The sequence below is a fragment of the Dactylosporangium aurantiacum genome (assembly GCF_000716715.1).
Classification (GTDB): domain Bacteria; phylum Actinomycetota; class Actinomycetes; order Mycobacteriales; family Micromonosporaceae; genus Dactylosporangium; species Dactylosporangium aurantiacum.
The window spans coordinates 1-56,810 of record NZ_JNYJ01000053.1 but is presented as its reverse complement, the minus strand read 5'-3'; the positions used below and the strand labels follow the sequence as shown (position 1 = coordinate 56,810).

Below are 56,810 nucleotides of genomic sequence, written 5' to 3'. Positions count from 1 at the left end.
CCTGGAGCGCATCGTGCAGGCGGCCTGCCACCTGGCAGACGCCAGGTACGGCGCGCTCGGCGTGATCGGACCCGACCGCATGCTCGTCGAGTTCATCAACCACGGCATCACCGCGGCGGAACGCGCCGAGATCGGCGACCTGCCGCGCGGCCACGGCGTGCTGGGCCTGCTGATCGAGCAGCCGCGCCCGATCCGCCTCGAGGACATCACGCAGCATCCCCGCGCGTACGGGTTCCCGCCCAACCACCCGCCGATGCACAGCTTCCTCGGCGTGCCGGTGCGCATCCGCGACCAGGTGTTCGGCAACCTGTACCTGGCCGAGAAGCGCGGCGGTGAGCAGTTCACCCAGGACGACGAGGACCTCGTGGCCGCCCTGTCCGTCGCGGCCGGCGCGGCGATCGACAACGCGCGCCTCTACTCGCAGGCCGAGCGGCGGCAGCGCTGGCTCATGGCGGCCGCCGAGATCACCGGGGTGCTGCTCGGTGAGATCCGGCGCACGGAGGCGCTGGAGCTCGTCGCGACCCGCGCCCGCGACGTCGCCGACGCCGACCTGGCCATGGTGCTGCTCACCGACGACCAGGGCGAGCGCCTCACCGTCGAGGTGTCCGTCGGCGGGGCGCACGACGCGGCCGGCTGGTCGATCGGCGTGGCCGGCAGCGAGTTCACCGAGGTGCTGCAGCGCCAGCAGCTGTCGGTGGTCACCGACCTCGGGACCGCCGCCAACTGGCCGGTGCTGCTGTCGACGGGCACGGCGCTGCTGGTACCCCTCGCCGTCGGCGGGGTCGCCCTGGGCGTGCTCGTCGTCGCGTACCGGGAGGACAGCGTGCCCATCGCCGAGGGCCTGGAGCTGGCGATGGTGGAGACCTTCGCCGGCCAGGCGGCCCTGGCCCTGGAGCGGGCCCGCGCCCAGGACGAGCGGGAGATGCTGGCCGTCGTCGGCGACCGCGAACGCATCGCCCGCGACCTGCACGACGTCGTCATCCAGCGGCTGTTCGCCGCCGGCATGCAGCTGCAGAGCGCGAACCGGCTGTCCGGACAGCCCGACGTGCGGCAGCGCATCGACCGGGTGGTCAACGACCTCGACACCACCATCCGTGACATCCGCGGCGCCATCTTCGAGCTGCGCGGGCCCGCCCCGCACAGCTTCCGCACCGAGATCCGCGACCTCGTCGACGAGGCCCGCGACGGGCTCGGGTTCCGGCCGGGGCTGCGTATCGACGGGCCCGTGGACACCGCAGTGCCCGACACGCCCCGCACCGCGCTGCTCGCGGTCCTGCGCGAGGCGCTCAGCAACGTCGCCAAGCACGCCGGTGCCAGCACCGTGAACGTCACCGTCGCGGCCACCGGCGGCAAGCTGTCGCTGACGGTCCAGGACAACGGGCGGGGCATCGCGCAGCCCGCCGACCCGGCCGCGCCCGGCGGGCACGGGCTGCCGAACATGCGGGCCCGGGCCGCCGACCTGGCCGGCGAGTGCACGGTCGAGTCGGCGGGGGACGGCACCACGGTGCGGTGGCACGTGCCGCTGTGACGGCCGCGCCGCGGTGCGGGCCGCTCAGCCGGCCGGCGCCGGTACGGCCGGGACGTGCGCTGCCCGGGGTGCGGCGCCGACCCGGCCGGCGACCCCGACCCGGACCGCCGCGGCCGGCGTCCCCGCGCCGGGCACCGGGCGGGCGGCGAGCGGCGCCAGGTCGCTGACCGGTGCGGTGGCGAGCCCGGCGCTGGTGGCGGTCAGCAGCACCGCCGACACCGCCTCCCCCACCGCCAGCCAGTCGCCGGGCCGGTCGCCGCCGGGCGCGGTGATGACGACGTACGCGCCGTCGTGCCCGCGCAGTGTGTACGCACCGGCGCCGGCCTCCTCGGCCGCCCGCTCCAGTTGCGTGAGGTCCTCACCGGGCGGCGTCGTGCCGGCGAACGGCCGCCGGTCGCTGCGCCGCACGGCGATCGCCCGGTGCAGGGCCACGACCCGCGGCGCGGGCCGGACCGGGCCGGTGTACCGCAGCTCGGTGAGCAGGTGCGGGTCGCCGGGGTCGGGGAAGCGCCGCACGTCGACGCCGACGCCCTCGGCGGCCAGCGCGATCCGGGCGTGGTGCAGCGCCGCGCCGCAGCCGGTCAGCAGCAGCCGGCCGTCCGGGTCGAGGTCCGCGAGCCGCCGCTGCCAGTCGGCGTGCAGCTCGACGCGGTCGGCGCCGATCCGCCACCGCCACGGCCGGGTGTCCAGCACGGACGGCGCGTTCAAAGCGGCGAACGTCGCCTGGGTCAGTGACCGGCTGACCGCGCCGACGCGGGCCGCGGCACCGGTGTAGTGGATCGCCACCATGGCGCGCTCCTCGAACGTCCGGCGGACAGGTGATCTCCTCACAGTCCCGGGAAACCACGGTGCGCGGCAGGGACGAAGGTCCTGTCCGGCGGCGTCGACCGGCACGGCCCGGGCCGGTGTACCCCCGCCGGCCCTGCCACCGGTGACCTTCGGCCCGTGTGCCCCGGCACGCCGCGGGGTGATGGTGGGGTGGACGGGGCCGGTGCGGTCCCACGCCCGCGGCATCGAGGAGGACGCCATGGCATACCGGATCGCCATCAACGGATTCGGCCGGATCGGCCGGGACTTCATCCGGTGTCTGGTCGAGCGTCAGCTGCTCGGTGACGCGTTCACCGTCGTGGCCGTCAACGACCTGTACGACACCGCGACCCTCGCCCACCTGCTGCAGCACGACTCGACGTTCGGCCGGCTGCGCGCCGCCGTGGACGTCGACCCGTCCGGCGGCGGCATGAGCGTCGGCGGCCAGTACATCGAGGTGCTGCGCCAGCGCGACCCGCTCTTCCTGCCCTGGGCGGACCTCGACGTCGACCTCGTCATCGAGGCCACCGGCAGGTTCCGCGGCCGCGACGACGCCGAGAACCACCTGAAGGCCGGCGCCCGCAAGGTGCTCATCTCCGCGCCCGGCAAGGACGTCGACGTCACCATCGTGCCAGGCGTCAACACCGCCGCCTACGACCCCGCGCGGCACGACATCGTCTCCGCGGCCTCCTGCACCACGAACTGCGCCGCGCCGATGGCGAAGGTCCTGCACGAGACGTTCGGCGTGGAGCAGGGGTACCTGACGACCGTGCACGCCTACACCAACGACCAGACGGTCCTCGACGCGCCGCACAAGGACCTGCGGCGGGCCCGCACCGCCGCGGTCAACATCATCCCCACCAGCACCGGCGCGGCGAAGGCGATCGGCCTGGTCCTGCCCGACCTGGCCGGCCGGCTCGGCGGCGTCGCGCTGCGGGTGCCGGTCGAGAACGGCTCCATGACCGACCTGACCGTCCGCCTGGCCCAGCCCGCCACCACGGAGCAGGTGAACGCGGCGTTCGCCGCGGCGGCGGAAGGTCCCCTCGCCGGCATCCTGCGCTACAGCGAGGCGCCGCTGGTGTCCCGCGACATCATCGGCGACGGCTCCTCGTGCGTCTTCGACGCCGGCCTCACCGCCGCCGACGGTCACCTGGTGAAGGTGTTCGGCTGGTACGACAACGAGTGGGGCTACACGAACCGCCTGGTCGACCTCGCCCAGCTGTTCGCCGCGCCGGCCACCGCGCACTGACGGGGGCACGGTCCGGGGCGGTGGCGCGCGCTGCCGCCCCGGCCGCCGTCGCGCACCGAGCGGCCACGGTCGGGGCCGCGGGTATGCTCGCTGCGTCACGTCCAGCAGCGCCGGGGGATGCACCAGCAGTGTGGTTCGCGATCTTGGGGCCGCTGCGGGTGTCGCGGGACGGCGAGGCGGTGCCGGTCGGCGGGCCGAAGCAGCAGGCGCTGCTGACCCTCCTGCTGTTGCGGGCCAACGAGGTGGTCAGCACCGGCTGGCTCACCGACGCGCTGTGGGACGGCGATCCGCCGCCGAGCGCCGAGGTCACGCTGCGCACGTATGTCGCCGCGCTGCGCCGGGCCCTGGAGCCGGGCCGGGGCGCGCGGGCGCAGGGGCGGGTCGTGGTCGGCCACACCGGCGGCTACGAGCTGCGGGTGGCACCCGGCGCGATCGACGCCGTCCGGTTCGCCGAGCTGGCGGAGTCCGGCGCGCGGGCCCTCACCGCCGGCGACCCGGTCACCGCCGAGCGGCACTACTCGCGGGCGCTCCAGCTGTGGCGCGGCGAGCCGCCGGCCGCCGGCCTGTCCGCGGTCCACGCCGAGGTGGCCCGGCTCGCCGAGCTGCGGCTGGCCGCGCAGGAGGGCCGCTGCACCGCCGCGGTCGCCGCCGGCCGGCACCTGGCCGTGCTGCCCGACCTGCGGCGCTTCGTCGCCGAGCAGCCGGCCCGGGAGGCGGCGCGTGAGCAGCTGATGCTGGCGCTGTACCGGGCCGGGCAGCAGACCGAGGCGCTCGCCGTGTACGACGAGGGCCGCCGCTTCCTCGCCGCCGAGTACGGTGTCGAACCCGGCGCCCGGCTGCGGGACCTGCACCAGCGGATCCTGCGGCACGCGGTGCCCGACGCCCCCGGCGGCTCGCCCGGCCCCCTCGGCGGCGCACCCGGCTCGCCCGGCACGTCCGACGGCACGCCCGGCTCGCCCGACGGTCCCGGCGGCACGCCCGACGTCCCCGGTGACGCTCCGGGCGGCGCGCCCGGCCCTGCGCCGGACCGGCGGCCGGGGCTGGTCGGCCGGGCCGCGGAGCTCGCCGCGCTGGACGGGCACCTCGACGCGGCGCGGCGCGGCGGCGGGCGGATGGTCGCCGTCGTCGGCGAGGCCGGCATCGGCAAGACGACCCTCGCCGCCGCGGTCGCCGACCGGGCCGCCGCCGCGGGCGTCCCGGTGGTCTGGGGCCGCTGCCCCGCCGTCGGGCAGGCGCCGCCGTTCTGGCTGTGGAGCCAGGTGGTGCGCGGGCTGCTCGCGCTGCCGCACGCCGGGGCCGCCGGCGCGGACCTCACCGGGTTCGTCGACGGACCGCCCACCCCGGACGCCCGTCTCGACCCGGCCGCCCGGTTCCGCGCCTACGAGGCGGTGTCCGACCTGGTGCGCGCCGCCGCCGAGCCGGCCGGCCTGCTGCTGGTCCTGGACGACCTGCACGCGGCCGACCCGGACTCGCTGCTGCTGACCCGTTACCTGACCACGACCGTCCATACGGGACGCACGCTGGTGGTGGCGACGCTGCGGCCGTACGAGCACGACCCGGCCCTCGTCGCGACCCTCAACGACCTGGCCCGCGGCACCGGATCCGGCCAGCTGCCCCTGGGCGGCCTGGACCGTGCCGAGGTCGCCGACCTGGTCACGGACCGCACCGGCGCGCCCGCACCGGACGACGTCGTGCGACGGCTCGCGGCGCGGACCGGCGGCAACCCGTTCTTCCTCACCGAGCTGCTCGCCGCGCCCGAGCGGCCGCTGCCGCCGAGCGTCCGCGACGCGGTGCGGCTGCGCCTCGGCGGCCCCGACGGGCCCGACCCGGCCACCCGCGAGTGCCTCGACGTACTCAGTGTCGCCGGCCGGGAGCTCGGCCTGCGCCTGCTGGGGGCGGTGACCGGCACCGACGCCGCGCGGCTGCTCGCCGGGCCGGCGGCGGCGCGGCTCGTCGCCGGCGCGGGGCCGGGCACGGTCCGCTTCCGGCACCCGCTGTTCGCCGAGGTCACGTACGCCGAGCTGGCCGCGCCGCGGCGGGCGGCGCTGCACGCGCGGCTCGCCGGGGCGGCCGCGCGGGAGGGCGGGCTGGCCGCGGGCGAGATCGCCGGCCACTACGGGCAGGCGATCGGGCTCGGGCACGCGGAGGACTTCCTGCGCTGGACGGTGCGCGCCGCCGACGAGGCGGCCCGGCGGCTGGCGTACGAGGACGCCCTCGCCCACCTGGGGCGGGCCGCGGACCGGCTCGCGCCCGACGCGGCGACGGCACCGGAGGCGGCCGCCGCCGAGCTGGACGTGCAGCTGCGGCGGGCGGCGCTGCTGCAGATCACCGTCGGCATCGGCAGCGACGCGGTCGCGGCGGCCGCGGCCCGGGCGCGGTGGCTGCTGCTGCGCACCGCGCCGGACACCGACGTGCGCACCGCGCTGTGGACGCTCGGCGAGGTCGCCTGCAACCGGGCCGAGTTCGCCGTCGCCGAGGACCTGGCCCGGCGGCTGGCCGCCGCTGCCCCGGGCGACGGCCCGGTCGGCGCGGCCGGGCCGTACCTGCTGGGTGTCGTGTGCTACTTCACCGGCCGGCTCGCCGACGCCGACGGTCACCTCGGCACCGCCGTCGAGCGGCTGGCCGCCGTCGACCCGCGGCGGTTGCGCGAGCAGGCGGGCCGCACCCCGGTGCTCGCCGCGCACAACTTCCGCGCCCTCGTGCGGTCGCTGCGCGGCGAGCACGCCGCGGCGCTCGCCGACCTCGAGGCCGCCCGCGCCCTGGCGGAGCGCACCGACGACGCGTACGGCCGGGCCAACGCCGCGCTGTACGCCGCCTGGACCGCGCTGCAGGAGCACGACACCGACGCGGGCCGCGACGCCGCCCGCCGCTGCCGGGAGATCGGCGCGCGGCAGCGCATGCCGCACTTCGTCACCACCGGTGACTTCCTCGCCGAGTGGGCGGCGGTGCGCGGCGGCGCGCACGACCGGCTCCCCGCGATGCGGGCCGCCGGGGAGGCGATCCACCGGCTCGGGCTGCGCGCGACCCGGACGATCTCGATCGCGGCGATGGCCGACGCGCACCTGGTCGCCGGCGACACCGCGACGGCGGCCCGGCTGGCCGGTGCGGGGCTCGCCGCCGCGGAGGCCGCCGGCGAGCGGGTGCTGACCGCCGAGCTGCGCCGGGTGCGCGGCCTGGCCACCGGTGACCAGCAGGACGTGCGCGCCGGCGCCGCCATCGCCGCCGCGCAGGGCGCGCGCCTGCTGCTGGACCGCATCGGCCGCGGCTGACCGCCGACCCGCGCGGATCTCCACACCGGTTCCACACGGTCTCCACAGCGCCCTGGTGCACTGGCCGGTATGGACACAGACGTCGTGGTGGTGGGCTGCGGACCGGTCGGTGCGCTCACCGCCAACCTGCTCGGCGTGCGCGGCGTGCGGACCGTCGTCGTGGAGCGCGGCACCGCGCCGCACGGGCAGCCGCGGGCGTTCTCCTGCGACGACGAGGCGCTGCGGGTGTACCAGCAGGCCGGGCTGCGCGACACGGTGGCCGCCGACATGTACCCGCCGCCGGTGGTGGAGTACGTCAGCGGCGATGGCCGCCCGTTCGCGACGATCGCCCTCGACGAGGTCGACTTCGGTCTCGGCAGCGAGCCGCTGCACTTCTTCGACCAGCCGTGGCTGGAGGCGTCGCTGCGCGGCGGGCTGGACCGCTTCGAGCACGTCGAGCTGCGCACCGGCGTGGAGCTGACCGGGCTGGACCAGGACGCCGCCGGCGTCACCGTGCGGCTGCGGGACACCGCGACCGGCACGGACAGCACCGTCCGGGCCCGGTACGTGCTGGGCTGCGACGGCGCCCGCAGCACCACCCGGGCGGCGGCCGGCATCGAGCTCAGCGGCACGTCGTACGCGGAGCCGTGGCTGGCGGTCTCCGGTGACGTGCAGCCCGGCGGGGTCCGGCAGCCGACGACCCGGTTCGTCTGCGACTGGCGCCGTCCGGCGTTCGTGTCGCCCGGCGCGTTCGGCACGCACCGGCTGGAGTTCATGCTGCGCGCCGGCGAGTCGCCGGAGGAGATGACGAAGCCGGAGACGCTGGACCGGCTGGTGGCACCGTACGTCGACCCGGCCCGCTTCACGGTCACCCGGGCCGTCGTGTATACCTTCCACCACCTCGTCGCGACCCGGTGGCGGGCGGGGCGGGTGTTCCTGCTCGGCGACGCCGCGCACCAGATGCCGCCGTTCCTCGGCCAGGGGCTGTGCAGCGGGCTGCGCGACGCGGCGAACCTGACGTGGAAGCTGGCGATGGTGCTCGAGGGTGCCGCCGGCGACGAGCTGCTCGACTCGTACGAGACCGAACGGCGCCCGCACACCGAGGAGATGGCGGTGACGAGCGTCCGGCTCGGCCGGGTCTTCCTGGTGCGCAACCGGGTCGCGGCGTTCCTGCGCGACACGACGCTGCGCGCGGTGCAGGCGGTGCCCCGGGTGCGCCGTTTCGTGCGGCACTTCGAGTTCAAACCGGCGCCGGTCGTGCGCAAGGGCGTCCTGGCCGGCGGCCTGCGGCACGGCGCGGTCGGCACGATGTTCCCGCAGCCGAGGGTCACGACCGCCGGTGACGCGCCGCCCGTCCGGCTCGACGACGTCCTCGGCGCCGGGTTCGCGGTGCTCGGCCCGGCGGTGACGACCGCGACCGCGACGGCGTGGACGGGACCGCCGGCGACGTTCCTGCGGGTGCTGCCGCCCGGCTCGCGCGCCGGCACCGGCAGCGGGCCCGGCGTGGTGGAGGTGGTGGACGCCGAGGGGATCCTCACCGCCTGGTTCGCCCGGCACCGCGCCGAGGTGGCGGTGCTGCGCCCCGACCGGTTCGTCTACGCCACGGCGCTCGACGAGCCGGGCCCGCTGTCCCCGCCGCCCGCCTGACCCGCTGCCTTCACGGCCGCGACCAGGTCGTCGAGCCGCCCGCGGATCCGGGCGGCGGTGACGTGGTCGAAGTAGTCGCGGGACTCGACGATCCGCCCGTCGCGGACCCGCAGGACGAAGACGCCGGGCAGCGCGAACGGCTCCCCGTCCGCGGTGCCGCGGTACTCGAACTCCGCGACGATCACCTCGGGGTCGGCCGTGTCGTGGATCGTGATCCCGTCGGGCCGGCGGCGCAGGTCGGGGCCGCCGCCGCCGGGCCGGAAGTGCGCGCGCAGCTCGTCGCGGGTGCGCAGGGCCGGGGCGCGCAGCGGGTCGAACGGGTGCACCACGTGGGTGCGCTCCGCGTAGAGGTCGGGCAGCTCCTCCCAGCGGCCCTCCGCGACGCCGTGCACGAGGGCGAGGAAGACCTCGCGCGGGCTCATCGGTCGCTGCACGGCGCCCCCCTGTACGATCCGAAGTGATGACTCCGATTATATGGAGTCGTGACTTCGGATTCAAGGAGCGGTGCATGACGCAGACCGGCGGGCGGCCGCGGCGGGCCGACGCGCGAGCCAACCGCGACCGCATCCTGGACGTCGCCGAGGACGTCTTCGGCCGCGGCGGCGAGACCGCGTCGACCGACGAGGTGGCCCGGCTCGCCGGCGTCGGCATCGCCACCGTCTTCCGGCACTTCCCGACCAAGGCCGCGCTGCTGCAGGCCGTCCTCGTCCGGCGCTACGACCGGCTGCGCGGGCAGGCCGAGGCGCTGCTGGACACCCCCGACCCCGGTGCCGCCTTCTACGGCTTCTTCCGCCACCTCGTCGCCGACGCCGCCACGAAGATCGCCATCGGCGACGCACTGCTGGACGCCGGCGGCGACGACGACGGCGCCGCGACGCGGGCGTCGGCCGGGCTGCGCCGCGCCGTCGGCGCCCTGCTCGACCGCGCCCAGCAGACCGGCGCCGTCCGCGACGACGTCGAGCTGCCCGAGGTCTACGCGCTGCTGGTCGCCACCTCCCGCGCCGCCGCGCACGGCGACCTGGAGGCCGAGGTGAAGGCCAGGATGCTCGCCGTCGTCTTCGACGGCCTGCGGCCGCGGTAGGGCTGTCCCCACCCGGCGCCGCCCGGTCCGCCCCACCCCTGGTCAGCGGGCTCACCGGATCGATCCGCACCGGCGCGCTCCATAGCGTTCCTGGCATGGAATCCAGGGAGAACGTGAAGGGCATCGCGGCGCGCGTCGCGGTGTGGAGCGCGCGCCACCGCACGCTCGCCATCCTCGGCTGGCTGCTCTTCGTCGTCGGCGTCACCGTGCTCAGCGGCCGGGCCGGCATGGTGCAGGCGAGCAGCGGCGACTTCGGCAACGGCGAGTCCGGCCGCGCCGACCGCATCGTCGAGCAGGCCGGCTTCCCGCAGCGGGGCGCCGGCGAGATGGTCGTCATCACCTCGAAGACCGCCCCGGTGGACAGCCCGCAGACCCAGGCGGCGATCGCCGAGGTCACCGCCGCCGTGCGGGCCACCGGCGGGACCGACCGGATCGCGCCGCCGGTCACCTCCGAGGACGGCCGGTCGGCGCTCATCACGTTCGCCGTGCGCGGCGACCCGCAGACCGCGAAGGACCGCATCCAGCCGGTCCTCGACGCCGTCGCCGGCGTCCAGCGCGCGCACCCCGACCTGTACATCGCCGAGGCCGGCGACGCCAGCGGCGACAAGCTCATCGGCGACGAGCTCGACGAGGGCCTCAACCGGCTGTCGCTGCTGTCGATCCCGGTGACCCTGGGCATCCTGCTCGTCGCGTTCGGTGCGATCGTGGCGGCGCTGCTGCCGGTCGGCCTGGCCGTCACCGCCGTCGTCGGCGCCGTCGGCCTGCTCGCCTTCGCCAGCCACCTGGCCCCGGCCGTCGACACCACCATGCACGTCATGCTGCTCGTCGGGCTCGCCGTCGGCGTCGACTACTGCCTGTTCTACATCCGCCGGGAACGCGACGAGCGCCGCAACGGCGTCGAGGCGCACCGGGCCCTCGTCATCGCCGCGCAGACCTCCGGCCGCTCGATCTGGGTGTCCGGGCTGACGGTCATCGTCGCCATGGCCGGCATGTTCCTCACCCACGACACCACGTTCGTCAGCTTCGCCGTCGGCACCATCCTCGTCGTGGCGACCGCCGTGCTCGGCTCGCTGACCGTCCTGCCGGCGCTGCTGTCCGCGCTCGGCGACCGGGTCGACCTCGGACGCATCCCCGGCCTGTACCGCAGGCGCTCCGGCGGCGGCCGGATCTGGGGCACGTTCCTGCGGCTCGTGCTGCGCCGCCCGCTGATCTCCGCGGTCCTCGCCGCCACCGCCCTCGGCGCACTCGCCGCCCCCGCCCTGGACCTGCGCACCAAGGGCGAGGGTGTGGAGGACCTGTCGCCGAGCGCGCCGATCACGCAGGCGTTCCTGGCGATCCAGGCGGCGTTCCCGGGCGGCACCGGCCCCGCCGAGGTCGTGGTCGAGGCGCCCGCCGTCACCGGCCCCGCCTGGGACGGCGCCGTGGCCGAGTTCAAGCGGCAGGCCCTGGCCACCGGGCGGCTGCACGAGCCGGTGACCGTCGAGGTGAACCCCGCCGGTACGGTCGCCGTGATCAGCGTCGGGCTCTCCGGTACCGGCGGCGACCGCGCCTCCGAGGAGGCCCTCGCCGCGCTGCGCGGCACCGTCATCCCCGCCACCCTGGCCGGATACCCCGGCGCGTGGGTCGGCGTCACCGGCGACACCGCCGGCTCGAAGGACTTCAACGACCAGCTCGCCGACTCCATGCCGCTGGTCTTCGGATTCGTCCTGGGGCTGGCGTTCCTGCTGCTGCTCGTGTCGTTCCGGTCGGTCGTCGTCGCGGTCACCGGGGTCGTGCTCAACCTGCTGTCGGTCGCCGCCGCCTACGGGATGCTCGTCTTCGTCTTCCAGTACGGCCACTTCGAGTCGCTGCTGGACTTCCGCGCCGCCGACGGCATCACGAACTGGATGCCGCTGTTCCTGTTCGTCATCCTGTTCGGCCTGTCGATGGACTACCACGTCTTCGTGGTCAGCCGCATCCGTGAGGGCCACGACCGCGGCCTGCCGACCAGGCAGGCGGTCACCGAGGGCATCACCGCCACGGCCGGGGTCATCACCAGCGCGGCGGCGGTCATGGTGGCGGTGTTCGCGCTGTTCGCCACCCTGCCGCTGGTCTCCACCAAGGAGCTCGGCGTCGGGCTCGCCGCGGCGGTCCTGCTCGACGCGACGATCGTGCGGGCGGTCCTGCTGCCGGCGACCATGGCACTGCTCGGCGAGCGCAACTGGTGGCTGCCCCGCTGGCTCAACTGGCTGCCGCAGGTCTCCCACGACGTGCCCGCCGCCGCGCCCGCCGCCCGGGAGCTGCTCACCACCCGGGGCTGACCCTCCGCGGCGCGGCCATAGGATCTTCCGCATGCCCCGCGCCCTGCGGCACCCCACCCGCCTGCTGCCCACGGCGTTCCTCGCCGCCCTGCTCGTCGGCACCGGCCTGCTCATGCTCCCGGTGGCCCGCGCCACCGGCGAGGCGGCCCCGCCGCTGGTCGCGCTGTTCACCGCCGCGTCCGCGGTGTTCATCACCGGGTTGAGCACGGTCGACCCGGCGACGTACTGGTCACCGGTCGGCCAGGGCATCATCCTCGCGCTCATCCAGGTCGGCGGGTTCGGCATCATGACCTTCGCGACCGTGCTCGGCCTGATGGTGTCGCGCCGGCTCGCGCTGCGCACCAGGCTGGTCGCGCAGGCCGAGACCCGGTCGCTGAACCTCGGCGAGGTGCGCGCGCTGCTGGTGCGGGTCCTCGCCATGATGGTCGGCTTCGAGCTGGCCGTCGCCGCCGTGCTGACCGCCAGGTTCCGCGCCGCCTACGACGACTCGCTGCCCACCGCGCTGTGGCACGGCGTGTTCCACGCGGTCAGCGCCTTCAACAACGCCGGGTTCTCGCTGTACTCCGACAGCTTCATGGGCTTCGTCGGCGACCCGTGGATCTGCGGCACCGTCGCGGTCGCCGTCGTCCTCGGCGGCCTCGGCTTCCCGGTGATGCTGGAGCTGTACCGGGAGTGGCGCAAACCCCGGTACTGGTCGATCCACACCCGCCTCACCGTGTGGGGCTCCGCGACGCTGCTGGTGATCGGCATCGGCGCCGTCACCGCCTTCGAATGGTCCAACCCGGCCACGCTCGGCCCGCTCAACTGGTGGCAGAGCCTCGTGGGCGGGATGTTCAGCGGCATCAGCCCGCGCACCGCCGGGTTCAACAGCATCGACTACGCCGCGGTGCGACCGGAGACGCTCGCCTTCACCAACGTGCTGATGTTCATCGGCGGCGGCAGCGCCGGCACCTCCGGCGGCATCAAGGTCACCACCTTCTTCCTGCTCGCGTTCGTCATCTGGGCCGAGGTCCGCGGCGAGGACGACGTCAACGTCGGCGCCCGCCGGGTGCCCACGCCGACCGTGCGCCAGGCGGTCACCGTCGCCCTGCTCGGCGTCGGCACCGTAGCCGCCGGCACCCTCGCCCTGCTGCTGCTCACCGACCTGCCGTTCGACCGGGTCCTGTTCGAGGCGACCGCCGCGTTCTCCACCGCCGGCCTGTCCACCGGCATCACCGGCTCGCTGCCGGCCGCGGGCCAGCTGACGCTCGTCGCGCTGATGTTCATCGGCAGGGTCGGTACGATCACGGTGGCCTCCGCGATCGCGCTGCGGCACCGCAAGCTGCGCTACCGCCGGCCCGAGGAGCAACCGATCATCGGCTGACCTTTCCTGGAGGCTCGTGTGAGCAGCGGCGGCACCGACGGCGTGGTGGTGATCGGCCTGGGCCGCTTCGGCGGGCAGGTCGCCGAGTCACTGACCGAGCTGGGCCACGAGGTCCTCGGCATCGACGAGGACGCCGAGATCGTGCAGAAGCTGTCCGACATCCTCACCCACGTGGTGCAGGCCGACTCGACCGACGAGGAGGCGCTGCGCCAGATCGGCGTCGCCGATTTCAACCGCGCCGTCGTGGGCATCGGCACCGACATCGAGGCCAGCGTCCTGACCGTCCTCGCCCTCACCGAGCTCGGCGTCGAGGAGATCTGGGCCAAGGCCATCTCCGCCAAGCACGGGCGCATCCTGGAGCGGGTCGGCGCCCGGCACGTCGTCTTCCCCGAGTCCGACATGGGCGTGCGCGTCGCGCACCTCGTCACCGGGCAGCTGCTGGACTTCATCGAGCTCGACGACGGCTACGCGATCGCGAAGGTCTGCCCGCCCGACGACCTGATCGGCCGTACCCTCGCCCAGCTCGGCCTGCGCACGAAGCACGGCATCACCGTCGTCGCGGTCAAGCGCGCCGGCAAGGAGGCCGAGACGGCCCTGCCGGACACCGTCATCGAGCACGGCGACACCCTCATCGTCTCCGGCCCGACCGAGAAGGTCGAGCAGATCGGGCAGCGGCAGGGCTTCCCCCGCTGAGCCGGGCTCACCGCTACGCCGGCACGGGCGCTCGGCCCCTCCTGCGGCCGGCTCCAGCGCGAAACCCTACGCCGGGCACCGCAGCGTCGCCTCCCCGTTGCGCACCCACGCCGGGCGCGGCGGCCCCCGGCCGAACACGTCCGTCCGGTTCCCGCGTCACCGACGGGCCCGCGTAGGTGATCAGCGACGTCATGCCGGGACGATACGCGACCGCCGCTACCGGCCCTGACCATCCCACCAGTGGGGCAGGCCGATGTCGGGCGCCGCGGGGCTGGCGAAGAAGAACGGCACACCGAGGTGCGCGGCGACCGCCTGCCCCTCCGTGGTCGCCTCGGCGGCCTCCGGCCACGGCGGCTGGCGGGCACACAGCAGCTCGTCGATCCGGTCGCGCAGGTCAGGGGGCAGCGCCGCCCACAGGCCGGCATGCGGTTGCATGCCCGCGATCATTGACGGCGAGGACCCGGGACGCTGGGTCCCGGGTCCTCGTGGCTGCTTCGGTGATGTGGTCAGATGAGCCAGCGGTTGCGCTGCACGAAGGGGAGCTTCGCCCACCGGCGGCCGAGGCCCCAGGTGTGCCCGGCGTAGGCCGCGGCGAGGACGATCAGCACGACCGCGTAGATCAGGTGGTAGTCGGTCAGCGGGTTGGTGGAGCCGCTGGGGGCACCGGTCGAGGTGTGCTGCGCGATCGGGAACTCGGCGAGCCACATCATCGCCATGATCAGCGAGCCGGAGACGGCCGCGACGCGCAGGCCGATGCCGGCGACGAGGGCCAGGCCGACGCCGGCCATGCCGAGCATGAACAGCCAGTTCGCCCACCAGGTGCCGGCCATCGCGTGGAACTGCGACTGGAACGGGCCGACGTCGATCGACTTGAGGAAGCCCTTGGTCGGGGAGCCGCCGTTGATCCAGGCCTTCGCCGACGGCGTCGAGTAGCCGAGGCCGAAGGTCTTGTCGAGGAACGCCCACAGGAACACGAAGCCGGTCGCGTAGCGCAGCACGGCGAGGCCCTTCGCCGCGGTGCGGGTGAGCATGGCCCCGGGGGCTTCGACGCGTTCGAGGTGGCTGACGGGTGTGTGGTGGACGGATGCGGCGCTCATTTTCGGCCTCCTGCCGGATTTCCTTGACGACCTCAGTGTTGTCGGCGGCGCGGCGGTACGCCGGTGCCGAAGCTCCCTCATCCGGCGGGCCGAACGTCCTGGACCGGCCGGGACCCCCGCCCCGCGGCGACGGCGGGCCCGGAATGCTCAAGCCGGGCCCGCGCCGGCCGATCAGGCGCACGGGCTGGAACGGCGCTCGCCGGTGACCAGCCCGGGAGGGGGTTCGGTGGACGCGGAGACGTCCCTGTCCGAGGACGACCTGCGCGGCATCGTGTGGCAGGTGTGGACCGCCTACCTGCACTGCGAGCCCGAGATCGAGCCGAGCCCCGAGCCGATGCCCGACACGGCCGAGGTCACCGCCAGCATCGGCCTGGCCGGCGCGTGGAACGGGCTGGCCGTGATGCGGTGCGGGTTGCCGGCGGCCGGGCAGATCGCCGGGGCGATGCTCGACGTCGACCCCGCCGGCGCGAGCGCCGACGACTGCATCGACGCGCTGGGCGAGCTGGTCAACATCCTCGCCGGCAACGTCAAGAGCCTGTTGCCGAAGCCGAGCCACCTGTCGCTGCCGCAGGTGGTGATGGGCCGGGCGAAGGTCGTGTGGCCGGGCACGACACCGGTGCTGACGCTGCGGGTCACCCTGAACGCGGAGCCGACCGTCCTGGGCATCCTGTGCCAGGAGGAGAAGCGGCTCTGAGCCCACCCCGGACCGGTCCGCCCGCGGGCGGGCTGCCCGACGTCACGGGCCTGGACGGCGCACACGAGGACGCCCACCGCGCCGCCCGCCCGGTCTGGGCCGATCCGGCAGCGGCCGGCGCCGACGGGGTGCCCGGGCCGTTCGGCGGCCGGCGTCCCGGACTGGGCCGGGTCAGCGTGGCGCCGCACCTCGCGCAGGCCGTGTTCCACCTGCACGACGAGTACGGCTACCAGCAGCTGTTCGCGTTCGACGACGTGTGGGCGGCCAACCACCGCTACCTGTCGGCGTCGCTGCGACGCTGGTTCGACGGCAAGTGGGACCCGCTGCGCGGCCTGTCGAAGCCCTCGGACTGACGGCCGGCTTAGGATCGCCGGGTGGCGGTGGCGTTCGACTGGGCTGGTTTCGAGCGGGTCCTGACCGGCGCCGTCGTGCGGACCGTGCGGCAGGTCACCGCCGGCCGGCCCGACCAGCACTTCTACGCCGCCGCGTTCGGCGAGGTCTACCGCGAGACCGACGGTCTGATCGGCCTGCCGGTGTTCGGGATGGGCTCGCTGGAGGCGCTGGACGAGTTCCCCGCCGAGGACCGGGACGACGTGCGGTGGAGCCCCGCGGACTGGCCGGGAGTGCGACCTGGACTGGCTGCCGGAGCAGCCGTACCGGCGCTGGGCGCAGGCCCTGACCGCATTCGCCTGCCGGGCCGGCACCCGGCAGTGGCACGACGCCTTCCGCCGCTACCTCGCCGCCCTGGTCACGGTGTGCCGGCAGGCCCGCCGGCAGCCGCGCGACGCGGGCGTGGTGGACCGGTCGTTCGTCGTGGTGGTGCTCGACGACGAGCACCGGGAGGACCTGCTGCGCCGGGTGCTGCCGGAGCGGGAGGTACACCGGTTGTTCCCCGAGTTCGACCGGCGGCGGGCCGAGCTGGCCCGGTACTACGTGTCCCGCCTGGGCCTCTTCGAGGGTCCCGTCGACAGTGAGGAGACTGCCCGGGCGCTGCTCACCCTGGGCCGCGCGGCCGCGGCGGAGCTGGTGCCGCTGCCGCACCGGGCGGACGGGGCGTGGACGACCTGGCTGGAGCTCGCCGGTGGGGGCCATCACACTGCATGGATGAACCTTGTCGTCGCGTTCGCCGGGCCCGTCATCGCGCTGCTGGGTGTGTGGCTGGGCACGAGGATGAGCAACCGGGCGCAGCTGCAGGCGTGGGAGCAGGAGCGGCAGCGGCAGGCGGCGGACACCCGCAGGGTCGCGTTCGCCCGGCACCTGACGGCGATCCGTGCCTACATCGCCTACGTCACGGCCCATCCCCAGGACGTCGCCGTGCTCCGCAACGCCGACGGCACACCCTCCAGACCGGCCTTCAACGAGCGGGGCGAGGCGCTGCGTGAGGCGCTCGAGACGACGTACATCGAGCTGCAGCTGGTCGCGGCCCACCAGGAGAGTGTCAACCAGGCGCACGCGGTCTCGCGCGCCGCGCGGCGGATCGCGGTCGCCGCCGCCGACCGCGACGCCGAGCTGCGGGCCAAGCTGCTGGTCTTCTGGGAGCTGGAACGCAGGCTGGTCAACGAGCTGCGCCTGGAGCTGGGCCAAGACCTGCAGTTGGCCCCGGCCTACGACCCCGACGCCGTCCTGCCGTAGCCATCCCGGCACCTGAGCATCAGAAGGATCCGCCGAAGGTCGACGGGCTCCAGTAGTTGCTCGACGGGCCGTAGCCGCGGTTGGCGCGCGACGCGCGCAGCTGCTCCAGCTCGCCCGGGCGCCACACGACCGGGTCGACGACGGCGCCGGTCAGGGCCGCCCACGCCGTGACGCGTTCGTCGCCGGGTGCGCGTTCGCCGGCGCGGTCCGTGTGCCAGTCGCGCATCGCCTCGGCGGTCCTCTCCGTCCAGCCGATCCACACGTACGGGTCGCGCGACCGCTCCTGCTCGATCACCCGCTGCACCTCGTGGACGGTCAGGCCGCGCCGGACCTCGCCGCCCTGCGGCTCCTCGTGCGGCTCGACGGCGGGCAGCCAGATCAGCACCTGGCCGTGCCCGGCGTAGTCCCTGACCAGGTACGCCCACACCGGGCCGTCGACGCCGGCGCGCACCGCCGCGATCCGCTCGGCCAGCCGGCGTGCCTCGCGCTCACGCTGCTCATGGGCCTGCCGCTCGCGCCACGCGGCGACGGACGGGGTCAGGTCGGCGGCCGTGTCACGGAAGGCGCGGTACGCGGCGCGCACCTCGTCCTCCATCGCCGCCCGCTGCGCCTCGTACTCCCGTCGCAGCCGTCCACGGCGCAGCCGCCACCGCAGCGCGTCCCTGACCCCGTACTGCGGCGCCAACCGCCCGCGCGCCTCCAGGTCGCGCTCCTGCACCGACCGGAGGGCGGCGACCACGGCCCGCGTCGCCTCCCGCCACCGGTCCGCGTCGCCGGCCGGCGCCCTGAGCCGGCCCCCGCGGAAGCCGGTGCCGCGGTTGTCGAGGTCCACGCAGTAGAGGTCCCGGATCTGCTCGATCTCGTCGTCGCGCAGGTTCAGCACGGAAACCCGGATCGCCTCCCACAGTTTCTGGTACCAGACGTCGACATCCATCGACACAGTCTCGCACCGCGGTCAGGGATCCGGCGACGTGCGGCGGCGTACGGTACGCTGGCGGAGACCACGTCGTCGTCGATGGCCCGCGTGCGCCGAGAAGCACGCACCGGATGACTTTCGAATGCAGGAGCGCCTTCGCTCCGGTGCGGTGAGCCCCGCGATCCGGGTCCGGACCCGCGAGGAGATCCGCTCGGCCCGTCGTCCCCGCCGGCACCGGTGCTGGGGGCATCTCGTCGCGGCGCCGCTGTGGCCCATGCACGGCGCCAACCTCGGCACGCTGCTGCGCACGTGCGACGCCGTCGGCGCGTGCCTGGCGGTGCCGCCGTTCGGCTGGGTGGACGCGGCGCTCGCCCGCGGCAACACGCTGCGGCAGCCGACGTGCGTGCACCGCGTCGGTGATCCGCTGCGCTGGCTCGCCGAGGAGCGCCGCGCCGGGTCCGGCATCCTCGGGGTGGAGCTGGCCGACGAGGCGGTCCGCCTCGCCGACCTGCCGGCCGCCCGGCGGCGGACCGTCATGGTGCTCGGGCACGAGGCGACCGGCATCCCGCCGGAGGCGCTCGACCTGCTCGACGGCGCCGTCGAGATCCCGATGATCGGCACCGGGATGAGCCTCAACGTCGCGGTCGCCGGCTCGCTGGTGCTGTACAAGCTCGCCGGGCTGCTGTGAGCGCGTCAGCCGCGCGGTGAACGGGTGGCGTGCAGCGACGCCAGCAGCCGCAGCCGGTCGGCGTCGGGGCTGTCGGGCTCGGCGGTGTAGACGAGCATCACCGGGCCGGGGTTGCCGGGCAGCGGGTAGGTGTCCCAGTCCAGCACGATGTCGCCGACCTCGGGGACCCGGAAGGTCTTCGTGCCGCTGACCGACTCGCGGACGTCGTGGCGGGCCCACAGCCGCCGGAACTCGGCGCTGCGGATGCTCAGCTCGCCGACGACCGCGGTGGCGCGCGGATGGGTCGGGTCGGTGGCGACGGCGGCCCGCATCATGCCGATGTAGTCCAGCGCCTGCCGCTGCCAGTCCGGGCAGGTGCGCGCGCCGGTCAGCGTGTCGTCGAACAGCAGCAGGAGCATGTTGAGCCGCTCGGGCGGGTACCCGTGCGGGTCGCCGAGCAGCGCCTCCGCCATCGGGTTCCAGTCGAGCAGGTCCAGGTGCCGGCCGAGGACGACGGCGGGGGTGTCCATCACCCGCAGCAGCCGCCGGGTGCTGTCCGGCACCCGCTCCGGCTCGCGGTGCGCCGGGGGCGGCGCCGGCCGGCGGGCGGCGCGGGCCAGGGCGAACAGGTGCCGGCGCTCCTCGCCGTCGAGGCCGAGCGCGCCGGCGAGCGCGTCCAGCACGTCGTCGGACGGGCGCACCTCGCGGCCCTGCTCCATGCGCTGGTAGTAGTCGGTGCTCAGCCCGGCCAGCAGCGCCAGCTCCTCCCGGCGCAGGCCGGTGACCTTGCGCCGGCCACCGGGCTCCAGGCCGACGTCGTGCGGGCGCAGCCGGCTGCGCCGGGCACGCAGGAAGTCGCCGAGCTCACGGGCGAACGGACCGCTCATGCCGTCACCTCCGCTGCGCTGCGGCGCCGGCCTGAGCTCCACCCTGAGCCGCTGATTCGCAGCCCTCCGCTGCGCTGCGGACTGCTCATGCCGCAAGTGTGCCGCGGACCGGCCGGCCGAAGGTAGGTCTGGCGGACCTAGGCTGCCGGGAACGACGGGGCCGGCACCGGCCGGCCCTAGCGTCGGGGTTCCACCGACACTCCAGGAGCGGCAGATGACCGGATGGACCGCCGATGACATCCCCGACCAGCGGGGCCGGGTCGCCGTGGTGACGGGCGCGAACTCGGGCCTCGGCCTGGTCACCGCCACCGAGCTGGCCCGCCGCGGCGCGCGGGTCGTGCTCGCCGTGCGCAACACCGCCGCCGGCGCCGACGCCGCCCGCCGGATCGGGGGCGCGGTGCAGGTGCGCGAGCTGGACCTGGCCTCCCTCGGGTCCGTGCGGGCGTTCGCGGCCCGGCTGGCCGCCGAGCACCCGGCGATCGACCTGCTGGTCAACAACGCCGGGGTGGTGCTGCTCGGGCCGCGCCGGACCTCGGCCGACGGCTACGAGCTGCAGCTGGCCACCAACCTGCTGGGCCACTTCGCGCTGACCGGCCTGCTGCTGGCCAATCTGGCCGCGGCGGGGCAGGCCCGGGTGGTCGGTCTCAGCTCGATCACCCACCGGTCCGCACACCTGGACTTCGACGACCTGCTGTTCGAGCGCGACTACCGGGCGTCCGCCGCCTACGGCCGGTCCAAGCTCGCCACCACCGTCTTCGGCGTCGAGCTGGACCGCCGGCTGCGCGCCGCCGGGTCCCCGGTCGCCAGCGTGCTCGCGCATCCGGGCCTCACCCGCACCAACCTGACGCCGCGCGCCTGGGAGCACCGGGGCCGGCTCGGGCGGCTGATCGCGCGGGCCGGCCTGATCGTGACCCAGCCGGTGGAGCGGGGCACGCTGCCGCAGCTGCACGCCGCGACGGCGCCGGGCGTGCGCGGCGGGCAGTTCTTCGGGCCGTCCGGGCTGTGGGAGACGCGGGGGCGGGTCGCCGAGGCCCGGCTGAGCCGGGAGGCCGCCGACCCGGCCGTCGGCCGGCGGCTCTGGGCGGCGGCGCAGGACCTGACCGGCGTCCGGTACCTCTGAGGTGTCTGGGTACGTCGGGTCAGAGACAGCAGCGGGGTCGGGCCGCACCCGGCCACGCAGTCGGCGTCGGCGTGCGAAGCGGCCATGACAAGGTGCCGGCTGCCGTCCCGCTGCGGCCGGCGACCGGCACCCACGTGCCGGCATACCTCAGGTCCGCTTGCGGACCAGCGTGACGCCGTCGCGGACGGGCAGCATCACGGACTCGACCCGCTCGTCGTGCAGCACGGTCTCGTTGAGCTGCCGCATCGCGACGGCGGCGGGGTGGGTGTCCTGCGGGTCCAGGACCCCGCCGCCGAGCAGGACGTTGTCGATGACGAGCAGGCCGCCGGGGCGCAGCCGGGGGACGATGGCCTCGTAGTACTGCGGGTAGCCGGTCTTGTCCGCGTCGAGGAACGCCAGGTCGACGACCGGGTCGGCGGGCAGCGCCCGCAGGGTGTCGGCGGCGGGCGCGATGCGCAGGTCGATGCGGTCCTCGACGCCGGCCCGCCGCCAGTACGTGCGGGCCAGGGCGGTCCACTCCGGCGACACGTCGCAGGCGAGGAGCCGCCCGCCAGGGGCGAGCCCGCGGGCGATGCAGATGGCCGAGTAGCCGGTGAAGACGCCCACCTCGACGGCGTACGCGGCGCCGGTGAGCTGTGTCAGCAGGGTCAGCAGCCGCCCTTCGTCGGGCGACACCTGCATCGCGGCGGCGTCCGGGAACGTGGCGGCGGTCTCGGCGGCGAGGTCCCGCAGGACGTCGTCGGCCGGCGTGCAGTGGGCGTTCAGGTACTCCGCGACGGCGGGAGCGATCATGTCGGTCACCACCTAAGCGTCGAATATTCTCGACACTTCCGCAAGAGCGCGGCTTGAAAAAGTGGCGGGAATCCTCGACAGTTGATTGGTGCCCGAAGACCTGGTGCTGAGCGAGCCCGAGCAGTTCCGCGCGCTCGGCCACCCGCTGCGCCACCGGCTCATGCTCGCCCTGCGCCAGCGACCGGCGACGCTCGCGCAGCTCGCCACGGCGCTCGGGGTGGCCAAGGGCACCGTCGGCTACCACGTCAAGATCCTCGAGCAGGCCGGCCTGGTGCGGGTGGCGTCCACCAGGCGCGTCCGCGGCGGCGTCGAGCAGCACTACCAGCCGACCAGCGAACGGCTGCGCATCGCCCCCGACGCCCCGGTCGGCGCGGACTTCCTGGTCAGGGCCGCGCTGGGCGAGATGCTCCCGGCCGACGGGACCAACCCGGACCTCACCTTCCTGCGCCACGCGCGCCTCACCGTCGCCCAGGCCCAGGCGCTCGCGGCGAGCCTCGAACGCTTCGCCGGCGAGGAGCACATGCCCTCCGACGGGGACGCCGGCGAGCCGTACGGGCTCCTGGTCAGCCTGTACCGCGCCGACGTCCCGGTCCTGCCCGACGACGCCGGGTAGGCCCTCCGCCGCACCCGCGGCGCAGCGTCTCGAGGTCGACGTGGTACCAGGCGGAGCGCAGGAAGCCGTGCAGGTCCCCACCTCGGGCGACCGCCGGGTCAGGCGACCGGGGCTCCCGCGGCCTTCATGAAGGGCACCGGGTCCACGGCGTTGAGGCGGGTCGCGGGCCGGCCGTAGTGGACCTCGAAGTGCAGGTGGGGGCCGGACGAGTTGCCGGAGGTGCCGACGGCGCCGATGGTCTGGCCGGCGCTCACCTGCTGGCCGACGGTGACGTCCGGGCGGCGGACCATGTGGCAGTACCGGGTGACGATGTCGCCGGCGTGGTGGATCTCGACGTACCAGCCGCAGCCCTTGACGGCCGGTGAGCCGTCGACGTCGCAGGACGGCCCGGAGGTGTTGCACACGACCGTGACGACCGTGCCGGCGGCGGTGGCGCGGATCGGCGTCTCGCGGGCGGCCATGATGTCGATGCCGTCGTGGGCGGGGCGGGACACGGTGCGGAAGCCGCTGCTGCCCTTGCCCGGCACCGGCGCGACCCACACGCTGACGGGCACGGCACCGGTCGGCGGCACGATGACCGGCGGGACCGTGGACGACGGGGTGGGCGTGGCGGGAGCGGGCGCGGGCGCCGGACACGCCGGCGGCGTCGTGCGGCGGCTCACGTACGCGTCGGAGACGTACGCGCCGCTGGTGAGCCGGTCCCACCGGTCGGTGGTGCGGACCCGGCCCTTGGTCCTCGGGCCCCGCACCCAGCAGGCGATCGTGAGCTTCGCCCCGGTGCGCAGCGCCGTGACGGGCGCGGAGGCCGCGGTCGGCGCCGCGCGCACGGTCAGCTTCACCTTGCCCGAGGAGACGGTGCCGGGCACCGACGCCGGCGCGGCGACCGCCGCCGGACCGAGCGCGGCCAGCGCGACCGTGGCCGCGGCCACCATCGCGAGCACCGTGAGACGCCGACGCATGCACACCACCGCAGAGCCGGGCGGGGCCCTGTCCCCCGCCGTGCCCCTCCGAGGGTGGGCGGCGCCGGTTGCGACCGGGGCGCGGCGGCGGTGTCAGCGGGCGGCGAAGAAGGAGACCGCCGCTGTCAGGGCGAGGTCGGTGAGCTCGGGGTCGTGGCGGGCGCCGACGTCGCGCATGAAGGCGTGCTCGCCGCCGCTGTACACGTGCAGCTCGAGGTCGTCGAGGCCGGCGGTGTACAGGGCGGACAGGATCTCGACGCGGGCCGGGGCGGGGACGTGCGGATCCTGGGCGCCGAAGACGAGCATGAGCCGGCCGCGGATGTCGGCGGCGCGGGCCAGGGAGCCGGCGTCGGGGTCTGCGCCGAGGGCGCCGTTGTGCAGGCCGGTCGGGTAGAAGCACACGGTGGCCGCGACGCGGGGGTCGAGGGCGGCGCGGAAGGCGAGGTGGCCGCCGATGCAGAAGCCGGTCGCGAGCAGCGCCGTGGTGTCGGCGCGGGCCTGCAGGAAGTCCAGGACCGCGACCCGGTCGGCGTCGAACGCGGCGGTCGGGGTGGCCGCGGCGCCGGCGAGGCCGGCCTGCTTGCCGGCGTCGTCGAACTCGAGCGCGACGCCGGCGAGGTCGCCGTGCGGGTAGATCTCGGGAACGCAGACGACGAATCCGGCGGAGGCGAAGCGCCGGGCGGTGCGCAGCGTCGACTCGGTCAGCTGGAAGATGTCCGTGTACAGCAGCAGCCCCGGCAGCGCGGCGTCGCCCGTGGGGCGCAGCACCACGGCACGGATCGGCCCGGCGGGCGACGGGATCCGCACCTCGTCCTCACGCAGTTTCATGCCGACGGACATTACGCGCCGAGCAAGGGTCAACCCCCGGCGGCCAGTCGCCGGGCCAGCAGCCGGCGCTGCTGCGGGCTGAGCCCGCGGAGCCGGTCCGCGAGCCCCGGGGACGCCGGCGGCGTGGCGGAGAGCAGGCCCTCCAAAACCCGCGCCGCCCGGGCCGGGGCGGCGTCCTCCGGCTCGTCGAGCAGGCCGGCCGCGCGGGCGCCGTAGCCGGTGTCGGCCGCGGCGGCCGACAGCTCGGCGGCGACCGCCTCCGGCGTCCAGGCGGTCTCCGGCAGCCACCGGGCGGCCCCGCGCGCGGCGAGGCGGGCCGCGTTGTCGGGGCGGTCGGCGCCGTACGCCATGAGCACCTGCGGCGTGCCGGTGCGCATCGCCCGCACGGCGGTGCCGATGCCGCCGTGGTGCAGGATCGCCGCGACGTGCGGCAGCACCGAGGGGAACGGCAGCCGCGGCCGCCAGTCCACAGTGGATGGAAGCCGGGCCGGCAGCAGGTCCCGCGACGGCGCGACGACCAGGGCGGGCCGCCCGGTGGCGGCGACGGCGTCGAGGGCGACCGGGTAGAAGCGCGGGTGCAGCAGCTGCCCGGTGCCGCCGGTGACCAGCAGCGGCCGGTCGCGCGGGACCGCGTCGGCGGGTCCGGCGTCGTCGCCGCTCACGAAGCCGGTCAGCGTGACCCCCGCGGGGGCGCGCTGCCCGGCCGCGTCGAACCAGTCCGGCCACAGCCCGAGCACGGCCCTGGTGGAGCGCAGCCAGCCGGCCCAGTCCGCGACCGCCGGCAGGCCGAGCCCGGCGCGGACGGCGTCGATGCCGCCGGCGAGCCCGGCGCGGACGTGCGCGGCGGCGACCGGCGCGACCATGAGCTGCACGGGCGCGACGGCGACCCAGGCGGACGCCGCGCCGAGCAGGTCCGCGGCGACGAGCACCGACAGCGCGGAGGTGTGCCGGCCGACGAGGACGGTGTGCCCCGGCCGGTGCCGCGCGGCGAGCAGGTCGACCTCGCGGCGCAGCTGGTCGAAGAGGCCCTCCCGCTCGTAGTACCCGCGCAGCTCGTGCGGGCGCCGGGCGGCCAGCAGGTCGGGGGTACGGCGCTGCCCGGCCTCGTACGCCGCGACCGTGTCGACGGCGGCGAAGCCGAGCCCGGCGGCCTCGGCGCGACCGGCGTACGGGGCGTGGCTGACCAGCGTCGCGGTGTGCCCGCGGGCGGTGAGCGCGGCGCCGATGCCGACGAACGGCAGGACGTCGCCGGCGGTGCCGTGCGTGACGAGCAGGAAGTCCCCCATCGGCGCAGTATGGCCGCACCGACCGAGCGCGATCAATGCGGGACCGGCCGGGAATGACGCAGCGTAGCCATCGACACGCAAGAATGCGTAAATTTCGGATGTAGGTCCGTTTTGTGACGCCGGTGTTTCCGAAGACCTTGACGCTTGGCTATCGACATCAGTAGCGTGCATCCGGTTGGAAGCGCTCCCATGGCCATCTTCGCACCTCAGCGACGTGCCGAAGCGGCGCTGCACGCTGCACGGAGATCAATGTTTCGGGGGAAAGATGGTCTCGCCTGTCCTGGATCCACGCCGCCGCGCCGCGCTCGCGCACCTGCTCGCCGCCCGGCACCGCGACGCCGCGGCGATCCCGGTCCAGCCGCGCGACGGGCGCACGTTCCCCTGCACGCCGGCCCAGCGCCGGATCTGGCTCGCCGACCAGCTCGACCCCGCCCGCGCCGCCGTGCCCAACGCGACGTTCGGCCTGCGGCTGGACGGCCACCTGCGCGTCGACGCCCTGCGCGACGCGTTCGCCGCCGTGGTCCGCCGGCACGAGGCGATGCGCACCGTGTACGTGGTGCAGGACGGCCGTCCCCGGCAGCGCGTGCTGGACGCCGGACCGGCCCCTGTCGACCTGGTCGACCTCACCGGCACCGCCGACCCCGAACGGCAGGCCCACCGGCACGCCGCGCACGCCGCCGCGGAGCGCTTCGACCTCGGCCGGGGGCCGCTGTTCCGGGCGACCCTGCTGCGCCTGGCCCCGCAGCGGCACGTGCTGCTGTTCGCCGGGCACCACATCGCCTTCGACGAGCAGTCCGTGGCGATCGTTGAGCGCGACCTCGCCGCCGCGTACGCCGGCCGCCTCGACGACACGCCCGCCCCGGGCCCGCAGTACGCCGACTACGCCGCCTGGCACGCCGCGCAGCCGGCCGACGCCGGCCGGCTGGAGCACTGGCGGCAGCGGCTCACCCCGCCGCCGGCCGACCTCGCCCTGCCGTTCTCCGTCGACCCGGCCCGCCGGGCCGCGCCGGACACCACCGCCGGCAGCAGCAGCAGCAGCACCAGCAGCGTGCGCACGGCCCTGCCGGCCGGCACCCTGGACCGGCTGCGCCCCGACCCGTCCGCGACCCCGTTCGTGGTGCTGCTCGCGCTGCTCGACGTGGTGCTGCTGCGGTACACGGGCCGCCATGACCTCTGCGTCGGCACCGTGTCGTCCGGCCGGGGGCGGGTGGAGCTGGAGCCGGTCGTCGGGTGCTTCCTCAACCCGGTCGCGGTGCGCACCGACCTGCGCGGCGCGGACACCTTCGGCGAGGTCGTACGGCGGGCCCGGCACGCCGCCGTCGAGGCGTTCACCCGGGAGGTGCCGTTCGAGGAGGTCGTCGCCGCGGTCAACCCGGCCCGGCGGCCCGGCGGGCATCCGCTGTTCCAGGTCGCGCTGCACCTGCACCGGCACCGCACCGACGACGGCCGGTGGCCGGGGCTCACCACGCGGACGTGGCACCACGAGGTCGGCGCGCCCGGCCTGGACCTGACCGTCGAGGCGACGCCGCTGCCCGACGGCGGCGTGGAGCTGACGCTGCGCCACCCCACCGGCGCCCTGGAGCCCGGCGCCGCCGGCCGCATCGCCGCCGACCTGCGCGCCGTCGCCGCCGCCCTCGCCGCGGATCCGGACCGTCCACTGCCGGGCATCGGTCCGTCCGAAGAGGACACCGCCCTGGTCCGCGGCTGGAACGCCACCGCGATGCCGGCCTGCGGGACCGTCCCGGAGCTGATCGACCGGCAGCTCGCCGCCGCGCCCGGCCGCACCGCGGTCGTCGCCGGCGCGGTGACGCTCACCGCCGGGGAGCTGTCCGCCCGCGCCGACGCGATCGCCGCGGCGCTGCGCGCGGCCGGCTGCGCCCGCGGCACCCTCGTCGCCGTCCGCGTCGACCGGTCCGCGGACCTGCCGGCGGCGGTCCTCGGCGTGTGGCGGGCCGGCGGCGCGTACGTGCCGATCGACCCCGACTACCCGCCGACCCGCCAGGCGCTCGTGCTGCGCGACTGCGCCGCGCCGCTGCTGCTGACCCAGCGCTCGCTGCTGGCCGGCCTGCCGGCGCACGACGCGACCGCCGTCCTGCTCGACGACATCACCGCCTCCGCACCGGGCCTGCGCCCGGTGGACGTCACCGCCGGCGACGTCGCCTACGTGCTCTACACGTCCGGGTCCACCGGACGGCCGAAGGGCGTCGCCGTCGAGCACGGCGCGCTGGCCAACTTCGTCCTCGACATGCGCGACCGCCTCGAGGCCGGCCCCGAGGACCGGTGGCTGGCCGTCACGTCCCTGGCGTTCGACATCGCCGGGCTGGAGCTGTACCTGCCGCTCGTCACCGGCGCCACCATGGTCGTCGCCGGCGACGCGGCGCAGCGCGACGGCGCCGCGCTCGCCGCCCTCGTCCGCGACACCGGCGTCACGTACGTCCAGACGACGCCGTCGCGGTGGCGGCTGCTGCTCGCCGCCGGGTTCGACGGGCCCGCCGTGACCGCGCTCGTCGGCGGTGAGGCGCTGCCGCTGCCCCTCGCCCGGCGGCTGCGCTCGGCCGTCGGGCGGCTCGTCAACGTGTACGGGCCGACCGAGACCACCATCTGGTCGACGGCGTGGGAGGTGCCCGCCGACCCCGACGAGGTCCTCATCGGCGGGCCGATCGCGAACACCCAGGTGCACCTGTGCGACGAGGCGGGCCGCCCGGTCCCCGTCGGCGCCGTCGGTGAGCTGTGCATCGGCGGCGACGGCGTCGCCCGCGGCTACCTCGACCGGCCCGGGCTCACCGCCGACCGGTTCCGCCCCGACCCGTGGGGGCCGCCCGGCGCCCGCCTGTACCGCACCGGCGACCTGGCCCGGTGGCGCGCCGGCGGGCAGCTGGAGTTCCTCGGCCGCGCCGACGACCAGATCAAGCTCAACGGGCACCGCGTCGAGCTCGGCGAGATCGAGGCCCGGCTGGCGGAGCTGCCCGGCGTCCTGCACTCGGCCGCCGCCGTGCACGGCGACCAGGACACCGGACGCACGCTCGTCGGGTACCTGGTGACCGCGGACGGCAGCGCCCCGCCGGACTGGCGGGCCCGGCTCGCCGCCGCGCTGCCGGCCGCCGTCACGCCCCGGCACGTCGTCGTGCTCGACCGGCTGCCGCTGACGCCGAACGGCAAACTGGACCGCTCGGCGCTGCCCGCCCCGGACCCGGTCGCCGCCGGGGAGGGCGCCGCGCCGCGCTCCGGCACCGAACGGCTCGTCGCCGGCGTGTGGGCCGAGGTCCTCGGCCGCGACGGCATCGGCGTCGACGACGACTTCTTCGCCCTCGGCGGGCACTCGCTGCCGGCGATGACCGTGGCGGCGCGCATGTCGGAGGTCTCCGGCCGGGAGGTGTCGGTCCGCACGGTGCTCGCCCACCCGACGGTCGCCGAGCTCGCCGCCGCCATCGACGCCGGCACCGCCACCCGGTCCGGCACCTCCGGCGGGCCGGTGCCCCGGCGCCCCGACCCGGCCGCGCCGGCGCCGCTGTCCCCCGGCCAGCAGCGGCTGTGGTTCCTGCAGCAGCTGGACCCCACCGACGCCGCCTACAACATGAACCTCGCGTACCGGCTGCGCGGCCCCGTCGACCCGGACCGCCTGCAGGAGGCGCTCGGCGCCGTCGCCGGCCGGCACGAGGTGCTGCGGACCCGGTTCCTGGAACGCGGCGAGGACCTCGTCCAGGTCGTCGCCGACCCGGCGGGCGTGCGCCTGGAGCGCGCCACCGCCGGGTCCGACGCCGAGGCCCACCGGATCGTCGCGGCGTGGACGAACGCGCCGTTCGACCTGACCTCCGGGGCGCTGCTGCGCGCCGGCCTGGTGCGGCTCGACAGCGATGTCGTGCATGACGAGCACGTGCTGTGCCTCGTCACGCACCACATCGCCGGCGACGGCCGGTCCCTGGGCCTCCTTGTCGAGGAGCTGCACGCCGCGTACCGGGGCGCGCCCCTGCCCGAGCCGCCGGTGCAGTACGCCGACGTCGCGGTCTGGCAGCGGGCCCGCCCCGACGACGAGGCCGCGCTCGCCCACTGGACCGCGCGGCTCGCCGGCGCCGCCACCCTGGAGCTGGCCACCGACCGGCCGCGGCCACCGGTGCCGACCTCGCGCGGCGCGTTCCTGCGGCACCGCCTCGACGCGGACCTCGCCGACGCCCTCGACCGGGTCGCCCGCGCCGAGCGCTGCACCCTGTTCATGCTGTTGCTCGCCGCGTACCAGGCCGTCCTCGCCCGGCACACCGGCCAGGACGAGGTCAGCGTCGGCTCGTCGATCTCCGACCGGGCCCGGCCCGAGCTGCGCGACCTCATCGGGCTGTTCGTCAGCACGCTGGTGCTGCGCACCGACGTGTCCGGCGACCCGACCCTGCGCGAGCTGCTCGGCCGCGCCCGCGACACCGCCCTGGCCGCCTACGCCCACCCCGACATCCCGTTCGAACGGCTCACCGCGGCCCTGGAGCTGCCCCGCGACACGAGCCGCACCGCACTGTTCCAGGCCATGCTGATCCTGCACACCGAGGCCGGCGCCGGCCTCGACGTGCTGCCCGGCGTCACCGCGGAGCTGTTCGACGACGGGTTCGCGCAGGCGAAGTTCGACCTGATGCTCGACGCCTGGCGGGAGCCCGGCGGGCTGCAGCTGTCGCTGAACTACCGCACCGACCTGTTCGACGCCGTCACCGCCGAACGCTTCGTCACCCGCCTGGAGCTGCTGCTGCGGGCGTTGGCCGACGACCCCGACCGGCGGCTGTCCGAGGTCGACCTGTGCCCGCCGCCGGAGCGTGCCGCGCTGCTGGCCGCCGGGCTCGGCCCGGCCCGCGCCGAACCCGACGACGACGTGGCCGGGCTCGTCGCCACCTGGGCGAAACGGACCCCGGAGGCCCTCGCGGTCGTCTGCGGCGACGAGCGGCTCACCTACGCCGAGCTGGACCGGCGCGCCACCCGCCGGGCCGCCGCCCTGCGCGGCCTCGGCGTCGGGCCCGACCGGACCGTCGCCGTCGCCCTCGACCGGGGCGTCGAGCTGATCGTGACGCTGCTGGCGGTGCTGCGCGCCGGCGGCGCGTACGTGCCGGTCGACCCCCGCTACCCGGCGGCCCGGCGGGAGCTGCTGCTGCGCGACTGCGGCGCCACCGTCGTCGTCACCGCCGACACCCTGCCCGAGGGGCCCGGCGCCCCGGCGGCGCAGCCCCCGCGCCCCGACCACCTCGCCTACGTCATCTACACGTCCGGCTCGACGGGCACCCCCAAGGGCGTCGGGGTGTCCCGGGCCGCGTTCGCCGCGCGGGTCGCGTGGATGCGGCAGCGGTACGAGCTCAGCGTCGACGACCAGGTCGTGCAGTTCGCGTCGATCAGCTTCGACACCCACGTCGAGGAGGTGTGGCCGGCGCTGACCGCGGGGGCCCGGCTGGTGCTGCTGCCGCCCGGCGAGGACCTGCCGGAGCTGCTCACCCGCGAGCCGGGCGTCACCGTGCTGGACCTGCCGACCCCGTACTGGCACGAGCTGACCGGCATGCTGGACCAGGTGCGCTGGCCGGCGGCACTGCGGCTGCTGATCCTCGGCGCCGACCAGGTGCGCGGCGACGCCCTCGCCGCCTGGGCCGGGCACGTCGGCGACCGGGTCACCGTGCTCAACACGTACGGGCCGACCGAGGCGACGGTCATCGCGACCACCGCCGAGCTGCGCCCCGACGGGGACGGGCGGCGGCCGCCGATCGGCACCCCGATCGCCGACACCCGCCTCTACGTCGTCGACGGCGACCTGCGGCTGGTGCCCGCCGGCGTCCCGGGTGAGCTGTGCATCGCCGGGGCCGGGCTGGCCCGCGGCTACCTGGGCCGGCCGGCGCTGACCGCGGACCGGTTCCGCCCCGACCCGTACGGCCCGCCCGGCAGCCGGCTGTACCGCACCGGCGACCGGGTGCGCTGGCGCACCGACGGGCAGCTGGAGTTCCTCGGCCGGCTCGACGACCAGGTGAAGATCCGCGGCTTCCGGATCGAGCCCGGCGAGGTCGAGGCGGCGCTCGCCGCGCTGCCCGGGGTGCGGCAGGCCGCCGTCGTGGCCCGCCCCGACGCCGCCGGGCACCTGGTCCTCGCCGGGTACGCCGCCGGGGACGGGCTGCACCCCGACGAGCTGCGCCGGGCCCTCGCCGAGCGGCTGCCGGCGTTCCTCGTGCCGACCCACCTGGCTGTCCTTCCACGGGTCCCGCTCACCGTCAACGGCAAGGTCGACCGGGCCGCGCTGCCGGCGCCGGGCACCGCCGGCGGCGGGTACGTCGCGCCGCGCACCCCGACCGAGGACCTCGTCGCGCAGGTCTGGGCCGGCGTCCTCGGCCTGGACCGGGTCGGCGCCGACGACGACTTCTTCGCCCTCGGCGGGCACTCGCTGCTCGCCGTCGCCGCCGTCGCCCGGCTGTGCGCCGCCACCGGCCGGGACGTGCCGGTGCGGGCGCTGTTCCTGCAGCCGACGGTCGCCGGGCTCGCCGCCGCCGTCGACCGGCTGCGCGGCGCCGCCGGCGAGCCGGTGACCCGCCACGACGCCGTGCGGGCGCCGCTGTCGTTCGGCCAGCGGCGGCTGTGGTTCCTGCAGCAGCTCGACCCGGCCGACGCCGCGTACAACATCAGCGTCGCCTACCGGCTGCGCGGCCCGGTCGACGTGCCCGCGCTGGAGCGGGCGCTGCGGGCCGTCACCGGGCGGCACGCGTCGCTGCGCACCCGGTACGTCGCCGGCGACGACGAGCCGCTGCAGGAGATCCTGCCGCCCGGCGGCCCCGACCTGACCGTCGTGGACGCGGCCGGTGAGACCGAGGCGCGGCGGATCGTCATGGGCTGGACCAACACGCCGTTCGACCTCGCCGGCGGGCAGCTGCTGCGGGCCGGGCTGATCCGGCTCGGCGGCGATGTGGTGCGTGACGAGCACGTGTTGTCCCTCGTCGTGCACCACATCGCCGGCGACGGCCGGTCCATGGGCATCCTCGTCGCCGACCTGCGCGCCGCGTACGAGGGCCGCGACCTGCCCCGGCCACCGGTCGCCTACGCCGACTTCGCCGCCTGGCAGCGCACCCGCCCGCTGGACGAGGACGCCCTCGGCTACTGGCGCGGTCAGCTGGCGGGCGTGCCGGTGCTGGACCTGCCGACCGACCGGCCCCGGCCCGAGCTGCCCGGCTCCGCCGGCGACTTCCTCGCCCACGACCTGCCCGCCCCGGTCGCCGGCGCGGTGCGGCGGCTCGCTGGGGACGCCCGCTGCACCCCGTTCATGGTGCTGCTCAGCGCGTACCAGGTGCTGCTGGGCAGGCTCACCGGGCAGGCCGACGTGTGCGTCGGCACGCCCGTGGAGCAGCGGCCGCGGGTCGAGGTCGCCGGGGTCGTCGGCTACTTCGTCAACACCCTCGCCCTGCGCGGCGACCTATCCGGCGACCCGACGTTCCGGCAGCTGCTGGCCCGGACCCGGGACACGGCCCTGGCGGGGTACGCGCACCAGGACGTGCCGTTCGACCGGCTCCTCGCCGCCATCGACGTGCCGCGGCAGCTGGACCGCACGCCGCTGTTCCAGACGATGTTCACCATGCACACGGAGGACGCCGCCGGCACCGACGTGCTGCCCGGCGTCACCGCCGACTTCTTCGACCCGGGCGTGCGGCAGGCGAAGTTCGAGCTGAGCCTCGACGTGTGGCACGCCGGCGGCGGCCTGCGGCTCGTCCTGGGCTACCGCACCGACCTGTTCGACCGGGCCACCGTCGACGCGCTCGCCGGGCGGTACGCGGCGCTGCTCGCCGCGGTCCTCGCCGCGCCGGACGCGGCACTGTCCACAGTGGACGCGGATGGTGACGCCGCCGACCGGGCCCGCCTGCTGGCCGCGCCGGCCCGCGCCGACCGGTCCGCCCCCGCCGCAGCGCCGGTGGCGGCCCGGGGCTACGTGCCGCCGCGCACCGCCGCGGAGGAGCTCGTCGCCGGCGTCTGGTGCGAGGTCCTGGGCCTGGACCGGGTCGGCGCGCACGACGATTTCTTCGCCGTCGGCGGGCACTCGCTGCTGGCGATGAAGGTCGCCGGCCGGCTGCGCGCCGCGACCGGCACCGACGTCCCGCTGCGCACCATGTTCAGCCACCCCGAGCTGGACCGGCTCGCCGAGGCCGTGGAGGAGCTGATGATCGCCGACCTGGCGGCACTGTCCGACGAGGACGCCGAGGCGCTGCTGGCGCTGGACGAGGAGCCGACGCCGTGACCGCGACCCCGCTGCGCGCCGAGCTGTCCGACGCGAAACGGGCGCTGCTGGAGCGCAGACTGCGCCGGCAGGCACCGGCCGGGCCGGTCGTGCCGCGGCTCGGCGACGACCGGCCGGTGCCGCTGTCGTTCGCGCAGGAGCGGCTGTGGTTCCTGGAGCAGTTCGCGCCCGGCACCGGCGCCGCGAGCATCCCCGTCGTGCTGCGCCTGCACGGCACGCTGGACCCGGCCGCGATGGCGGGCGCGTTCAGCGGGGTGGTCGCCCGGCACGAGCCGCTGCGCAGCCGCTTCACCGACCCCGGCGACGGCCGGCCCGTCGTGCACGTCGACCCGCCCGCCCCGGTCGCCGTCGAGGTCGTCGCCGCCACCGGTGAGGAGCACGCCCGGCGCCTCGTCGCGGACCACGTCGCCGAGCCGTTCGACCTCGCCGCCGGCCCCCTGGTGCGGCCGGTGCTGATCCGCCTCGCCGACGACGACCACCTGCTCGTCGTCGCCGTGCACCACATCGTCACCGACGGCTGGTCGATGGACGTGTTCGCCGACGAGCTCGCCGCCCTGTACTCGGGCACGCCGCTGCCGGATCCGCCGGTGCGCTACCGCGACTACGCCGCCTGGCAGCGCGACCGGACGACCGGCCCGGCGAAGGAGGCCGACCTCGCGTACTGGCGCGAAGCGCTCGCCGGCGTCGAGCCCCTGGAGCTGCCGACGGACCACCCGCGGCCGGCCCGGCAGACGTTCCACGGCGCCGAGCACACCGTCGCCCTCGGCGGCGACCTGCGCGACCGGCTGCAGGCGCTGAGCCTCGCGCACGGGGCGACCCTGTCGATGACGCTGCTCGCCGCGTACCAGGCCGTGCTCGGCCGGGCCGGCGGCCAGACCGGCTTCGCCGTCGGCGTGCCCGTCGCCGGGCGGGCCCACCCCGAGCTGGAACGCCTCGTCGGCATGTTCGTCAACACGCTGACCATGCGGGCCCGGCTGGACGGCGACCCCACGTTCGCCGAGCTGCTCGAACGCACCCGCGAGACGTGCCTGGACGCGTACGCCCACCAGGAGCTGCCGTTCGAGCAGCTCGTGCAGGACCTGGACGTGCCGCGCGACGTGCGCCGCCCGCCGCTGTTCCAGGCGCTGTTCGCGATGCAGAACTACGCCGAGACCACCGGCCGCGCGTTCGCCGGGCTGCGCGTCGGGCACTGGCCGGCGCCGGTGACCGCGACCCGGTTCGAGGTCGAGCTGTACGTCAAGGAGGCCCCGGACGAGCTGTGGGCCACGTTCGTCTACAACACCGACCTGTTCGCCGCCGGCACCGCCGAACGGCTCGGCCGGCACCTGGCGGCGTTGCTGCACGCCGTCGCCGCCGACCCGCGGATCCGGCTCTCCGACGTGGACCTGCTCGCACCCGGCGAACGCGACGAGCTGCTGCGCCCGCCCCGGCCGGTGCCGCTGCCGGCGGGGGCGACGCTGCCGGCGCTGATCGCCGCGACCGTCGCGGCCCGCCCCGCCGCCGTCGCGGTCACCTTCGACGGGCGCGACCTCACCTACGCCGAGCTCGACGCCCGGTCCGCGGCCCTCGCCGGGCACCTGCGGCGGCTCGGCGTCGGCCGCGGCGACCTCGTCGCCGTGTGCGCCGAACGCTCCCACGAGCTGGTCGTGGCGCTCCTCGCCGTCATGCGGGCCGGCGCCGCGTACGTGCCGCTGGACCCGCAGTACCCGGCGGAGCGGCTCGCGTTCATGCTCGCCGACGCCGCCGCGCCGGTCGTGCTCACCCAGGCCCGCCTCGCCGGGTCGCTGCCGCCGGGCGGCGCGACCGTCGTCGTGCTCGACGAGCCCCTGCCCGGCGGCGACGCCCCGGAGCCGGACCTGGACCCGCCGGCGCCGCACGACACCGCCTACGTCATCTACACGTCCGGGTCGACCGGGCGGCCGAAGGGCGTGCCGAACACCCACCGCGGCATCGTCAACCGGCTCGACTGGATGCAGCGGCAGTACCGGCTGGGCGACGACGACGTGGTGCTGCAGAAGACCCCGGCGAGCTTCGACGTGTCGGTGTGGGAGTTCTTCTGGCCGCTGCTGACCGGCGCCCGGCTCGTCCTCGCCGCACCCGGCGGGCACCGCGACGCGGAGTACCTGCGCGACCTCATCCGCGCCGAACGGGTCACCACGCTGCACTTCGTGCCGTCGATGCTGGCGGTGTTCCTCGCCGCCGACGGCGTCTCCGGGTGCACGTCGCTGCGGCGCGTCATCTGCAGCGGCGAGGAGCTGCCCGTCGACCTGGCCCGCCGCTGCCTCGCCACGCTCCCCGCCGGGCTGCACAACCTGTACGGCCCGACCGAGGCGGCGATCGACGTGTCCGCCTGGCAGTGCGACGGCGACGCCCTCACCGGCCTGGCCCGGGTGCCGATCGGCGCGCCGATCCAGAACATCGCCCTGTACGTGCTGGACGACCGGCTGCGCCCGGTCCCCGCCGGCGTGCCCGGCCAGCTGTTCATCGCCGGGGTCGGCCTGGCCACGGGGTACCTGCGGCGGCCGGCGCTGACCGCGCAGCGGTTCCTGCCCGACCCGTACGGCCCGCCCGGCACCCGCATGTACGCCACCGGCGACCTGGCGCTGCGCCGCCCCGACGGCACCATCGACTTCCTCGGCCGCATGGACACCCAGGTGAAGCTGCGCGGGCTGCGCATCGAGCTGGGCGAGATCGAGGCCGCCCTGCGCGACCGGCCCGGGGTCCGCGACGCGGCGGTGGTCGTGCGCGAGGACAGCCCCGGCGACAAGCGGCTCGTCGCGTACCTCGCCGCCGGCGACGACCTCGACGAGGGGGCGCTGCGGACCGCGCTGCGCACCCGGCTGCCCGACTACATGGTGCCGGCCGCGGTCGTGGTCCTGCCGGAGCTGCCGCTGACCCCGAACGGCAAGCTCGACCGGCGGGCGCTGCCCGCGCCGGTGGTGCGCCGCGACGCCGGCACCGCGCTCGTCGAGCCGCGCACCCCCACCGAGCACCTCGTCGCCGGCGTGTGGCGGGACCTGCTCACCGTCGACGCGCTCGGCATCGACGACGACTTCTTCGACCTCGGCGGGCACTCGCTCATCGCCACCCAGGTCGTCGCCCGGCTCCGGCAGGCCACCGACGGCGGCGTGTCGGTCCTCGACGTGTTCCAGCACCGCACCGTGCGGGCCCTCGCCGCGCTGCTGGACACCCCGGCCGGCGCGCGCGGGCCGCGGCGGCTGCTCAACGAGCTGACCCGGCCCGTGCCGGCCGCGCAGCGGGTCGCGTCGCTGGTGTGCGTGCCGTACGGCGGCGGCAGCGCCGTGGTGTACCAGCCCCTGGCGGACGCGCTGCCGGCCGGCTGGTCGCTGCACGCGGTCGCGATCCCCGGCCAGGACATCGGGCTCAAGGAGGACGCGCTGCCGTTCGACGAGCTCGCCGCCCGCTGCACCGCCGAGGTCCTCGAACGCGTCGAGGGTCCGCTCGTCGTGTACGGCCACTGCGGCGTCGGCTCGTCCCTCGCCGTCGAGCTGGCCCGCCGGCTCGAGGCGGCCGGGCGTACCGTCGACGCGGTCTACATCGGCGCGGTGTTCCCGTTCGCCCGCCCCACCGGCCGCGTCACCGGGCTGCTGTCGCGCATCGCGGGGCGGGAGGCGCTGCTCGGCAACCGCGTCTACGAGAACTGGCTGCGCTCGATGGGTGTCGACATGGCCGAGTTCGACCGGGCCGAGGCCGACACCATCATCCGCAACATGCGCGAGCACACCAGGCTCGCCGAGGAGTACTTCACCGGCCTGTTCGCCGAGGTCGCCGCCGGGCGGGTCACCCCGCTGCGCGCGCCGATCGTGTCCGTCGTCGGCAGCCAGGACACCCAGACCGAGTTCTACACCGAACGGTTCCGGGAGTGGCACTTCCTCACCGGCACGACCGCGCTGGTCGTGCTGGACGAGGCCGGGCACTTCTTCCTCAAGTACCGCGCCACGGAGCTGGCCGGCATCGTCACGGCGGTCCACGGCACCGGCGAGCCGCTGCGCGACCCGGACGGCGGCTGGGCCGTCGCCGGCCGTTCCACGGCCGCGGAGCCCGCCACCGACCCGGTCGGCACCGGGCCCGAGCCGAGCCTCGGCCGGTTCCTCGCGGTCGCCGCCGGGCAGCTGGTGTCGATCGTCGGCTCCGCCCTCACCGAGTTCGCCATCCCGCTGTGGATCTACCTGCAGACCGGCTCGCTGGTGCGCTTCGCGGTGTTCGCGGTCCTCGGCCTGGTGCCGGGGATGCTGGTCGCGCCGGTCGCCGGGGCCGTCGTCGACCGGTTCGACCGGCGCACCGTGATGCTCGCCGGCGACATCGCCGCCGGTGCCAGCCAGGCGGTGCTGCTCGGGCTCGCCCTCACCGGCAGCCTGCGCGTCGGGCACATCTACGTGCTGCTGGTGGTGCTGTCGGTGGCGCTGACGTTCCAGCGGCTGGCGTTCGCGTCCGCGGTGCCGCAGCTGGTGCCGAAGCGGTACCTGGGCCACGCCAACGGCATCGTCCAGCTCAGCTTCGGCGCCGGGCAGTTCCTCGTGCCGCTCGCCGCCGCCGGGCTGATGGCCACCGTCGGGCTGCGCGGGGTGCTGCTGCTGGACGTCGCCAGCTACGCCGTCGCCATCACCGTCATCGTCTGCGTGCGGTTCCCGAAGACCCTCGCGTGGGCCCGCCGGGAGACGTTCTGGCAGGAGGTCGTCGGCGGCTGGCGGTACTCGCTCGGCGAGGGCGGCCTGCGCCCGGTGCTGGTCTTCTTCGCCGTGCTCAACCTGTTCATGACGCCGCTGTTCCTGCTGCTGTCGCCGCTGGTGCTGTCCTTCGCCGACCTCGACGCGGTGGCCCGGGTCAGCATGGCCGGCGGGCTCGGCGCGATCCTCGGCGGGCTGCTGATGAGCTTCTGGGGCGGGCCGCGGCAGCGGCGGGTCCGCGGCATGCTGCTCGTGGTGCTCCTGCTGGCCGGGTGCAGCGCGCTGCCGGGGCTGCGGGCCAGCGAGCTGCTCGTCGCCGCCGGCGCGCTCGGCATGTCCTTCGGGCTCACCCTGACCAACGGCGTCTACACCACGATCGTGCAGGTGAAGGTGCCGCAGCGCTACCACGGCCGGGTGTTCGCGGTGAACACCGTCATCGCGTTCTCCACCATCCCGATCGGCTACGCCGTCGTCGGCCCGCTCGGCAGCCGCCTGCTGGAGCCGCTGATGGCGCCCGGCGGGGCACTGTCCGGCAGCGTCGGCGCCGTGATCGGCACCGGCCCCGGCCGCGGCACCGCGCTGCTGTTCCTGCTGCTCGCGGCGGTCATGGCGGCGCAGGTGCTGATCAGCCTGCGGCTGCCGAGCCTGGCCGGGTTCGACGAGCGGGTCCCCGACGCCACCCCCGACGACCTCATCGGCGCCCGCGCCCGCGCCGCGAAGGGCCGCGCGACCGCGGCGGCAGTTGAACTGAAGGAGCATCAAGCATGAGCGGACCGCAGCGCAGCGGAGGGCTGCGAATCAGCAACTCAGGATGGAGCTCAGGCCGACGCCGGAGCGCAGCGGAGGTGGCGGCATGAGCGAGGAGCGGTTCCAGGTGGTCCGCAACGACGAGGACCAGTACTCGATCTGGCCGGCCGGCGAGGCACCGCCCGCCGGGTGGCACCCCGACGGCACCACCGGCCCGCGGCAGGAGTGCCTCGACCACATCGACGCCGTGTGGACCGACATGCGTCCGCGCGGCGCGCGCTGAGACGGCAGGAGACCGAGCATGACCGCGCCGACCCCCGACCCCACCGAGGCCGCCGTCCTGCGGATCTGGGCCGACCTCGGCCTGCCCGCCGAGTCCGTCGACGACGACTTCTTCGTCCTCGGCGGCCAGTCCCTCACCCTGGTCGCGTTCCTGGCCCGCGTGCAGGACACGATGGGCGTCGAGGTGCCCGTCGACGCGCTGTTCGAGACGGACCTGACCGTCGCGGCGGCCGCGCGGGCGATCACCCGGGCGCAGCTGGACGGCCTCGCCCCCGACGAGCTGGCCGCGGTCATGGCCGAGCTGGACGGCATGACCGACGCCGAGATCGCGGCCCTGCTCGCCGAGGCCGGGTAGATGGCGGCCCTGACCGTCCTGCTGGCGCAGAACATGCGGTACCTGCCCAGCCACGGCGGCGCCAACCGGTCCAACCGGATCCTGCTGGAGGAGCTGGCCGCGCGCGGGCACCGCTGCGTCGCCGTGACGCCGCTGCACGCCACCGAGCACCGGCTGAGCGTCGAGGAGCTCCTCGCCGACCTCGCCGCCCGCGGCGTCACCGGCGCCCGGCGGACCGCCGACGCCGTCGTGTACACGTACCGCGGGGTGACCGTGCACGCCGTCACGACCCCGGCCCGGCTGGCCGCCGAGGTGCTCGCCGTCGCCGCCGCCGCACGCCCCGACCGGACCCTGGTCCCGTCCGACGACCCGGGGCTGCTCATGCTCGGCACCGCCCTGCGCGCCACCCCGGGCCGCGTCGTGTACCTGGTGCACACGCTGCAGCAGCTGCCGTTCGGCCCGCGGGCGTTCTACCCGAACGCGTCGGGGCTGCGGCTGCTGCGCCGCGCCGCCGGGGTCGTCGCCGTCAGCCGCGCCGCCCGCGACTACGTCGGCGCGCACGGCGGCCTCGACGCGACCCTGATCCACCCGCCGGTGTACGGCGACGGCCCGTTCCCGTCCAGCGCCGGTACCGCCGTCACGATGGTGAACCCGTGCGGGTACAAGGGACTGCCGATCCTGCTCGGGCTCGCCGACGCGTACCCGGACGCGCCGTTCCTCGCGGTGCCCACGTGGGGCACCACCGCCGCCGACCGGGCCGCCCTGGCCCGCCGGCCGAACATCACGCTCGTGCCGCCCGCCGACGACCTCGCCGCCGTGTACGCCCGCAGCCGGGTGCTGCTCATGCCGTCGCTGTGGGACGAGACGTTCGGCTACACCGCCGTCGAGGCGATGCTGCACGGGGTGCCGGTCCTCGCCGCCGACGTCGGCGGGCTCGGCGAGGCGAAGCTCGGCGTGCCGTACCTGCTGCCGGTCACCCCGATCAGCCGGTACCTGCCGCAGCGGCCGGGCGAGCCGTACCCCGAGCCGGAGCTGCCGGCGCAGGACCTCACGCCGTGGCTGGCCGCGCTGCACCGGCTGCGCACCGACGACCGGCACCACGCGGAGGTCGCGGCCGCCGGTCGGACCGCGGCGGGCGTGTTCGCCGCCGGCCTGGACCCGGGCGCGTTCGAGCGGTACCTCACGGACCTGCCGGTCGGCGCGGCCACCGAACCCACTGGACCCGCCGGACCGACCGGACCCGCCGCGCCCGCCGACCCGGACCGGCGGCGCGCGCTGGCCCAGCTGCTCGCCCGGCGGTCCCGGTGAACGACGACGACCTGCGGCTGCTGCTGCTCATCCGGCACTTCGAGACCGCGCTGCTGGACCTGTTCGGCCAGGGGCTGCTGTCCGGCACCACGCACACGTGCCTCGGCCAGGAGCCCGTCCCGGTCGCGCTGCGCCCGCTGCTGGACCCCGGCGACTTCGTGTTCAGCAACCACCGGGGCCACGGCCACTACCTGGCCCGCTTCGACGACCCCACCGGCCTGCTCGCCGAGATCATGGGCCGCGAGGGCGCCGTCTGCGGCGGGGTCGGCGGCAGCCAGCACCTCAAACGCGACCGGTACCTGTCCACCGGCGTGCAGGGCGAGAGCCTGCCCGTCGCCGCCGGCGCCGCCCTGCACCTGGCCCACCACGAGCCCGGCCGGCTCGCCTGCGTCCACATCGGCGACGGCACCTGGGGCGAGGGGGCGGTGTACGAGGCGCTGAACATGGCGGCGCTGTGGCGGCTGCCGCTGCTCGTCGCCGTCGAGCACAACGGCATCGCGCAGAGCACGCCGACCGCGGCGCAGCTCGCCGGCACCATCGCCGCCCGCGCCGACGCGTTCGGCGCCGCGTACCTGTACGTGCCCGCCGACGACGTGCCGCAGATGCGGGACCTGCTGGACAAGCCCTTGACCCGGGTCCGCGACGGCGGCGGCCCGCTCGTGGTGGAGTTCGCGACCCGGCGCCTCGGCCCGCACAGCAAGGGCGACGACCCGCGCGACCCCGCCGAGGTCGCCCGGCTGCGCGCCGCCGACTGGCACACCCGGTACGCCGCGACGCTCGGCCCGCGCTTCGCCGCCGCCGACGCCGCCGCGCGCGACCGGGTCGCCGCCGTGGTGCGGGACGTGACCGGGCGGCCACCCGTACAGGAGCGGCGATGACGACACCACGGCGGGTCGGCGACGCCCTCAACGCCGCCCTCGGCACCCTGCTGGCCGAAGATCCACGGCTGTACCTGCTCGGCGAGGACATCGCCGACCCCTACGGCGGCGCCTTCGGCATCACCCGCGGCCTGTCGACCCGCTTCCCGCGGCAGGTCCTCACCACCCCGATCAGCGAGGCCGGCATCGTCGGCGTCGCCAACGGCCTCGCCCTCGCCGGTGACAAGGCGATCGTGGAGATGATGTTCGCCGACTTCGTCGCGCTCGCCTTCGACCAGATCGTCAACTTCGCCGCCAAGTCCACCACCATGTACGGCCACCCGGTGCCGATGCCCGTCGTGGTGCGCTGCCCGACCGGCGGCAACCGCGGCTACGGCCCGACCCACAGCCAGAGCCCGCAGCAGCACTTCATCGGCGTGCCCGGCCTCGACGTGTACGAGCTGAGCCCGTTCCACGAGCCGGCGCCGCTGCTGCGGGCGATGCTCGGCGGCGGCCGGCCCGCGCTGCTGTTCGAGGACAAGACGCTCTACACCGCGCCGCCGCGGCCCGACCCGCTCCTCGCCGTCAGCCACACCGGCGGCGTCGCCGAGGTCCGCGTCGACGACGGCTCCCCCGCCGCCGACTACCTGCTCGTCGCGCCCGGCGGGCTCGCGGTCCGCGCGATGTCCGCGATGCGCACGCTGCTGCTGCGGTACGAGCTCAGCGGCCGCCTCCTGGTGCCCGCCCGCCTGCACCCCCTCGACGTGGACCCGCTGCTGCCGGCCGCGGCGGCGGCGCGCCGGGTCCTCGTCGTGGAGGACGGCCCGTCGGGCGCGGCGTGGGGCACCGGCGTGGCGTACCGGCTGCAGCGGGCGCTGTGGGGCGCCCCGGCCGGGCCGGTGCGGCTGCTGCAGGCCGCCGACCGGGTCATCCCCACGGCGGCGCACCTGGAACGCGACGTGCTCGTGCAGGCCGGCACCATCGTGCGGGCCGTGCTGGAGGGGGACCGATGACCGACATCGTGGTGCCGAAGCTCAACGCCAACGACACCACCTACACGCTGGTGGAGTGGATCGTGCCGGCGGGCGCGACGGTCGGCGCCGGCGACCCGGTCGCGACCGTGGAGACGTCCAAGGCGGCGGAGGAGCTGCCGAGCCCGGGCGACGGGGTGCTGCACCACGTCGTGGCGGTCGGCGCGGAGTGCGCGCCGGGGGCGGTGCTCGGGCGGCTGTCGCCGTCCGCGGCCGGCCGGGACCGGTTCCCGGCGCCGGAGCCGGACGGTGCGGCGGACCGGGACCGGTTCCCGGCGCCGGAGCCGGACCGCCCGGTGATCACGGAGCCGGCGCTGCGGGTGATGGAGGAGCACGGCATCGCGCCGTCGGCGGTGCGGGCGCTCGGGCGGAAGGTCGTGCGGGCGGCGGACCTCGCCCCGCTGCTGCCGCCCGGCGCCGCTGTGCCTGGCGGGACGGATGTCTTGCCGGGCGCGGTGGTTCCGTTGCCGGGCACGGACGGTTCGGCGGACGATCCTGGCTCCGGGCGGCGGCTGGAGCTGCCCGCGGCGCAGCGGGCCGTCGGTGCCGTCGTCGCCGAGTCGCACCGCACGGTGCCGGCCGCCTTCGTCGCGGTGAAGGTGCCGCTGGACGCCGCGGTCGCGCACGCGCAGGCGCTGACCCGGCGGTACCGCCGCCTCGTCGGCGTCCCGGAGCTGCTCATCGCGGCCGTCGGCACCCTCCTGGCCACCCACCCGCTGTGCTTCGCCCGCCTCGTCGCCCCCGGTGTCGTGCACATCCCCGGCAGCGCCGACGTCGGCGTCACCATCGACGTCGGCAAGGGCCTGCACGTGCCGGTCCTGCGCGCGGTGGACACCTCCCCGGTCCGCGACGTCGCCGCCCAGCTGATGGCCCACCGGATGACCGCGCTGCGCGGCACGTTCCGCGCCGCCGACCTCACCGGCGCCACCATCATGCTCGCCCTGCACACCGACGACGACGTCACCCACGCCGTCCCGGTCCTGCTGCCCGGCACCTCGTGCGCGCTGTCCCTCGCCGGCCGCCAGACCGAGCTGTTCCTCGACGCGGGCGGCGCCGTCGCCCAGCGCACCGTCGTGCAGCTCGGCCTCGCCTACGACCACCGCATCCTCAACGGCCGCGACGCCGTCGCCTTCCTCCGCGACCTCAGCGCCCTGCTCCAGCACCCCACTGACCCGGACTGATCGACAGGACGGGGCGGTCGGGGCCGACCGACGACGACCTGGCCGCGACCCGCCACCGCTGGTCGGGGGCCAGGCCCTCGACGGTGTCGCCGCCGCGGATCGTGTGGCCGGCGACGAGGTACTCGGCGATCGACGTCAGGTAGCCGGCCATCCGGGTCTCGGGCAGGCCGCTGAACACGCACTCGACGTCGGGCAGGCCCAGCGGGGCGAGGCCGAGGGTGTCCATGGCCAGCAGGCCGGGGCTGCCGGCGACGTTGAACAGGCGCACGTTGACCAGCCCGCCGAGGGGACGGCCGGCCAGCACGGCCGGGTGCGTGGCGAGGCCGCTCGCCGGCCACCAGACCCCGACCGGCGCCGTCGCGGCGACCAGCCCCTGCACCACCGCCGTCACCGCGTGGACGCGGTTGGCTGGGGCGAACGACGTACCGAAGATCTCGGTGACGGCGACGGTCTGCCGTACCGACGACAACGACTGCGCCGCGTCGGGCCACTCCCAGCTCTGGCTGAGGTCCCGGCCGGCGCCGCCGCCGCGCTCGGGGGCGGGCTGCCCGACCGACACCAGCAGCCGGATGCCCGCGTCGTCGCCGAGCTGGGTGGTGAGCTCGGGGAACGCGACCATGAAGCCGCCGCCGCGGCCGGTGCCGTCGACCAGCTCGGCGGACGGCCAGAACCGCCGGATTCCTGACAGGACGTCGGCGGGGCGCGGCCGCACCACGTCGGCGTAGCACAGCTGCGCCGCTAGTCCAGCGCTCATCGGGTCCTTCGGCTCGTCGGGGCCTCCGCATCATGCCACGCCCCGCGCGCCGCCGCCGAGCCGCAAACCGGTGGCGGGCCGCGAGCCGACCGGCCGATGATGGGGCCGTGATGGCCCTGCCCGACACCAGCCTCGTCGTCGCCGTGACGGCACCCGCCGAGCCGCCCGCGCGGCGGGCGCTGCGCGACTACTACCAGGACATCGGCGGGCGCTACTACGGCCGCCCGCTGACCGAGGCGGAGATCGACGACATCCTCGCCGAGGACACCGACGAGGACCTGCGGCCACCGACCGGCTGGTTCTGGGTCGCGACCCTCGGCGGGCGGGTCGCGGGCTGCATCGGCCTGCGGTACGTCACCGAGGACGGCACCCGCGTCGGCGAGCTGACCCGGGTGTACGTGTCGGCCGCCGTGCGCCGCCAGGGTCTCGGCTCGCGGCTCATCACCACGGTCGAGCGGCAGGCCACCGCCGACGGCGTCACCGCGCTGCGGCTCGACGTGCGCACCGACCTGGTCGAGGCCCGCGCCCTGTACACCCGCCACGGCTTCCACGAGGCCCCGGCGTTCAACGACAGCCCGTACGCCGGGCACTGGCTCAGGAAAACCCTGCGCTGACGCCGACCGGCGCCGGCTACAGCACGGCCGTGACGAAGGTGCCCGGGTCGACCGTGGACGGCCGGTCGCTGACCTGGCCGTCGCCGAGCTCGATGACCCGCCATTCGCCGTCGGTGCGCAGCGCCAGGTCGACCGTCACGAATGGCAGGTCGAGGGCGGCGACGAGCGGCGCGACGGTGGACAGGTCCAGGCCGGCGGGCGGCGCGTCGTGCGGGGTGTCGGGGTGCGGGCCGATCAGCCGGCAGGCGCCGCCGCGCCACCAGGTGCGCACCTCGGCGGTGCCGAACGGTTCGAACCGGCGCAGGACGAAGCCGCCGGTGAAGTCGTCGTCGCGCAGCTCGCGGAAGCGGGACGCGACCGTCCACGCGGCGGCGGTGTCGGCGAGGTCGGGGATGTACGCCGCCTCGTGCCAGTGGTGCTTCATCGACTTGGTGTAGTCGCGCAGGACCGCCGGGCCGGGGCCGAGGGTCGCCGCCGCACGGTCGAAGCCGTCGCGGTCGTCGCCGGTGGTCCACGCCGAGGCCGGGGTGACGGCGGCCAGCGCGGGGTACCAGCCGGGCAGCTCGTGCGCCTGCCGGTACTGGCCGGGGCCGGTGCGCAGGGTGACGCCGCGGGCGGCGAGGGCGGCGGCGAACGCCGGGTAGTGCCCGGCGGGCAGCATCCAGCCGCGGTACACGGCGGTCCCGGTGCCCTCGGGCACCCGGGCGACCGCCCGTCGCGCCCCGTCGGGGGTGGCCAGCGCGTCGTGGTCCACGACCGCCACGTCCAGGCCGGCCGCGCGGGCGGCGTCGGCCTCGGCGGCGAAGTGCTCGTCGGGGCGGCGGGGGCGCAGCGGGTCGCCCGGAACCAGCACGATCATCCGGACATGGTGCCACGGCGGTAAATCCGTGCACCCGCGGTGCGGTGTTGGCTACGGTACGACGGCATGAGCGAACCGGAGCGCAGCGGAGGGAAGCGAATCATGGGCTCAGGGCGGAGCTCAGGCCGACGCCGGAGCGCAGCGAAGGTGGCGGCATGAGCACGCTGCAGTTCACGACGGACGCCGCGGAGTTCCTCGCCGCCGCCGGTGACCACCTGGCCGCGGACCCGGTCATCAGCACGGTCGTGACCGTGAACGCGCACCGGCCGCGGACCTGGCCGTCCGGCGGGCCGCCGCGGCACTTCTGGTGGCTGGTCGTGCGCGACGCCGCCGGCGCCGTCGTCGGGGCGGGCATGCGGTCGGCGCCGGAGCCGCCGCACCCGCTGTTCCTGCTGCCGATGCCCGACGACGCGGCCGTCGCGGTGGCCCGGGCCCTGCACGAGCGCGGCGAGGAGACCCTCGCGGTCCACGGCGCGCTGCCCGCCGCGCGGCGGTGCGCCGGCGAGCTGGCCCGCCTCACCGGCGGCCGCGCCGAGGTCCGGATCCACACCCGGCTGCACGAGCTCGGCGACCTCGTCGCGCCGCCGCCGGTGCCGGGCCGGCTCGCGGCCGTGACCGGCGAGGACATCGACCTGGTCGAGCGGTGGGTCGAGGCGTTCCTCGGCGACGCCGACGAGCAGGCGGGCCGCCCCCGCGGCACCGGCGTGCACGTCATGCCGGACCGGGCGGAGCTGCTGCGCCGCATCGGCGAGGGGCAGTACTGGTTCTGGCTCGACGGCACCGGCACGCCGGTCAGCCTCACCGGCGCGACCCCGCCGGTGTACGGCGTGGCCCGCGTCGCCCCCGTGTACACGCCGCCGGAGCTGCGCGGCCACGGCTGGGCGAGCAACGCCGTGGCCGAGGTGTCCCGCCGACTGCGGGCCGCCGGCGCCCGGGTCTGCCTGTTCACCGACCAGGCGAACCCGACCTCGAACAAGATCTATGCCGCGCTCGGCTACCGCCCGGTCGTCGACATGGCCAATTACGTCATCCTGCGCTGAGCGCGCCGGGCGGGGGTGTGCGCCACGACGCCGGAATGATCGTCCGGCTCCGGACGCCTCACCCCGGTGCGCAGCGACCTGTCCCGAGGTGGCGCCGGCGACCGCCGGGCACGGGTAGGGCCGGCCTCCCCTACGATGGTCGGCGTGTACCTGCTTGAACTGGCCTTCGACGGTAGTCCCGACCGGCTCGCGCTGCGGCCGGCGCACCGGGAGCGGTTGCGGGTGCTGCACGAGGCCGGCCGGGTGGTCCTCGCCGGGCCGTACTCCGACGAGCGCGGCGCCCTGCTGGTCTTCGACGTGACCGCGGAGGAGCTCGACGCGATCGTCGAGGACGACCCGTACTACCGGGCGCCCGGTGTGAAGATCGTGCGCCAGGAGGAGTGGAACCCGATCTTCCGGTGAGCGCGCCCGCCGCCGGATCGTGCACCTGCGGTGAATCGGCGGGCCGGCGGCGTCGCCGGCCGGGTCCGGCGCGGTAGCGTCGTATCCGGAGGAGTCGATGCCGGTGTCCGAGCGTCAGTACCCGGCGGGCGGCAGTGCGCTGGTCCTGTCCGCCGTCGCCGCGGCCGTGTGCTACCCCCTCGCCACGTACGGGCCGGGGTGGTGGCGCGGCGCGCGGCTGCCGGACATGGACCCGCCGTTCGACCTCGGGTGGCTGCACGACGGCCTCGCGTGGACGGCCCAGTACGTGGGGCCGGTGCTGTGCTCGGTGTTCGCCGCGCTCGCCGTGGCGCTGCTCGTGGTGGCGGCGTTCACCGGCGGGTTCCGGACCCGGTCGGCGACGGTCGGGCGGCTGGTGGCCGCCGGGCGGGCCGGGCCGGGCGCCGCCCTCGCGCTGGTCGCGGCGCTGGCCGTCGGCTGGTTCCTGCTCACCCAGGTGGCCGCCCTGGTCGCGCCCCTGCTCGGCATGTACCACGGGGAAATCCATCCCGCGGTGCCGTAGCCGCACGAAGGTGCGGAGCTGCGCGCCGCCGCGGTACACCGGGATCTACGACGACGCGGACTCGCCCGGCAGCGGGCGTGCGCGGGCCACGGCTGCCCGTGACCCGCGCGCGCCCCGTGTCAGCCGCCCGGTGTCACCTGCTGGCCGCCGGGGTCCTGCTGTTGCCCGGCACGCCGCGGCCGGGCTTGCGGGCGGCGGCCGGTCGTGGGACGCCGGCGAGCCGCTCGGCGATGCCGTTGCTGCGCGGGCCCGCGCCCGGCTCGGCCCGGGCGCGCAGCGCGGCGGCGTCGTAGGCGCGTTCCCGGCGCTCGAGGAGGCCCGCGGCGTGGGTGAGGGCGAGGGCGAGCCGGGCACGCGGCACCGGGCGCCGGCGGCGTTCGACGGCGACGAGCTCCTGCACGGCGGTGAGCGCGGCGTCGGCGCGGCCCGCCTCCTCCAGGGCCACGGCCACGGCGAGCAGGTCCCAGTCCGGGCCGTCGTCCACGGCGCGCCGGCGGCGCTGCCGCGCCACCACCTCGCCGAGCACGTCGGGCCCGGTGCGCACCAGCTCCCGCGCCCAGGTGAGCAGGTTCGTGGCGGCCTCGGTGAGCAGCTCCTCGACGGCGTCCGCCGGGGCCGCGGCGGTGAACCCGTCGACCAGGTCACCGAGGGCACGGGCCAGCCGGGGACGGTAGACCTGCGGTCGCACTGTCGTCATGATGCGGTACGCCTGCACCAGCTCGTACCGTCGCGGCCGGTCCTGCAGCAGGACCACGCGCGCCCACGTCACCATGCCGGGATCGAGCAACATGAACCTCCGGTTCGTCGGGAGCGACCACCGTACGACGACAAAACCCCAGCTCAACAGGGCTTTTCGCCCGAGTGTCCAGCGCCGGTGGGTGCGGTATGCTCTTGGCGGACGTACCCCGTCACCGGCCGCCCAGGTTGCGCCGCCGCCGTATCGTCATCGATATGAATCGATTCCTGTCGCGGGCGGCCGTGGTCGCCGCCGTCCTCGCGACCACGCTCGGCCCGGCGCCCGCCCGCGCCGCGACCACACCCACCGCCGTGTTCCACCAGGACAGCGTGTGGCCCACCGGCTACTCAGGACGGTTCACCGTCACCAACGGCGGCGCCACCACCCTGCCCAGCTGGCGGGTCGAGTTCGACCTGCCCGCCGGCACGAGCATCAGCAACCTCTGGAACGCCACGCTCACCAGCTCCGGCAACCACCACGTCGTCGTCGGCGCCTCGTGGAACGCGAGCCTCGCCCCGGGCGCCTCCACCAGCTTCGGCTGGATCGCCGCCGGCCTGGGCACCCCGCAGGGCTGCCGGCTCAACGCCGCGCCGTGCGACGGCAGCAGCCCACCGGCCCGCGACGTGCGGCCGCCGAGCACCCCGGGCGGTCTGCGCGGCACCATTCAGGGCACCACGTTCACCCTCACCTGGACCGCGTCGACCGACGACCGCGGCGTGACCGGCTACGAGATCTGGAACAACACCGGCACCGCCCCGATCGCGACCGTCACCACGACCAGCTACAGCATGGGCGTTCCGCCGCCGATGGTGATGTCGTTCGGGGTACGGGCGGTCGACGCCGCCGGCAACCGCTCGCCCTTCGCCGTGCTCGGGCTGGGCACCCCGCCGGACACCACCCCGCCCGGGCCGCCGACGGCGCTCACCCTGCGCGGCCCGACCGACGGCTACTGGACCGTCGGCTGGACCGCGGCCCGCGACGACCAGTTCGTCGCCGGCTACGAGGTCGCCCTCAACGGTGTCGTCACCGCCCTGGTCGGCAACACCACCGCGTACGTGCCGTACAGCGGCTACGGCACGTACATCGTCACCGTCCGGGCCTTCGACGGCGCCGGCAACTTCTCCACCAGGGCGCAGATCGGCATCGCGGTCGACCCGCCGCCACCGCCGCCGCCCGGCTCCTGAACCACGCCGCCGGGGGCGGGCGGGCCGTCCGCCCCCGGCGCGGCGCCCCCGCCGGTCACGGTCCGTCAAAACCGAAAGATTCTCGTTTCCTGTTGACAGTGGCCTACGTCTATCGGACGCTGATCTGACCTCACACCGGCCCGCCGGGATCGTGCGTTCCGGCACGCTTGAAGGGGCACCGCCATCATGTCCCTGTCACTGCGCCATCCGTCCCGCCGGACCACACTGGCGTCCGGCATCCTTCTCTCGCTCGTCGCGACCACGGTCGTGGCCGTCCCCACCGCCTCGGCCGCCGCGATCACCGCGAACGCCGACGCGCTGGACGGCACCTGCGCCTCCCTGCGCGTCTACAACGGCTCCAGCGCCGTCGGCTACGTCGTGCGCAGCGGCGCCGGCTACGCCTTCACCTCGTCGGCCTCCGGGGCCACGTCGTTCCGGCTGGAGGCGACCCAGCTCGGCCGCTACGAGCTGATCGGCTCCGACGGCAAACCCGCGTACCAGAGCGTCGTCGGCTTCATCATGGCCGGCGACTCCTACGGCGACCGCGCCGACTTCACCGTCACCAAGACCGGCGACCGGTACCGGTTCGTCGCCACCGCCACCGGCCAGACCATGGGCTCGTTCCTGTGGAGCCTCGGCGCGGCCGGCTCGTCGTACACCGTCGCGCTGGCCACCGCGTCCGGGTGCGCCACCGTGCCCGACATCGATCCGGCCGTCACCGGCACCGCCGCGCCCGGCGTGGACGGCAGCGGCCGGCTCGTCGGCACGATCGACGCGCACGCCCACATCACCGCCGCGGCCGCGTTCGGCGGCCAGATGCACTGCGGCGAGGCGTGGGCGCCCGGCGGGGTGCAGGTCGCCCTGGCCGGCTGCGACACCCACCGCAGCCTCAACGTCGGCGCGCTGTTCGAGGCGATCGTCGGCGGCACCGACGCGGCGAACTCACCGGAGGACGGCTGGCCCACCTTCGGCGACTGGCCGCAGCACAACTCGCTGCTGCACGAGCAGTCCTACTACCGCGGCATCGAACGGTCCTGGCGGGCCGGCCAGCGGGTGCTCAACGCGCTGCTCGTGGCGAACCGGGCCATCTGCGAGCTGTTCCCGTACCGCGACACCTCCTGCGACGAGATGGACCAGATCCGGGTCCAGTCCCGCTACCTGTACTCGATGCAGGACTACATCGACGCGCAGAACGGCGGTGCCGGCAAGGGCTGGTTCCGCATCGCCACCACACCGGCGCAGGTGCGCAGCATCGCCGCGCAGGGCAAGCTGGCCGTGACGATCGGGGTCGAGAACTCCGAGATCTTCGGCTGCCGCGAGCTCAACGACGTCCCGCAGTGCACCACCGCCCAGATCGACGCCGGCCTCGACGAGCTGCAGGCGATCGGCGTCTCCGGCCTGTACCCGGTCCACAAGTTCGACAACGCCTTCGGCGGCACCCGCTTCGACTCGGGCCTCACCGGGGCGTTCGTCAACCTGGGCAACCTGCTGTCCACCGGGCACTGGTGGACCGCCACCAGCTGCACCGGCCCGGCCGACAACGAGCAGCCGCTGGTCAGCGACGACCTGGTGCGCCTGCTGAGCTTCGGCGTCGTGAGCCTGCCGCCCGGCGCGGTGCTGCCGGTGTACCCCAGCGGCAAGATCTGCAACACCCGCGGGCTGACGCCGCTGGGCCGGTACCTCATCCAGAAGATGATGGACCGCGGCATGATCATCCACGTCGACCACATGAGCGTGAAGACCGCGCAGGCCGTGCTCGACATGGCCGCCGCCGCCCACTACCCGGGTGTGGCGTCCGTGCACAGCTGGTCGGACCCGACCATGATCGACCGGATGCTCGCGCTGGGCGGGTTCGTCGCCTCGTACGCCAACTCGGTGCCGGAGTTCCTCGGCGAGTGGCGGGCCAACCGGGCCGCCCCGCACGGCGGCGCCATCACCGGCTACGGCTACGGCACCGACGTCAACGGCCTCGGCGACCAGGCCAACCCGCGCCCGGGCGCGGCGGCGGACCCCCTGCGCTACCCGTTCGTCGCGCCGAACGGCACCACCGTGGCCAAGCAGGTCTTCGGCTCGCGCACCTTCGACGTCAACACCGACGGCGCCGCGCAGTACGGGCTGTTCGCCGACTGGACCACCGACCTCATCCAGCAGGCCGGCGGCGACAGCGCGCTGCTGCGCCAGCAGCTGATGGCCGGGGCCGAGGCGTACGTGCGGATGTGGGAACAGGCGATCGCCTGGTGACCACCGGTCAGGCGGGGCGCCGCACCGGCGCCCCGCCGCCGGGTCAGCTGTACACGACGGTCACCTGCCGCAGCACGACGCCGGTCTTCGGGGTCCCGTCGCCCGGGCCGTTGGTCTGCTCACCGACGCCGCCGGCGGCAACCTCGTCGATGACGTCCATGCCCTTGGTGACCGTGCCGAACGGGGTGTAGTCCGCGGGCAGGAGCGGGTTGTCCTTGTAGTTGATGAAGAACTGGCTGCCGTTCGTGCCGGGCTCCTGCTTGCGGGCCATCGCCACCGAGCCGCGGGGATACCCGGCGGCCGCGCCGAGGTTCTCCTCCCCGTACTGGTACGCGGGACCGCCCCGGCCGGTGCCGGACGGGTCGCCGCACTGCAGCACGAACAGGTTCTGCGTGGTCAGGCGGTGGCACGGGCCGCCGTCGAAGAACTTCTTGCCCGCCAGGTAGGCGAAGCTCGCCACCGTGCACGGGGTGGCCTTCGCGTCCATCGTGATCTCGACGGTGCCGAGGCTGGTCGTCAGGGTCATGACGGCCTTGCCGGCGCCGCGGACCGAGGCCGGCGGCGTGCCGACGTTCTTGACGTCCGCCTCCCCCGCCGGGACCGGCGCCCAGGCGCACGTGCCGCCGGCCGGCGCCGCTGACGACCCCGGCGACGCGGACCTCGGCGGGCCGAGCCGCCGCGCGGACTGCGGCTGCGACGGCACCGTGGCGCAGCCGGCCAGCAACGACATCAGCACGGTCGCGCCCAGCAGCGCATGCGATCGACGCGTCATGCGTGCACGGTACGGCACCGCCTGACCCGGCGTGGACCGCCGCTCCTACCCGGCGCCACGGCGGGGCTTCAACCGGATCCGCGCGAACTCATCGGTGGCGTCGCCGAACCGTTGCGGTCGCTCCCGGCCGGGCGGGTCGATCACCCCGGCGGCGACGAGCAGGCGCATCCAGGGCGCGACGTAGCGGTGTTTGCGCGTCCGGTACGGCCGCAGACCGCACACCGTCGCGGCCAGGTGCGGGTACCCGGGACCGAACACGTACCGGGTGAAGAACGTGGGCAGGTCGGGGGCGAACTCGTCGACCTCGATCTCGTCCAGGCCGGCGCCGTCGATGCAGTAGAACCGGTAGCTGTCGCCGTCGATGCAGTAGACGCTGCCGTCGGTGACGTCGAGGGAGACGTCGCCGACGGCGATGGTCGCGTCGCCCGACACGACGTACCCCTCGCCGACGGCCGGCGGGTCGCCCAGCGGGCACTCCTCGTCGACGACGCGGTCGCGCCACGCCTCGAGGGTGCGCACCTCCTCGGGCGGCGCGAACCGCAGGTCGCCGGTGTCGACGGTGCCGACCACGTCGAACACGTCGTACAGCCCGACCGGGAGCGCCGGGTTGCGCGGCAGCGGCACCGGGTCGCCGATGACGACGGGGATGGCGTACTCGGCGGCCAGCCGGCGAAACGTCCCGGCCCGCTCCCGGAGCAGCTCGACCGCGCTCAACCGGACGTACCGTCAGCGATCGCGCCGGACCGGAACAGCACCGTGGCCTCGTCGTCCCACTCCTGGCGGGAGTGGGCCGGTTCCAGCTCCACCCCGGCGCGTCCGGCCGGCGCGTCGAACTCCTCCCGCAGCGCGTCCAGCAACGCGCGGGCCTGCGCCGCCACGGCGGCGGAGCCGTCCGGATCGTCGATGCTCAACCCGAGCACCAGCGCCCCCTCACCGGTCACCGTCATGATCGCGTGGTAGTACCCGCGGGCCTTGAGGTAGAGCGACAACCCGGGGTCGGAGGCGTCGCGGCGAAGCTCGTCGAGCGCGGACCGGTCCGCGTCGTCGGCCGTTCCTCCACCGTACGCCCGGATGAACGCGGCAAGGCGCTCGTCACTCGGGTTCGCCCGGTCGACGTAGCGGTCGACGAAGGCGGTCACGGTGCCGGGCCGGCGCTGCGGCACCCACACATACACGTCCATACACGGCGGCACCTGATCATGGTAGGCGGGTCTCCGGCGGCCGGGGTACCAGCGCCACGACGATCGGCAGGGGGATCAGCGCGGCCATGGTGGCGGCGAGGCCGGCCTGCCCGGCGGTCCAGCCGATGAGTGCCGGACCGAGCAGGATCCCGGTGTAGGTGAACGTGGTCAGCCGCGAGATCAGCGTCGCCGCGTGGGCGCCCGGCAGCCGGCCGACCGCGCTGAAGGTCAACGGGATCAGCACCGAGGAGCCCAGGCCGGCCAGGGCGAAACCGGCCAGCGCCACGGCCGGGTGCGGCGTCAGTACGGCGGCCGCCAGCCCTCCGGCCGCGATCAGCGCGCCCACGCGGAACACCGGGTTGCCGCCCCAGCGGCCGGTGAGCCGGTCACCGACCAGGCGGCCCGCGGTCTGCCCGCCGGTGAACGCGGTGATCGCGGCCGCGGCCAGGCTGAGCGTGGCGTGCCGCTCCTCGTGCAGGAAGATGCCGCCCCAGCCGAGCACCGCCCCCTCCAGCACCATGAGCGCGGTGGCGGTCAGGCCCAGCGCCAGCAGGGCGGCGCTCCAGCCGGTCCACGGGCCGGCGCCGCCGGCCCTGGCCTCGACCCGACCGGCCTCCGGCAGCCGCGGACCGACCGCGAGACCGGCGACCAGCAGCAGGCCGCCGGCGGTGACGAGGTGGACGACGAGCGACACCCCGGCGTGCGCCAGGGCGGCGGCGGCCAGCGAGGCCACGACCGCGCTGATGCTCCAGGCCGCGTGGCAGCCGTTGAGCACCGGCCGCCCGGCCCGCCGCTCGACGGCGACCGCACTGGTGTTCATCGCCGCGTCGGTGGCCCCGTGCACCGCGCCGAGCACCGGCGCCAGGGCGGTGAACCACCACGCGCCGGGCGCGACGGCGATCCCGGCCAGCAGCAGCGGCATGACGGCGAGGGTCACCCGCAGCACCGCCCGGGCACCCACCCGCGCCGTCAGCGGCCCGATGACCTGCATGCAGGCCAGCGCGGCGACCGCGAACAGCAGGCCGGTGAGCCCGAACCGCCCGTCCGTCAGCCGGTAGGCCTCCTTGAACGACGGCGCCCGCACGATGTACGTCGACAGCGTGAGCCCGTTGAGGAAGAACACGGCGGTCACGGCCCACCGCCCGGCCGGCGTCGGCACGACCGGCTCCGCTGCGACGGCCTGCTCGTTGAGAGTCATACCCCGATGACGAACGGCACCCGCCCCAAACCGACAACCGCGCCGGGCGAACGGGTGCTGCGGCGCGTCGCCGCGGCGACGACCCCCGGCGCCCGGCTGTTCATCGACGGCGGCGACCCGCTGCGCGAGCTGCCCATCCCCCGGTGACGTACGCTGCTACGGCCGCCACGGGGGTACATCGGCACCGGGCGTTGCGGGCAGTCTCAGCGTCGGGGGTCGTGGTGATCGAGCGGTTCGTCGAGGTTCCGGGCGGCTACCTGTACAGCCGCACCCACGGTGCGGGCCCCGACGTGGTGCTGCTGCACGCCGGGGCCGCGGACCTGCGGATGTGGGACTCGACCGTCGGGTGGCTCGCGTCGCTGGCGAGGGTCACCGTGTTCGACTTCCGCGACATGGGGCTGTCGTCGCGGGCGGCCGGGCCGTACCGGGAGGTCGACGACATCGCCGCGGTGCTGGACGCGGCCGGGGTACGGCGGGCGGTGCTGGTCGGCGTGTCCGACGGGGCGCGGCGGGCGCTGGCGTTCGCGTGCGCGGCGCCGGAGCGGGTGGTCCGGGTGGTCGCGGTGGGCGGCGCGTTCGGTGAGTTCCCCGACCCGACGCCGGAGGAGGCCGCCGCCCGGCAGGAGATGCGGGGGCATTTCGCCCGGCTCGGGCGGCTCCTCGCCGAGGAGGGGCTCGGCGCGTACGCCGCGGCCGACATCGGCACCTGGGGTGCGGCGCTCGGGCCGGACGAGCGGCGCAAGATGGTGGGCTTGCAGCTGGCGAACGCCCACTGGATCGAGCTGCCGGAGTCGCTCGGCGCGGACCTGGACCCGCCGGTGAAGACCCGTTTCGCCGAGCTGAGCGTCCCGGTGGACGTGGTCGTCGGCGGGCGGGACCTCGCCGCCACGCGGCTGTGGGCGCGCCGCATCGCCGCGCAGGCGCCGCACGCGGCGCTCATCGAGGTGCCCGAGGGCGACCACTTCCCGATGCTGTCGGCGCCGGCGGAGTTCGAACGGGTCCTGCGCGAGGCGATCGACCGGGCGGCGCGGTAGCCGGGTCGCGGAAAAAGTTCGGGCGGCTTGTCGATCCGGGGCCGGTCCCGTTCGACCTGTGGGTGGGACCGGCACCGGGCCGGCCCGCCAACCACCGGAGGTCACCATGGCCAGCACCACCACCCCCACCCGCACCACCCGCACCGCCACCCGCACCGCGACCCTCATCGGCACCGGACTCGCCGCCACCACCCT

At 75.7% G+C, this 56,810-nt stretch carries 47 protein-coding genes (1 of these 47 running past the window's edge); 30 read left to right on the top strand and 17 right to left on the bottom strand.

Going from position 1 to position 56,810, the window contains the following annotated elements; genetic code table 11:
• Nucleotides 1-1,528, top strand: the 3' portion of a protein-coding gene (locus OP18_RS41960) for a GAF domain-containing sensor histidine kinase (protein ID WP_081971574.1). 80 nt of this gene lie to the left of the window's left edge; only the last 1,528 of its 1,608 coding nucleotides appear in the window; its start codon lies off the left edge, out of view; the stop codon is at nt 1,526-1,528.
• Between the two features lie 24 nt (nt 1,529-1,552).
• Here OP18_RS41960 and OP18_RS53860 read toward each other — a convergent pair whose 3' ends face one another.
• On the bottom strand, nt 1,553-2,317 hold the full coding sequence (locus OP18_RS53860) for a hypothetical protein (protein WP_052388151.1): 765 nt from the start codon (nt 2,315-2,317) through the stop codon (nt 1,553-1,555).
• 238 nt (nt 2,318-2,555) lie between these two features.
• Between OP18_RS53860 and gap the strand changes: the two genes are divergently transcribed.
• From gap to OP18_RS41940, 3 genes are all read left to right on the top strand, one after another.
• Nucleotides 2,556-3,584 carry a type I glyceraldehyde-3-phosphate dehydrogenase gene (gene gap / locus OP18_RS41950; RefSeq protein WP_033364870.1) on the top strand — a complete coding sequence of 343 codons (1,029 nt, stop codon included), beginning with the start codon at nt 2,556-2,558 and terminating at the stop codon, nt 3,582-3,584.
• Nucleotides 3,585-3,712: 128 nt separating this feature from the next.
• Nucleotides 3,713-6,853: an ATP-binding protein gene (locus OP18_RS41945; RefSeq protein WP_033364843.1), complete on the top strand. Its 3,141-nt coding sequence runs from the start codon at nt 3,713-3,715 to the stop codon at nt 6,851-6,853.
• Nucleotides 6,854-6,922: 69 nt separating this feature from the next.
• Nucleotides 6,923-8,479, top strand: coding sequence for a bifunctional 3-(3-hydroxy-phenyl)propionate/3-hydroxycinnamic acid hydroxylase (locus OP18_RS41940; protein ID WP_052388150.1), 1,557 nt, complete (start codon nt 6,923-6,925; stop codon nt 8,477-8,479).
• Here OP18_RS41940 and OP18_RS41935 read toward each other — a convergent pair.
• Nucleotides 8,428-8,901 carry a nuclear transport factor 2 family protein gene (locus tag OP18_RS41935; RefSeq protein WP_052388149.1) on the bottom strand — a complete coding sequence of 158 codons (474 nt, stop codon included), beginning with the start codon at nt 8,899-8,901 and terminating at the stop codon, nt 8,428-8,430. The two genes, OP18_RS41940 and OP18_RS41935, sit on opposite strands and share 52 nt — an antisense overlap.
• An 86-nt stretch (nt 8,902-8,987) precedes the next feature.
• Here OP18_RS41935 and OP18_RS41930 point away from each other — a divergent pair, with 86 nt between their 5' ends.
• The 4 genes from OP18_RS41930 to OP18_RS41915 all read left to right on the top strand — a co-directional run bounded on the left by OP18_RS41930 (nt 8,988) and on the right by OP18_RS41915 (nt 13,916).
• Entirely contained in the window at nt 8,988-9,560 is a 573-nt protein-coding gene (locus OP18_RS41930) for a TetR/AcrR family transcriptional regulator (protein WP_033364841.1), read from the top strand.
• 95 nt (nt 9,561-9,655) lie between these two features.
• Nucleotides 9,656-11,860, top strand: coding sequence for an MMPL family transporter (locus OP18_RS41925; RefSeq protein ID WP_033364839.1), 2,205 nt, complete (start codon nt 9,656-9,658; stop codon nt 11,858-11,860).
• A 31-nt stretch (nt 11,861-11,891) separates the two neighbouring features.
• The gene (locus OP18_RS41920) at nt 11,892-13,223 is read left to right on the top strand and encodes a TrkH family potassium uptake protein (RefSeq protein WP_033364837.1); all 1,332 of its coding nucleotides are present in this window, start codon (nt 11,892-11,894) and stop codon (nt 13,221-13,223) included.
• An 18-nt stretch (nt 13,224-13,241) separates the two neighbouring features.
• Nucleotides 13,242-13,916 carry a potassium channel family protein gene (locus OP18_RS41915; protein WP_211273843.1) on the top strand — a complete coding sequence of 225 codons (675 nt, stop codon included), beginning with the start codon at nt 13,242-13,244 and terminating at the stop codon, nt 13,914-13,916.
• A gap of 216 nt (nt 13,917-14,132) precedes the next feature.
• On the opposite strand, the gene OP18_RS41910 is transcribed toward OP18_RS41915, so the two are convergent.
• Both OP18_RS41910 and OP18_RS41905 read right to left on the bottom strand, forming a co-directional pair.
• The gene (locus OP18_RS41910; protein ID WP_156090159.1) at nt 14,133-14,351 is read right to left on the bottom strand and encodes a hypothetical protein; all 219 of its coding nucleotides are present in this window, start codon (nt 14,349-14,351) and stop codon (nt 14,133-14,135) included.
• Nucleotides 14,352-14,422: 71 nt separating this feature from the next.
• Nucleotides 14,423-15,013: a DoxX family membrane protein gene (locus OP18_RS41905; protein WP_033364831.1), complete on the bottom strand. Its 591-nt coding sequence runs from the start codon at nt 15,011-15,013 to the stop codon at nt 14,423-14,425.
• A 226-nt stretch (nt 15,014-15,239) separates the two neighbouring features.
• Here OP18_RS41905 and OP18_RS58885 point away from each other — a divergent pair, with 226 nt between their 5' ends.
• From OP18_RS58885 to OP18_RS60000, 3 genes are all read left to right on the top strand, one after another.
• Complete coding sequence (locus OP18_RS58885) at nt 15,240-15,707, top strand: chemotaxis protein CheX (protein WP_052388148.1); 468 nt, start codon at nt 15,240-15,242, stop codon at nt 15,705-15,707.
• On the top strand, nt 15,683-16,060 hold the full coding sequence (locus OP18_RS58125; RefSeq protein ID WP_156090158.1) for a hypothetical protein: 378 nt from the start codon (nt 15,683-15,685) through the stop codon (nt 16,058-16,060). The genes OP18_RS58885 and OP18_RS58125 overlap by 25 nt, the downstream gene beginning before the upstream one ends.
• 400 nt (nt 16,061-16,460) lie before the next feature.
• Nucleotides 16,461-17,339, top strand: a complete 879-nt coding sequence (locus tag OP18_RS60000; protein ID WP_052388147.1) for a hypothetical protein — start codon at nt 16,461-16,463, stop codon at nt 17,337-17,339.
• 19 nt (nt 17,340-17,358) lie between these two features.
• Here OP18_RS60000 and OP18_RS41885 read toward each other — a convergent pair whose 3' ends face one another.
• Nucleotides 17,359-18,273, bottom strand: coding sequence for a hypothetical protein (locus OP18_RS41885; RefSeq protein ID WP_033364827.1), 915 nt, complete (start codon nt 18,271-18,273; stop codon nt 17,359-17,361).
• Between the two features lie 151 nt (nt 18,274-18,424).
• Here OP18_RS41885 and OP18_RS41880 point away from each other — a divergent pair, with 151 nt between their 5' ends.
• Nucleotides 18,425-18,943 carry a TrmH family RNA methyltransferase gene (locus tag OP18_RS41880; protein ID WP_245635710.1) on the top strand — a complete coding sequence of 173 codons (519 nt, stop codon included), beginning with the start codon at nt 18,425-18,427 and terminating at the stop codon, nt 18,941-18,943.
• A gap of 5 nt (nt 18,944-18,948) precedes the next feature.
• Here OP18_RS41880 and OP18_RS41875 read toward each other — a convergent pair whose 3' ends face one another.
• Nucleotides 18,949-19,809, bottom strand: a complete 861-nt coding sequence (locus OP18_RS41875; protein WP_033364823.1) for a helix-turn-helix transcriptional regulator — start codon at nt 19,807-19,809, stop codon at nt 18,949-18,951.
• 214 nt (nt 19,810-20,023) lie between these two features.
• Here OP18_RS41875 and OP18_RS41870 point away from each other — a divergent pair, with 214 nt between their 5' ends.
• Nucleotides 20,024-20,929 (top strand): oxidoreductase, encoded by a 906-nt coding sequence (locus tag OP18_RS41870; RefSeq protein WP_033364821.1) that lies wholly within the window; start codon nt 20,024-20,026, stop codon nt 20,927-20,929.
• A 147-nt stretch (nt 20,930-21,076) separates the two neighbouring features.
• Here the strand turns inward: OP18_RS41870 and OP18_RS41865 are convergent, their stop codons facing one another.
• Nucleotides 21,077-21,721, bottom strand: coding sequence for an O-methyltransferase (locus tag OP18_RS41865; protein WP_033364862.1), 645 nt, complete (start codon nt 21,719-21,721; stop codon nt 21,077-21,079).
• Between the two features lie 88 nt (nt 21,722-21,809).
• Here OP18_RS41865 and OP18_RS41860 point away from each other — a divergent pair, with 88 nt between their 5' ends.
• Nucleotides 21,810-22,334 (top strand): ArsR/SmtB family transcription factor, encoded by a 525-nt coding sequence (locus OP18_RS41860; protein ID WP_052388146.1) that lies wholly within the window; start codon nt 21,810-21,812, stop codon nt 22,332-22,334.
• A gap of 98 nt (nt 22,335-22,432) precedes the next feature.
• Here the strand turns inward: OP18_RS41860 and OP18_RS53850 are convergent, their stop codons facing one another.
• The 3 genes from OP18_RS53850 to OP18_RS41845 form a co-directional block, all read right to left on the bottom strand.
• Nucleotides 22,433-23,293, bottom strand: a complete 861-nt coding sequence (locus tag OP18_RS53850; RefSeq protein ID WP_052388145.1) for a M23 family metallopeptidase — start codon at nt 23,291-23,293, stop codon at nt 22,433-22,435.
• 93 nt (nt 23,294-23,386) lie between these two features.
• Complete coding sequence (locus tag OP18_RS41850; RefSeq protein WP_033364861.1) at nt 23,387-24,121, bottom strand: dienelactone hydrolase family protein; 735 nt, start codon at nt 24,119-24,121, stop codon at nt 23,387-23,389.
• A gap of 29 nt (nt 24,122-24,150) precedes the next feature.
• A complete protein-coding gene (locus tag OP18_RS41845; RefSeq protein WP_033364817.1) occupies nt 24,151-25,407 on the bottom strand; it encodes a glycosyltransferase in 1,257 nt (418 codons plus the stop codon).
• Between the two features lie 265 nt (nt 25,408-25,672).
• On the opposite strand from OP18_RS41845, the gene OP18_RS41840 reads away from it, so the two are divergent.
• The 8 genes from OP18_RS41840 to OP18_RS41805 all read left to right on the top strand — a co-directional run bounded on the left by OP18_RS41840 (nt 25,673) and on the right by OP18_RS41805 (nt 44,059).
• Entirely contained in the window at nt 25,673-33,631 is a 7,959-nt protein-coding gene (locus OP18_RS41840) for a non-ribosomal peptide synthetase (RefSeq protein WP_052388144.1), read from the top strand.
• Entirely contained in the window at nt 33,628-39,087 is a 5,460-nt protein-coding gene (locus OP18_RS41835) for a non-ribosomal peptide synthetase/MFS transporter (protein ID WP_033364815.1), read from the top strand. The genes OP18_RS41840 and OP18_RS41835 overlap by 4 nt, the downstream gene beginning before the upstream one ends.
• Nucleotides 39,088-39,172: 85 nt before the next feature.
• The gene (locus OP18_RS41830) at nt 39,173-39,349 is read left to right on the top strand and encodes an MbtH family protein (protein ID WP_033364813.1); all 177 of its coding nucleotides are present in this window, start codon (nt 39,173-39,175) and stop codon (nt 39,347-39,349) included.
• Nucleotides 39,350-39,367: 18 nt separating this feature from the next.
• Complete coding sequence (locus tag OP18_RS41825) at nt 39,368-39,703, top strand: phosphopantetheine-binding protein (RefSeq protein ID WP_033364811.1); 336 nt, start codon at nt 39,368-39,370, stop codon at nt 39,701-39,703.
• The gene (locus tag OP18_RS41820; protein ID WP_033364809.1) at nt 39,704-40,990 is read left to right on the top strand and encodes a glycosyltransferase family 4 protein; all 1,287 of its coding nucleotides are present in this window, start codon (nt 39,704-39,706) and stop codon (nt 40,988-40,990) included.
• Nucleotides 40,987-41,868: a thiamine pyrophosphate-dependent dehydrogenase E1 component subunit alpha gene (locus OP18_RS41815; protein ID WP_052388143.1), complete on the top strand. Its 882-nt coding sequence runs from the start codon at nt 40,987-40,989 to the stop codon at nt 41,866-41,868. The genes OP18_RS41820 and OP18_RS41815 overlap by 4 nt, the downstream gene beginning before the upstream one ends.
• Nucleotides 41,865-42,860, top strand: a complete 996-nt coding sequence (locus tag OP18_RS41810; protein ID WP_033364805.1) for an alpha-ketoacid dehydrogenase subunit beta — start codon at nt 41,865-41,867, stop codon at nt 42,858-42,860. The genes OP18_RS41815 and OP18_RS41810 overlap by 4 nt, the downstream gene beginning before the upstream one ends.
• Complete coding sequence (locus OP18_RS41805; protein WP_033364803.1) at nt 42,857-44,059, top strand: 2-oxo acid dehydrogenase subunit E2; 1,203 nt, start codon at nt 42,857-42,859, stop codon at nt 44,057-44,059. Before OP18_RS41810 ends, OP18_RS41805 begins: the two co-directional genes overlap by 4 nt.
• Here the strand turns inward: OP18_RS41805 and OP18_RS53845 are convergent.
• Entirely contained in the window at nt 44,022-44,813 is a 792-nt protein-coding gene (locus tag OP18_RS53845; protein WP_081971569.1) for a DUF4261 domain-containing protein, read from the bottom strand. The two genes, OP18_RS41805 and OP18_RS53845, sit on opposite strands and share 38 nt — an antisense overlap.
• Before the next feature lie 110 nt (nt 44,814-44,923).
• Between OP18_RS53845 and OP18_RS41795 the strand changes: the two genes are divergently transcribed.
• Nucleotides 44,924-45,427 (top strand): GNAT family N-acetyltransferase, encoded by a 504-nt coding sequence (locus OP18_RS41795; protein ID WP_081971568.1) that lies wholly within the window; start codon nt 44,924-44,926, stop codon nt 45,425-45,427.
• 16 nt (nt 45,428-45,443) lie between these two features.
• Here the strand turns inward: OP18_RS41795 and OP18_RS41790 are convergent, their stop codons facing one another.
• Entirely contained in the window at nt 45,444-46,286 is an 843-nt protein-coding gene (locus OP18_RS41790) for an ATP-grasp domain-containing protein (RefSeq protein ID WP_033364801.1), read from the bottom strand.
• Nucleotides 46,287-46,441: 155 nt separating this feature from the next.
• Here OP18_RS41790 and OP18_RS41785 point away from each other — a divergent pair, with 155 nt between their 5' ends.
• The 3 genes from OP18_RS41785 (at nt 46,442) to OP18_RS41775 (ending at nt 48,269) form a co-directional block, all read left to right on the top strand.
• Complete coding sequence (locus OP18_RS41785) at nt 46,442-47,326, top strand: GNAT family N-acetyltransferase (RefSeq protein WP_033364799.1); 885 nt, start codon at nt 46,442-46,444, stop codon at nt 47,324-47,326.
• 144 nt (nt 47,327-47,470) lie between these two features.
• Nucleotides 47,471-47,728, top strand: coding sequence for a YciI family protein (locus OP18_RS41780; protein ID WP_033364853.1), 258 nt, complete (start codon nt 47,471-47,473; stop codon nt 47,726-47,728).
• A 103-nt stretch (nt 47,729-47,831) separates the two neighbouring features.
• On the top strand, nt 47,832-48,269 hold the full coding sequence (locus tag OP18_RS41775; protein WP_156090157.1) for a hypothetical protein: 438 nt from the start codon (nt 47,832-47,834) through the stop codon (nt 48,267-48,269).
• Between the two features lie 133 nt (nt 48,270-48,402).
• Here the strand turns inward: OP18_RS41775 and OP18_RS41770 are convergent, their stop codons facing one another.
• On the bottom strand, nt 48,403-49,059 hold the full coding sequence (locus OP18_RS41770; RefSeq protein ID WP_156090156.1) for a hypothetical protein: 657 nt from the start codon (nt 49,057-49,059) through the stop codon (nt 48,403-48,405).
• Between the two features lie 161 nt (nt 49,060-49,220).
• On the opposite strand from OP18_RS41770, the gene OP18_RS41765 reads away from it, so the two are divergent.
• Together OP18_RS41765 and OP18_RS41760 are read left to right on the top strand one after the other, a co-directional pair.
• The gene (locus OP18_RS41765) at nt 49,221-50,189 is read left to right on the top strand and encodes a cellulose binding domain-containing protein (protein WP_162189901.1); all 969 of its coding nucleotides are present in this window, start codon (nt 49,221-49,223) and stop codon (nt 50,187-50,189) included.
• A gap of 186 nt (nt 50,190-50,375) precedes the next feature.
• Nucleotides 50,376-52,430, top strand: coding sequence for a membrane dipeptidase (locus OP18_RS41760; RefSeq protein ID WP_052388140.1), 2,055 nt, complete (start codon nt 50,376-50,378; stop codon nt 52,428-52,430).
• A gap of 43 nt (nt 52,431-52,473) precedes the next feature.
• Here OP18_RS41760 and OP18_RS41755 read toward each other — a convergent pair whose 3' ends face one another.
• The 4 genes from OP18_RS41755 to OP18_RS41740 are packed head-to-tail and all read right to left on the bottom strand — an operon-like array spanning nt 52,474 to nt 55,581.
• Nucleotides 52,474-53,202 (bottom strand): peptidylprolyl isomerase, encoded by a 729-nt coding sequence (locus tag OP18_RS41755; protein WP_033364793.1) that lies wholly within the window; start codon nt 53,200-53,202, stop codon nt 52,474-52,476.
• 45 nt (nt 53,203-53,247) lie between these two features.
• Nucleotides 53,248-53,916: a hypothetical protein gene (locus tag OP18_RS41750; RefSeq protein ID WP_033364791.1), complete on the bottom strand. Its 669-nt coding sequence runs from the start codon at nt 53,914-53,916 to the stop codon at nt 53,248-53,250.
• Nucleotides 53,913-54,383: a hypothetical protein gene (locus OP18_RS41745; RefSeq protein ID WP_033364789.1), complete on the bottom strand. Its 471-nt coding sequence runs from the start codon at nt 54,381-54,383 to the stop codon at nt 53,913-53,915. The genes OP18_RS41750 and OP18_RS41745 overlap by 4 nt, the downstream gene beginning before the upstream one ends.
• A 16-nt stretch (nt 54,384-54,399) precedes the next feature.
• Entirely contained in the window at nt 54,400-55,581 is a 1,182-nt protein-coding gene (locus OP18_RS41740) for an MFS transporter (protein ID WP_033364787.1), read from the bottom strand.
• 6 nt (nt 55,582-55,587) lie between these two features.
• Here OP18_RS41740 and OP18_RS56105 point away from each other — a divergent pair, with 6 nt between their 5' ends.
• Entirely contained in the window at nt 55,588-55,728 is a 141-nt protein-coding gene (locus OP18_RS56105; protein ID WP_211273841.1) for a hypothetical protein, read from the top strand.
• Nucleotides 55,729-55,799: 71 nt separating this feature from the next.
• A complete protein-coding gene (locus tag OP18_RS53840) occupies nt 55,800-56,615 on the top strand; it encodes an alpha/beta fold hydrolase (RefSeq protein ID WP_052388138.1) in 816 nt (271 codons plus the stop codon).
• The last annotated feature ends 195 nt before the right edge of the window (nt 56,616-56,810 follow it).

What these genes read in the sequence shown, in the direction of transcription:
- OP18_RS53860 (WP_052388151.1), bottom strand. Translation starts at nt 2,317, where the DNA reads ATGGTGGCGATCCACTACACCGGTGCCGCGGCCCGCGTCGGCGCGGTC.
- gap (WP_033364870.1), top strand. Translation starts at nt 2,556, where the DNA reads ATGGCATACCGGATCGCCATCAACGGATTCGGCCGGATCGGCCGGGAC.
- OP18_RS41940 (WP_052388150.1), top strand. Translation starts at nt 6,923, where the DNA reads ATGGACACAGACGTCGTGGTGGTGGGCTGCGGACCGGTCGGTGCGCTC.
- OP18_RS41935 (WP_052388149.1), bottom strand. Translation starts at nt 8,901, where the DNA reads ATGAGCCCGCGCGAGGTCTTCCTCGCCCTCGTGCACGGCGTCGCGGAG.
- OP18_RS41930 (WP_033364841.1), top strand. Translation starts at nt 8,988, where the DNA reads ATGACGCAGACCGGCGGGCGGCCGCGGCGGGCCGACGCGCGAGCCAAC.
- OP18_RS41925 (WP_033364839.1), top strand. Translation starts at nt 9,656, where the DNA reads ATGGAATCCAGGGAGAACGTGAAGGGCATCGCGGCGCGCGTCGCGGTG.
- OP18_RS41920 (WP_033364837.1), top strand. Translation starts at nt 11,892, where the DNA reads ATGCCCCGCGCCCTGCGGCACCCCACCCGCCTGCTGCCCACGGCGTTC.
- OP18_RS41910 (WP_156090159.1), bottom strand. Translation starts at nt 14,351, where the DNA reads ATGCAACCGCATGCCGGCCTGTGGGCGGCGCTGCCCCCTGACCTGCGC.
- OP18_RS41905 (WP_033364831.1), bottom strand. Translation starts at nt 15,013, where the DNA reads ATGAGCGCCGCATCCGTCCACCACACACCCGTCAGCCACCTCGAACGC.
- OP18_RS41885 (WP_033364827.1), bottom strand. Translation starts at nt 18,273, where the DNA reads ATGGATGTCGACGTCTGGTACCAGAAACTGTGGGAGGCGATCCGGGTT.
- OP18_RS41875 (WP_033364823.1), bottom strand. Translation starts at nt 19,809, where the DNA reads ATGAGCGGTCCGTTCGCCCGTGAGCTCGGCGACTTCCTGCGTGCCCGG.
- OP18_RS41870 (WP_033364821.1), top strand. Translation starts at nt 20,024, where the DNA reads ATGACCGGATGGACCGCCGATGACATCCCCGACCAGCGGGGCCGGGTC.
- OP18_RS41865 (WP_033364862.1), bottom strand. Translation starts at nt 21,721, where the DNA reads ATGATCGCTCCCGCCGTCGCGGAGTACCTGAACGCCCACTGCACGCCG.
- OP18_RS53850 (WP_052388145.1), bottom strand. Translation starts at nt 23,293, where the DNA reads ATGCGTCGGCGTCTCACGGTGCTCGCGATGGTGGCCGCGGCCACGGTC.
- OP18_RS41850 (WP_033364861.1), bottom strand. Translation starts at nt 24,121, where the DNA reads ATGAAACTGCGTGAGGACGAGGTGCGGATCCCGTCGCCCGCCGGGCCG.
- OP18_RS41845 (WP_033364817.1), bottom strand. Translation starts at nt 25,407, where the DNA reads ATGGGGGACTTCCTGCTCGTCACGCACGGCACCGCCGGCGACGTCCTG.
- OP18_RS41840 (WP_052388144.1), top strand. Translation starts at nt 25,673, where the DNA reads ATGGTCTCGCCTGTCCTGGATCCACGCCGCCGCGCCGCGCTCGCGCAC.
- OP18_RS41830 (WP_033364813.1), top strand. Translation starts at nt 39,173, where the DNA reads ATGAGCGAGGAGCGGTTCCAGGTGGTCCGCAACGACGAGGACCAGTAC.
- OP18_RS41825 (WP_033364811.1), top strand. Translation starts at nt 39,368, where the DNA reads ATGACCGCGCCGACCCCCGACCCCACCGAGGCCGCCGTCCTGCGGATC.
- OP18_RS41820 (WP_033364809.1), top strand. Translation starts at nt 39,704, where the DNA reads ATGGCGGCCCTGACCGTCCTGCTGGCGCAGAACATGCGGTACCTGCCC.
- OP18_RS41810 (WP_033364805.1), top strand. Translation starts at nt 41,865, where the DNA reads ATGACGACACCACGGCGGGTCGGCGACGCCCTCAACGCCGCCCTCGGC.
- OP18_RS41805 (WP_033364803.1), top strand. Translation starts at nt 42,857, where the DNA reads ATGACCGACATCGTGGTGCCGAAGCTCAACGCCAACGACACCACCTAC.
- OP18_RS53845 (WP_081971569.1), bottom strand. Translation starts at nt 44,813, where the DNA reads ATGAGCGCTGGACTAGCGGCGCAGCTGTGCTACGCCGACGTGGTGCGG.
- OP18_RS41795 (WP_081971568.1), top strand. Translation starts at nt 44,924, where the DNA reads ATGGCCCTGCCCGACACCAGCCTCGTCGTCGCCGTGACGGCACCCGCC.
- OP18_RS41790 (WP_033364801.1), bottom strand. Translation starts at nt 46,286, where the DNA reads ATGATCGTGCTGGTTCCGGGCGACCCGCTGCGCCCCCGCCGCCCCGAC.
- OP18_RS41785 (WP_033364799.1), top strand. Translation starts at nt 46,442, where the DNA reads ATGAGCACGCTGCAGTTCACGACGGACGCCGCGGAGTTCCTCGCCGCC.
- OP18_RS41770 (WP_156090156.1), bottom strand. Translation starts at nt 49,059, where the DNA reads ATGTTGCTCGATCCCGGCATGGTGACGTGGGCGCGCGTGGTCCTGCTG.
- OP18_RS41765 (WP_162189901.1), top strand. Translation starts at nt 49,221, where the DNA reads ATGAATCGATTCCTGTCGCGGGCGGCCGTGGTCGCCGCCGTCCTCGCG.
- OP18_RS41760 (WP_052388140.1), top strand. Translation starts at nt 50,376, where the DNA reads ATGTCCCTGTCACTGCGCCATCCGTCCCGCCGGACCACACTGGCGTCC.
- OP18_RS41755 (WP_033364793.1), bottom strand. Translation starts at nt 53,202, where the DNA reads ATGACGCGTCGATCGCATGCGCTGCTGGGCGCGACCGTGCTGATGTCG.
- OP18_RS41745 (WP_033364789.1), bottom strand. Translation starts at nt 54,383, where the DNA reads ATGGACGTGTATGTGTGGGTGCCGCAGCGCCGGCCCGGCACCGTGACC.
- OP18_RS41740 (WP_033364787.1), bottom strand. Translation starts at nt 55,581, where the DNA reads ATGACTCTCAACGAGCAGGCCGTCGCAGCGGAGCCGGTCGTGCCGACG.
- OP18_RS56105 (WP_211273841.1), top strand. Translation starts at nt 55,588, where the DNA reads ATGACGAACGGCACCCGCCCCAAACCGACAACCGCGCCGGGCGAACGG.